This window comes from Pseudonocardia thermophila, from assembly GCF_900142365.1.
In the GTDB taxonomy this organism is placed as follows: Bacteria; Actinomycetota; Actinomycetes; order Mycobacteriales; family Pseudonocardiaceae; genus Pseudonocardia; species Pseudonocardia thermophila.
On record NZ_FRAP01000029.1, the window covers coordinates 1 to 57,249 of the forward strand.

Here is a 57,249-nt window from a genome sequence, read left to right on the forward strand (position 1 = left end):
ACCCCGGCGTGCTCCTCGCCCTCGCGGGCGTGCCGGCGCAGCACGTCGATGACCTGGCCGGGGTGCCGGTCGGGGCCGCCGCCGACCTCGCGGACCGCGCGCAGCAGCACGATCCGGCTGTGCGGGAGCCGGGCCACCTCGAACGGCAGCAGCCCGGTGAGCACGTCGAGCACCAGCCGCCTGCGGGTCGCTCCGGCCAGCGAGCGCTCCCGGCGCCAGGCCCGCTCCGGGTCCTCCTCGTCGGCGAAGTGCTCCGGCTTCGGCTCGGCCACCACCCGGTACGGGTTGAGGATGCCGGGATCGGCGCGCAGCAGGTTGATGTGCCGGGAGAACGGCGCCAGCTCCGGCAGGCGGGTGAGGGCGGCGAGCGGTCCGGACGGGTCGAGCACCGTCCAGCGCGCCCCGGCCCGCAGCGTCTTGTAGACGATCGTGCCGGTCAGGAACGACTTACCGGAGCCCAGGCCGCCGACGATCGCCGTGAGGCCGGACGCGCGGCGCACCTCCTGGGCCAGCCACGGGTCCCACGCCACGGGCCGGCGGGTGGCGGTGCAGGTCTCGCCGAGCATGATCCCGCGCCGGTCGCCCACCGACGCGGTGGCGGCGGGGACGGCGGCGGCCGCCCACATCACCGAGCCGCGCCGCCGGTAGGCGGTGGAGGCGAGCGGTTCGCCCGGGATGAACTCGCGGGCGTACTTGTACTGCGCCTCCGGGTGCTCGATGCGCACCTTCGGCGCGTAGAGGTCGTGCACCTGCTGGGCGCGCGCGACCGCCTCGGCTTCGTCCTTGCCGGCAACGGCGATGCGCCACCAGCCGTAGAGCCGCGTGTTGAGCTGGGTGAGCCCGTTGGACAGCTCGTCCTCGACCTCCAGCACGCGATCGGCCTGACGGGCCAGCGACACCGGCGGCTCGAGGTCGTGGTCGTGGGTGTAGTGGCGGATCTGGCTGCGCACCTTGCCCATCTGGCGCTGCAGCTCGCCCGCGACCTCCTCGGGGCGGCGCACGTAGATCCGCGCCGACCACTCGACGGGGAACGGCAGCCGGTCGGAGTGCTGCATCCACGGGTCGTCGACCTCGGGGATGCGCAGGTCGTCCATCAGCCCGACGGTCAGCACAGCGACGTGGCGGGACATCGTCTGCGACCGGATCCGGCCGACCACCCGCACCGTGGGCGCGTAGGGCTCCTGGGACAGCTCGACCCCGTCGGTGAACGCGGCCAGGTCCTCGGTCTCCCAGCGGCCGTGCCCGCCGGGCACGATCGACATCGTGCGCGGTGCGGGCAGCCCGAGAGCGCACGAGCGGTGCATGAGCCAGGCCATGTCCTCGGGCGAGGCCGGCACGGCGTCGAGCCCGTTGCCCGCCACCAGCGCGTCGATGTGCGCGATCTCCGACCGCAGCGCCGCCAGCTCCGCGTCGACGGTCTTCGGCGCGACCTTGCCGAGCACCGGGGAGGCCGCGTCGACCCAGCGGTCGAGCATGCTGCGCCCGGAGACCTCGACGCCGAGGAAGACCTCCTTGTCCGACATGGACAGGCCCATGAGGTGGCGCTGCTCGCCCTCCAGGAACGCGTCCCAGCCCAGCGCGCCCGCGACGTCGGGCATCCGGCCGATCGCGTTGTTGTCGAACGCCTCGGCCCACATGTGGACCGGGTAGGGGCGGGTGGTGACCCGCAGGTGCAGCCAGCGGCCCTGCAGCTCGCCCAGCTGTGCGGCGATCTGGCGGATGAGGATCTCCCGCTGGGAGTCGCTGCGGAAGCTCCACGCCTGCGCCGCCAGCCGGTACCACGCCATCACCTGCGTCGACGTGCGGGTGATGTGGCCGTCGATCGAGCGCAGCGCGATGTCCGGGGTGTAGGTCGGCAGCCCCGCCTCGCCGGCCAGTGCCCGCCCGCGCCGGCGGCCCGTCCGGCGGGCCGGCCGCTCGCGCGGCGCCTTACCTCGTCCCACGTGCACGTCCCTTCGGCCGCTTCGACCACGCGGCGCGCGTCGTCGAGCGGTCGGCGGTGGTCCACTCCACCCTGCCACCGGTGCGCCGTTCCGCGGTTCTGCCACGCGCGGCGCTGCGGGCGGGCGTGATCCGGACGTGTCCGGAGCGCACCGGTCCACCGGTCGGGCTCGTGCGCGGGCGCGGTCCGGCGACCTCGTGGCGGAACATCGTGAGCACCTGGCTGAGCGGGCGCTCGTAGTCGATCCGCTTGCCGATGAAGCGGGTGACGACGATCGTGATCAGCAGGGCCCACGCCACCGAGATGAAGTCCAGGCCGATGCCCAGCCGGCGCTGCACGAACATCACGAGGATCATCACGATCAGTCCGACGCCGTAGCTGACGTAGCGGGCGCGCCAGGGGAACGTGGCCCGCGGTGGACCGAGCCAGACGGAGTCGACGCGGTAGACCTCGTCGTCGGTGCGGACGAGCACAACCTCACCCGGTGATGAGGCGAGCGAGGAACGCGCCGACGTCCGCCGCCCGTCCTGACACGGCGATGCCCAGCGCGACCAGTCCGATGACCAGCCCCACGCTGCGCCGGGCGACACCGGCGTTGTCGCCGCGGCCGCCGATCCACAGGATGATGATCGCGATGGCGAGCAGGACGAGCGGGACGATGTTGTCCTGGATCCAGCTCTGGAGAGGTCCGGAGGTCACCCCCTGCGCGGCCAGCACGAGTGCTTGCTGCGGTCCCACCATCACGACTCCTCACTCCGCTGCAGCCACCGATCACCTCGGGTGGCCGACCACGTCGCCCGCGGTGCCACGCGCACCACGCGCGACCTCGGGCCCGGACATGTCGTGGCGGCGGAATTGTAGCCGGGCCACCGGGGTGCAGACACCGTCGGCCGGGCCCGGCCGGTAATGCGCGAACGATGCCCGATCGGGCGATTCCGGCGTCGTTCGGTCGTGTTCTCCTGTATTCCTCCCCGTGATCTTCCGGATGCATTCCCGGAAATCTGGATGAAGCGCTCCGGTGGAATTCCGTGGCGGGTGCGGGCAGGCGGCCACCCGCACTGCAGGCGCTGGAGTGCGGGATCACCGCTGGATGCCCGGGTGGTGCTCGGCTCCATGGGGCGGTGCTCCGATCGCGGTGCGCTCGACGGTCCGTTCCGGTGGGTGTCTGCTCGTGGTCGGCTCCGGCCGATCCGCCGGAGACCGATCCGGGAAGGCACGGTAGTCGGCCGGGACGCGATCCGGCAGTGGTCGGCGGAACTGTGCACCCAACCACCCGATCGGCGCACGTTGCACCGACTCGGCGGCGACACCGCGTGTCGATCCGCCGACCGCTCGCGGCCCGATCCGGTGGCCCAGCGCGAAGCGCCGGGCGGGATGCGCCCGGTCGGCGGCAGGACCGGCCGGGTGTGGCGCATCTCCGGTGAGGTGATCGTCACGCTCACCCGGGTGCCTCGACGGTCCGTTCTGTGCCGGTGTGGTCAACTTCTCTGGATCGTCCCAGCGCCGCGGCAGCGGTCGTCGCCGCTGGTCACAGCGTTGTCGTGGCAGGGGTGAGTGGGGTGTGACCCACCGCGCGGGAGGGCGCGTGGCGCCGCGCGATACCGGCAAGTAGTTTCCCGGGCGAATCCCCGACATGTCCGTCGGGCATAACGCCTGGTCTGCAGTCTAGGCTGCGAACCCGGCCGGCGGACCATCGCACGTCGGCCAGTCCTTGGAGGAAGCCCGGTGATTGTCAGACTGATCATAGGCCTGGGGTTGACGGTGCTCACGCTGGCGCTCGTCAGCAGGCGCGCCTACACGCTCTACGCACTGATCAAGTCCGGCCAGCCCGACCACGAGCGCTCCGACCAGCTCGGTGAACGCATCAAGCGACAGTTCGTCGAGGTGCTGGGGCAGCGGAAGCTGCTGAAGTGGTCGGTACCGGGGCTCGCCCACTTCTTCACGATGTGGGCGTTCATCATCCTGCTGACCGTCTACATCGAGGCCTACGGTGCCCTGTTCACTCCGGACTTCGCCATCCCGCTGATCGGGACGTGGCCGGTGCTGGGCTTCCTGCAGGACACGATCGGTGTGCTCTGCCTGATCTCGCTCGGCGTCTTCACGGTCATCCGGATCCGCAACGCCCCGGAGCGCGAGCAGCGTGCGTCGCGCTTCTACGGCAGCCACACCGGCGGTGCGTGGCTGATCCTGTTCATGATCTTCAACGTCCTCTGGACGCTGTTCTTCTTCCGCGCGGCCGCGTCGGCGCTGGGCGTGTTCCCGTACACGTCGGGCGCGTGGGCCTCGATCGGGCTCGGCAAGCTGTTCGAAGGGCTGCCGCACGGTGTGCTGGAGGTGCTCGAGTCGGTCGGGCTGCTGCTGCACATCGGCGTGATGCTGGTGTTCCTGGTCATCGTCGCCTACTCGAAGCACCTCCACATCTTCCTGGCGCCGATCAACGTCTCGGCCAAGCGGCTGCCGAAGGCGCTGGGCCCGCTGCTGCCGATGACCTCGGGCGGCAAGCCGATCGACTTCGAGGACCCGGGCGAGGACGACATCTTCGGCCGCGGCAAGGTCGAGGACTTCACCTGGAAGGGCATGCTCGACTTCGCCACCTGCACCGAGTGCGGGCGGTGCCAGAGCCAGTGCCCGGCGTGGAACACCGGTAAGCCGCTCTCGCCGAAGTTGGTGATCATGGACCTGCGTGATCACCTGATGGCGAAGGCTCCGTACATCCTCGGGCAGAAGCAGGCGCCGGAGGAGGGGTCGATCGACTTCTCCGAGCTCAAGAACGGCGACGGCCACCGCCACGGGGTGCCGGAGTCGGGCTACGAGCGGGTCCGCGGCTCGGGGCCGGAGCAGGCCGCCCGGCCGCTGGTGGGCACCCTGGAGCAGGGTGGCGTCATCGATCCGGACGTGCTGTGGTCGTGCACGACCTGCGGAGCGTGCGTCGAGCAGTGCCCGGTGGACATCGAGCACGTCGACCACATCGTCGACATGCGCCGCCACCAGGTGCTGATCGAGTCGGAGTTCCCGTCCGAGCTCGGGGTGCTGTTCAAGAACCTGGAGAACAAGGGCAACCCGTGGGGGCAGAACGCCCGCGACCGCATGGACTGGGCGAAGAAGCTGCCCTTCGAGGTGCCCGTCTTCGACGGCGAGCTCAAGCCGGAGACCGAGTACCTGTTCTGGGTCGGGTGCGCGGGTGCGTTCGACGACGGCGCCAAGAAGACCGTGCAGGCCACCGCGGAGCTGCTGCACCGCGCCGGCGTGAACTACGTGGTGCTGGGCACAGAGGAGGGCTGCACCGGTGACCCGGCCCGCCGCGCGGGCAACGAGTTCCTCTTCCAGATGCTCGCCCAGCAGAACGTCGAGATGCTCAACGAGGTCTTCGACGGCCGCGAGCCGGGCAAGCGCAAGATCGTCACGACCTGCCCGCACTGCTTCAACACCCTCGGCCGCGAGTACCCGCAGCTCGACGGGCACTACGAGGTCTTCCACCACACTCAGCTGCTGAACAAGCTGGTGCGCGAGGGCAAGCTCGTGCCGGTCGCCGCTCCGGCGGAGGACACCGGTGCCCCGGTGACCTACCACGACCCGTGCTACCTGGGCCGGCACAACGAGGTCTACGAGGAGCCGCGGGCACTGGTCGGTGCGGCCGGGGCGAAGCTGGCCGAGATGCCGCGCCACGCGGACCGCTCGATGTGCTGCGGCGCCGGCGGTGCGCGGATGTGGATGGAGGAGCGGATCGGCCAGCGGGTCAACGTCACCCGCACCACCGAGGCGATCGACACCCTCGACGCCGCCGGCGGGTCCGGTGCCGGCACCATCGCGGTCGGCTGCCCGTTCTGCCGCACGATGCTCACCGACGGCCTCACCCAGAAGCAGGGCGAGGGCCGGGCCGAGAACGTGCAGGTCCAGGACGTCGCGCAGATGCTGCTGGAGGCCGTCAAGCGCGGCGACACCGCGGGTGCGGCGGCTGGTGCCGGGCAGGACGAGACCCGGGGCTGACCGAGCACCTCAAGCCGGAAGACGCAACGAACGGCCCTTTCGTCCACTCAGAGTGGACGAAAGGGCCGTTCGTTGCGTTCGGGGCTCAGGGGCAGGGGCCGAACCCGGACACCGCGAAGCGCTGCACGTCCGGGGCGGTGCGGAAGACGGAGACCTTGCCGAGCAGGGCGCTCGCGGCCTGCGCCCACGGGGTGTCGCAGGCGTTCACCTCCCAGCCCGACGGCGTGGCGACCGGGGCGGGCAGCGCGCGGGCGTCGTACGTCGCCCCGGCCATGCGCCGGTGCAGCTCCCCGGCCGCGGCCTCGCAGCTCGGGGTCCCGGTCGCGGCCATCACCGCGGCCTCGGCCTCGTCGCGCAGGATGCGGCAGAACGTGATGCGGGAGTCCGTGCTCAGCGCCTTGAGCATCGCCGGCAGCACCAGGTCCGGGCGGCTCTCGCCGACCATGGCCCGCTGCCGGTCGTTGCTCTGGGAGAGCTCGGTGCGGATCTGCTCGTCGGTGCGGTGGAGCGACAGCCCGTACCCGGTGCCGGCGATCAGGCACGCCACCGCACCCACGGCGGCGAGTCGCCAGTCGGGCAGGCGCGCGAGCCCGGCGATGAGCACGCCGATGGCGGCGGCCAGCGCCCAGGCCCACGGGCTGGTGCTCCACATCAGACCGATGACGACGACGAGCCCGGCCAGCGGGAGGTCCCAGCCGCGCAGCAGCCCGTCGAAGCGCAGGATGCGCACGACGAGCAGCGCGGCGAAGCCGACGAGCAGCGGGATCCACGAGAACCCGGAGAACGGCCAGAGCAGCAGGAACGCCGCGGCCAGCCCGGCGCCGGCGGCGGCACGCGGGGTGCGGACGAACCGGCGCCGGTCGAAGCCGCGCTTCGGCGGGGTCGGACCCCGACCGGCCCGCGGTCGCGGTTCGTCGCCGGGCGGGGGCTCGCCACCCGGGGCGGCCGGACGGGTCGCGGGGAGCCGCGGCGGCGGTTCGGTCGGGCGCTCGTCCATCGTCGGGCAAGCGTACGCGCTGCGTGGTCGGACGGTGCCGTGGTCGGAGGTCAGGTTCCTGCGGCGGGCGCTCTTCGAGGCGAACCCGCGGAGCCCGGATGGAGCGCCCGGCGGTGGTGAGGTGATGAGGGTGATCGACGGTCGATCACCGCTTCGGTCCGGACGCCCGGTCCCGGGTCGATCAGGTCCGGTCTCCCGGGCGGGCCGGCGCACTGGCTGCGCTCGAGACGTTCCACTCTGCGCTCAACAGCAAGGACCTCGACGCCTCGGCCGCCGGATGGCCGACGATCCGCTGGTGCAGCTGAACGATCCGGTGGGCAGGGTCCTGCGCGGACGCGCTGCAGTGCGCGACCTCTACGAACGGGTGTTCGCCGGGTCCCCGGACGTGCAGGTGACGTTCGGGGACGCGGCGACTCACTGGCTCGGTGACTCGGTCGTGCCCACCGGCCGGGAGACCGGGACGGACCAGCATCCGACGTCGGGCGAGCAGCCGCTGCGGATCCGCACCACAAGGATCTTCGCCAACGACGGGACGTGGCGGCAGGTCCACCACCACGGCAGCATCGACGCTCCCCGTCTCCTCGCCGCCCACCAGGACGCCGTCCGCGCCCGGTGATGCGCCCGGCTCGGACTCGAGCGGCGGCCGGGACCCGGGTGGGGCGTGCACGTCCGGTGCGGCCGGAGGTTTGCGCGGTCAGAGCCAGCCGTGGTCGCGGGCGAGCTCGACCGCCTCGGTCCGGGTGCCGGCGCCGAGCTTCTGCATGGCCGAGGACAGGTAGTTGCGCACGGTGCCCGGCGACAGGTGCACGCGGCGGGCGATGTCGGCGGCGGTACCGCGGTCGTCGACGTGGCGCAGGACCTCCAGCTCCCGTTCGGTGAGCGGGCACTCATCGGTCATCAGGGCCGTCATCGCGAGGTCGGGATCGACGTAGCGGCCGCCGCCGTGGACCCGCCGCACGACGTCGGCGAGGACGCTGGCGGGTGCGCTCTTCGAGACGAACCCGCGAGCCCCGGCGCCGAGCGCGCGGCGCAGCACCCCCGGCCGGGCGTGTCGGGTGAGGATGATGCAGCGCGTGCCGGGCTGGTTCTCCGCCACCCACTGCGCCACTTCGGCCCCGTCCTTGCCGGGCATCTCGACGTCGAGCACAGCGATGTCCGGGGTGTGCTCACGGATGGCGGCGACGGCCGCTTCCCCGTCGCCCGCCTCGGCGACCACGACGATGTCGGGCTCCAGACCGAGCAGGGTCCCGACGGCCCCGCGGGTGAGCGACTCGTCGTCGGCGAGGACGAGTCGGATGGGCTGGGTCATGCAGGCAGCTCCGCGCAGAGGACGAACGATCCGTCGGGGGTCGGTCCGGCGTCGAGGCGGCCGGAGTGGTCGGTGAGGTAGCGGCGCAGCGCGGCGATGCCGCTGCCGGCGGGATCGGCCCCGGGCAGCACCCCGTCGTTGGCGATCCGCAGCCGGGCCGTGCCGTCGGTGGAGGAGATCTCGATGCGGCAGTGGCTGGGCTGGGCGTGGCGCAGCACGTTGGTCATCGCCTCGCGCAGCACCCGCCCGAAGACGGTGCGGGCGGTCGGGCCGACCTGGTCGGGATCGCCGCTGACGACGAGCGCGACACCCGCTGAGTCCAGCACGGCGCGGGCACCGGCCAGCTCGGTGCGCAGGTCGGTCGAGCGGGCGTCGTGGACGAGCGCGCGGACCTCCCGCAGCGACTGCCGAGCGACCCGCTGCACCTCCTCCATCTCGGCGACGGCCCGCTCCGGGTCGACCGACTGCAGCCGGGCGGCCAGCTCGCTCTTGAACGCGACCACCTCCAGGGCGTGGCCGAGGATGTCGTGCAGGTCGTCGGCGAGGCGCAGCCGTTCCCGCGTGGTGGCGAGCTCGGCGGCCTGGCGGCGGGAGTCGTCCATGTCGGTGACGGCCTTGAGCCACCACAGCCGTTCCACGTCGACGTACCAGAAGGACCCGACGTAGAACGCCGCCGCCCCGACCATCAGGACCTGCAGCTCGAAGGGTGCGGGCACCGTCTCGCCGGTGAACGGATCCGCGGCGGGCGGTGGGGCGAGGCTGACGACGAGCCAACCGGCCGCGGCGACGACGACGACCGCGCCGATCACCCACGCGGCCGTCACCTTGGCCGGCTTGCCACCGACGACGTCGCCGAGCAGCACCCCGGTCACCAGTGCCCACATGAACCCGAGCGGGGCGCTCGACAGGCCCACGAGCGTGAGCCCGAGCCCGACCACGACGGCGGCGACGACGAACCACGGTGGCGCCGGGCTGCCCAGCGAGCGGGTGACCTGGCGGACGCGCCACAGGTGCAGGCCCAGCGCCGCGGCGTAGAGGGTGAGCAGGACCGCGAGGAACCGCGTCGGGGCGAGCAGGGTGATCGCCGGGATGGCGATCATCCAGAGCAGGGTGAGGGCCAGCCCGATCCGGCCGAACCGGCGCGCAGCGCGCAGCTGCCGCTCCTCGAGGGACATCACCACGGTCGCACCGTAACCGAGCCGGGTGCGGTGGCGCAGCGCCGTGGCCTGCGGTGATGACACCTGTCATGGCCGGGCCTGAGCGGTGTCAACCGGACCGGTGACAGCGGCGACTACGGAGACGGGCCGCCGGCGACGAACCTGGTCGCCATGACACGGACGAGACAGGAACCGGTGATCGCACGACCCGGCGCGGCGTCGGACGCCTCCGCTGTCGTCGTCCGCGGGCTGCGGGTCCGCTACGGCGACTTCGAGGCCGTCCGCGGCATCGATCTCGACATCCGGCGCGGGGAGGTGTTCGCCCTGCTCGGCACGAACGGCGCCGGGAAGACGACCACCCTCGACGTCCTGGCGGGCTTCGGCGCGCCGAGCACCGGCGAGGTCTCGGTGCTGGGGATGGACCCGCGGACTCGGCCGCCGCAGCTGCGGGCGCGCATGGGCGTGCAGCAGCAGGACGGCGGGTTCGTCGAGGAGCTGACCGTCTTGGAGACGCTGCAGCTGTGGCAGCAGCTCGTCGAGCGGCCGGACCGCCCGGAGCGGCTGCTGGAGCGGTTCGAGCTCGGCCACCGTCGAGACGTGCCGGTGGGGAAGCTGTCCGGCGGCGAGCAGCGCCGGCTGGACCTCGCGCTCGCGGTGTGGGGTTCACCGGAGCTGGTGATCCTCGACGAGCCCACGACCGGGTTGGATCCGCAGGCGCGGCGGCGGACGTGGGACGCGATCCAGGAGCTGCAGGAAGCGGGGCGGACGGTCCTGCTGACCACGCACTACCTGGAGGAGGCCGAGGCGCTGGCCGACCGCGTCGCGATCATGCACCGGGGCCGGATCGCCGTCACCGGCACGCTCGCGGAGATCGTCGCCGCGCAGCCCGCGAGCTTCTCCGCGACGCTTCCACCGGACGCGCCCGCCCTGCCTGAGTTGACCGGCTGGGTGGAGCGCAGCGGTGACCGCCTCACCGTGCAGAGCGGCGACCTGCAGCGCGACCTCACCGCGTTCCTGACGTGGGCCGACGCGCACGGCGTCCGCCTGGACGGCCTGCGCGCTGCTCCGGCCTCGCTGGCCGACGTCTACCACTCGATCCGCGCCGAGGAGGAGCAGTGACGACCACCGCCGTGACCGGCACACCGACCGGGCGGGTGGCCGCCCTCGCCGCCGCCGAGACCCGGCTCGTGCTGCGCAACCGCACCCTGCTCGTGTCCAGCCTCGTGGTGCCGCTCGGGCTCGGGCTGTTCTGGGTGCTGACGTTCAGCGGGCAGAACCCGGCCACCGTCGTGGCGCTGCAGCTCGCGGTCGCCGTCGGGATGGGGCTCTACGTCACCGCCACGCAGACCGTCGTCGCGCGCCGCCAGCAGAAGGTGCTGAAGCGGATGCGCACCAGCAGCCTCACCGACACCGGGCTGCTGGTGGCCGTTGTGGCGCCGAGTGCGGTCGTGGCGGTCGGGCAGATCGTGGTGTTCGCGGTGCTGAACGCCGTCTTCGGCGTCCCCTTCGCGACGGATCCGCTCGCGTTCGTGCTCGCCGTCCTCGCGGGCCTGGCGCAGGCGATCGCGGCGGCGCTCGCCACTGCCGTCGTGACCCCGTCGGCCGAGCGGGCGCAGATCACGACGCTCCCGCTGATGTTCCTGCTGCTCGCCGGCGCTGTCGTGGTGACGTTCGTGCCACTGGAGGGGTGGTGGCAGGCGCTGCTCGCCGTGCCCGGCGCGGGGCCGGGGGTGCTGGTGCGGTTCGCGGTCGAGGGCGGACTGTGGGCCGGGGGTCTGGTGCCGGCGCTGGCGCTCGCGGCGACGGTGGCGTGGACCGTGGGGTTCGCGGCCTTCGCCCGTCGCCGCTTCCGGTGGGACCCCCGGCGCTGACGGTCAGCCCCGCCTCGTGTCCACCCGGTGGAAGTTGATGTGCGCCCGCGACGGTGTCGGGCCGCGCTGTCCCTGGTAGCGGGACCCGACACCGTCGGACCCGTACGGCCGCTCCGCCGGGCTGGACAACCGGAACAGGCACAACTGGCCGATCTTCATCCCGGGCCAGAGCGTGATCGGCAGGTTCGCGACGTTCGACAGCTCCAGCGTGATGTGGCCGGTGAATCCGGGGTCGATGAACCCGGCGGTCGAGTGGGTGAGCAGCCCGAGCCGGCCCAGGCTCGACTTGCCCTCCAGCCGTCCGGCCAGATCGTCGGGCAGCTCGACCCGCTCGAACGTCGACCCGAGCACGAACTCGCCGGGGTGCAGCACGAACGGATCGTCGTGGTCGACCTCGACCGGCGTCGTCAGCTCGTCCTGCTGCAGCGACGGGTCGATGTGGGTGTAGCGGGAGTTCTGGAACACCCGGAAGAACCGGTCCAGGCGCACGTCGATGCTCGACGGCTGGAGCATGGCCGGGTCCCACGGGTCCAGGCCGAGCCGTCCCGATTCGATCTCCTTGCGGAGGTCCCCGTCCGACAGCAGCACGGCGCCACCGTAACGGCTCAGTACTCCGTCGGTGTCGGGTGGGGCGAGCTGAGCAGCGGCGACGGGCACAGCCCGAACATCCACGCCACCGCCTGCTCCACGCGGGCGGCCTCCAGCCCGTCGGAATCCTCCAGCTGCGGGCCCTGCCCGGAGGCCAGGATCTGGCGCACCGTCGTCATGACGTTCGGGCTGCCGATGCTGCGGATCGAGTCACCCGGTTCCGGCACGTGCGGTCCGTCGACGAGCACGGCGGGGGTACCCAGCCCGGGGGCGTCGGCGACCAGCTCGGGATCGTCGCTGACGAGGACGATGCTCGCGGCGACCAGCATCATCAGATCCGGCAGCGCCACCTCGCGGGCGACCGTGGCGCGGGGGTGCTCCAGCAGCGGGCTGCCGGCGCCGTGCGCGGCCAGCTCGCCGAACAGCACCACCTCGATGTCGGGTTCGCGGTCGAGCAGGTCGGGCAGGCCGGCGAGCACACCGAGGGAGTCGCCGCGGTCGAGTCCGACGGCCACGACCCGGATGCCCGCGGCCCGCACCCGCCGGAACAGGTGAGCGAACCGCGGATCGGTCGTGGGCGGGTTGGAGTGGAGCGTGTCCCCGACGGGGATCGCGTTGGGGCCGAGCTGGCCGCCCATGGCCGTGCCGCTGGTGGTGAGGAACAGCGACGCGAGCTGTCCGATCATCCGCCGGTTCGCCTCCTGCGGGAACGGGCAGAGCAGGTCGTCGCTGGCCACCCCGGCCTGAAGGTGCACCACGGGGATCTGCCGCCAGAACGCGGTCATCGCCGTGACGACGGCCGTCATGCCGCCGCCGTGGACGAGCACGGCCGACGGATCGAGGTCCATCAGCAGGTCGTCGAGTCTGCCCATCAGGACCGATGCGATCCCGGCCGGGTGCGGCGCCATCGGTTCCCGCACGAGCACGGTCACGTCGGCCGGAACGCCCATGGCCTCGAAGGCCTCGTGCACGCCCATCGCGTCGGGCCCGGTCGCGACGGTCACGGCGCGGATCCGGTCGGCGGCCGCGAACGCGGTGGCCACCGGGGCGAGGCGCGCCACCTCGGAACGGCTCCCCGCTACGAGCAGCACGTCGTGATCGTGCTCAGGCACGGGGAGCGCACCGAGGGACGCGTCGAACTCGGTCATCGGGGGGTGTCCTCAACAGCCGGGGGAGCTGGCCGAGCACAGTGTGCGTCGGCAATCACCGGAGCGTCGAGCCCGGATGCGCCGAGCGGCGTCGGCAACCGGACAACCACCCCAACGGACGCAGGCGGACGGCCTAGTTGGTGACTCCGGGTGAGGTGCTAAGATGGTCAACATCCGATGCGGATGTAGTTCAATGGTAGAACATCAGCTTCCCAAGCTGAGAACGCGGGTTCGATTCCCGTCATCCGCTCCATAGCGCGTCGGCCCAGGTCAGAGCACCTGGGCCGACGTCGTTTCGGCCCCGCTGCCCCGGCTCGCAGGCGCGCTCCACAATGATCCGGTGCGTCGTCTCGTCCTCCTCCGCCACGCCAAGTCCGAGTGGCCCGGTGACGTCCCGGACCACGACCGTCCACTGGCCGACCGGGGGCGACGGGAGGCTCCGTTGGCCGGGCGCTGGCTCGCCGAGCACGTCGGGACGATCGACCTGGTGATGTGCTCCCCGGCGCAGCGGGCCCGGGAGACCTGCGCGCTGGTCACCGCGGAGCTGCCCACCGCGCCGGAGGTGCGCGTCGCGCCGCTGCTCTACCCCGGGTACCCGGCGGATCTGGTGGCGGTCGCGCAGGAGCTGCCCGACACCGCGAACACGGTGCTGTTCATCGGGCACAATCCCGGGCTGGAGGACCTCGTCGAGGACCTCTCCGGCTCGGACTGCGTGCTCAAGACGTCCTCGATCGCGGTGCTGCGCGGGGACGGCGAATGGTTCGACGTCGGCCCGGGCTGGGCGATCCTGGAAGCCGCGGCGACTCCGCGCCCGGCGTAGCGCCGTGCACCGCAGCCGGCTCTGCCACGTCGTGATCGACGTGAGCGACCTCGACGCCGGGGTGGCGTTCTGGTCGGCCGCGCTCGGTGCCGTCGAGGAACGGATCTCCGAGCACAGCACGCCGATCTACCGCAGGCTGCGGCTCCCGGACACCGAGGTGCGCGTCCTGCTGCAACGGACAGCGGATCCGAAGGTCGGCAAGGAGCGTGTGCACCTCGACATCGAGACCGACGACGTCGAGGCCGAGGTGCGGCGTCTGGAGGCGCTGGGCGCCACCCGCCTGGCCCTGCAGGAGGAGCGCGGCTTCCGGTTCTGGGTGCTGCAGGACCCGTGGCGGAACGAGTTCTGCGTGCTCCAGCCGGAGTTCCCCGATCTGCTGGCGCGGCGCGAGCCGTGGCCGGGCTGACACCGTACGGGCGCGCAGCCCGGCCGGCGGCTCAGCGCAGGCGGTCGAGGACGGCGAGCGCGGCGAAGCGGTCGAGCCGGAACGACTCCGGCCCCAGCGGATGCACCCGGCCCTCGGTGAACGCGGGCAGGGCCGCGAGAACTGGGTAGGAGCTGCGGAACCGTTCGACGTCCGCGGCCTCGGCGTTGACGATGTAGAGCGTCGCGTCGCCGAGCGAGCCGGCCCGCTCGTGGGCGACCGACACCACGTCCCGGCGCTTGTCCGAGCCGGAGAGCCCGCCCGTGCCGGACGCCTCGACGGTCGGGACGGTCAGCCCGAGCGAGATCAGCAGCTTGCCCTGCGCGGACTCCGGGGTGAACACGTTGAGCCCGTCGGGCACGACCGTGAGCGCGACGGCCGGGTGGGACGTGTCGAGGTCCAGCTCTTTGACCCGGGCGGTGAACTCGGCCTCGGCGGCCTCGGCCTGCTCCTCGCGGCCCAGCGCCGCCCCGAGGGTGGCGGAGAGCTCCGTCCAGCCGACCCCGCTGTGGTCGAAGACGATCGTCGGGGCGATCTGCGAGAGCCGGTTGTAGACCTCGGGGGTCACGGCGTCGGCGCCCACCGCGCTGCCCACGATGAGATCGGGGCGCTGCCCGGCGACGGCCTCGATCGGCACCTCGGGCCCGCCCAGCGGGACGACGCCGCGCTGGGCGGCCACGCCGGCCCACGCCTTGAAGAAGCCGTTCGCGTCCGCGACGGAGGTGTTCGGGGCCGTGGTCGCGGTCGCGATCACCGGGGCGTCCAGTCCGAGGAGCGGGCCGGTCATCGTGATGCTCGCCGACGCGATGCGCTGCGGCGACGCAGGGATCTCCGTCGTGCCCAGCGCGTGGGTCACGGTGCGGGTGTCCTCCTCGGGGGTCGGTGCGGGCTCTGCCGATCCGCCGCCGCACCCGGCGAGCAGCAGGGCGGCGGTGGCCAGGATCGCCGCGATCCCATATCGTTGACGCATTGCAAGGATGTTTAGGGACGCCTAACCTACTGTCAAGTGAGGTTCCTGTGATCGCGCCGACGCGGCCCCGGCCGAAGCCGGTCGGTCCAGCCGCCGTGACCGTGCCGCCGCAGCGGAGACGGGACCGGCCGCCCGAGCGGCTCGATCCGCGCGCGGCCTGCCCGCTGCTCGCCGAGGCCGGCGGTCCCGCGTTCTGGCAGCGGATCGCCCGGGTCGGGACGCCGCTGGTGGACCCGATCCCCGGCGACGACACCCACCGCGCGGTCACCTTCCTCGTGCGGTCGGCCGATGCGACCGAGGTGCTGCTGTTCGTCAACAAGCTCGCCGACGCCACCGCGTACGAGCGCAGCCGCATGGAACGACTGCCCGGCACCGATGTCTGGGCCCTCACCTATCGGCTGGGTCGGGACTGGCGCGGTTCCTACACGGTGGCGGTGCTGGTGCCCGGCGCAGCGCCCCGCGTGCAGCGAGCTGATGCCGAGCTGATCGAGATGCGCCGCGAGCGCGCCACCGCCGTCGCCGATCCGGCCGACCGGCCGTCGCTGCACCGCTGGTTCACCGCCATGCTGCACGCGGGACCGGACCCGCTGGCCCGGGAGCAGCTCGACGAGACGACGTCGGTCGCGTCCCTGCCCGATGCGCCGCCTCCGGCGTGGCCGCAGCCGCTGCCCGCCGGCCCGGCCGGGGTCGTGCACCGCGGCGTGCTCGCCGGCCGCGAGGTCTGGCTGCACGATCCCGCCGGGATCGACCCGGCCGTGCCGTTGCCCGTGCTGGTCCTGCTCGACGGGCAGCACTGGGCGGGGCTCCCGGCGATCCTCGACGCTCTGTTCGCCACCGGGCGGGTGCCACCGCTGCGCACGATCGGGGTGTCCTCCGGCGACTTCGTCACCCGCACCCGGGAGCTGAGCTGCGACGACGCGTTCGTGGCCTGGCTGGCCGGTGACCTACTGGGCTGGGCGTGCGAGCATGCGCGGCTGACCGTGGACCCGGCGCGGACGATCGTCGCCGGGCAGAGCCTCGGCGGGCTCACCGCGCTGTACGCGGCGCACACGGCGCCGCACCGGTTCGGTTGTGCGCTGAGCCAGTCCGGATCGTTCTGGTGGCCGAACCCCGCCGGCGGGGCGGACGCCGAGTGGCTGACCGACGTCGTGCCGTTCGGGCCCCGCACCCACGGTGTGCACCTCGAGGTGGGCACCGATGAGTGGGTGCTGCTGGGACCGACCCGCCGGATGCGCGACGCGCTGCGGGCGCGCGGCGACGCGCTCACCTACCGCGAGTACAACGGCGGGCACGACCAGGCGTGCTGGCGCGTCGGCCTCGCCGACGGGCTGATCGCCCTGACCGCGGCGTGGTGACCCCGGCGCCCCGCGACGTGGGGGAGGCCGTCCTCAACGCCGCGGCGAAGCTCAACCGCCTGCTGGAGACCGCCTGCGCCGAGGAGGGGATCAGCCCGCTGGAGGCCCGGCTGATGCGGACGCTGCGGGACGAGGTCGTGTCGCAGGGGGAGCTCGCCGAGCGCCTGGCGCTCGATCCCGCCCGGATCTCCACCCTCACCGGTGGGCTGGAGAAGCGCGGGCTCCTCGAACGGGTGCCGTCGCGCAGCGACCGCCGCCAGCGGCACGCCCGCCTCACCCCAGAGGGGGTGGAGGTAGTGAAGCGGATCGGTGCGCGGCTGGTCGGCGGGTCGCCGCTCGACCGGCTGACCGAGGACGAGCGCGCCGCACTCGTGCGGCTGCTCGATCGCGCGGTCGAGGGTCTCTAGCGGCTTACCCCGCAGGTCATCGCCTCGGTGACGGGCGCGCAGCAGGCTCGGTCACGTCAGCCGCAGAGCGACGACACGGAGGGCAACGATGACCGACTACACGGACCTCGCCAAGCGCTACCTCGCTGCGTTCAACGAGCCCGACGAGGCGGCGCGCGCCGCGGCGGTGGCGGACCTGTTCACCGCCGACGCGACCTACGTCGATCCGTTGGCCGAGGTCAGCGGACACGACGGCATCGCAGGGTTCCTCGCGGCCGCCCGCGAGCAGCTGCCCGGATTCGAGTTCCGCCTCGACGGCGCCGTCGACGGGCACCACCGGCAGGCGCGGTTCCGCTGGGTCGCCGGGCCGGCCGAGGTCCTCGACGGTGCCGGTGCGCCCCCGGTCGTCGGGTTCGACGTGGTGGTCACCGACGACAGCGGCCGGATCCGCAGCGTCTACGGGTTCCTGGACGCCGTACCCGCCTGACCGGGCTGCCTGGATCGTGTGGCGAACGTGGGTTCCGGGCACGGTCATGGGCTACGTTTCGCTCGTGCCCGAGACCCACGTTCGCAGCGGTAGGCGGCAGCGGGGGCGCGCCACGAACGACCTGGTGCTGTCGTCGCACGTGGGGGTCAACGCAGACGTCTTCCCGCAGATCCTGGACCTGTACGTCGAGACGGGCGCGGTCGTCGCGGACGTGACGTACGGGTCGGGTGCGTTCTGGCGCCGGGTCGACCGCCCCGACATCACGCTGCTGGCCACCGACATCACCGACGGCGTGGACTGCCGGGCGCTGCCGTACGCCGACGGATCGATCGACGCGATCGTGATCGATCCGCCGTACATGCACACGCCGGGCCAGGGCGCGCACGTGGGTCACCAGAACTTCGAGTCGTACTACCGCAACAACGCCACGCGTCCCGGCTCCGCGAAGTACCACGAGGCGGTCCTGGAGCTGTACTTCGCCGCCGGCAGGGAGGCGGTGCGGGTGCTGCGGGACGGCGGCATCGCGATCGTCAAGTGCCAGGACGAGGTGTGCGCCAACCGCCAGCGGCTCACCCACGTCGAGATCATCAACGAGTACACGAGCTACGGCCTGCAGACCGAGGACCTGTTCGTCGTCACCCGGCCGACGCGGCCGGGGGTGAGCCGGGTGCTGCGGCAGCGGCACGCCCGCAAGAACCACTCGTACTTCCTGGTCTTCTGGAAGGCGCCGCCGACCCGGCGCTGGCCCGGCCGGCTCGATCAACCGGTTCGGCCGAGCGGACCTGCCCGGCGGCAGTCGAACTGATCGATTCCTCCTGCTCGTCCGATCCGTGCCCTACGCTGCGCCGCCCACGGCCGAGGCAGCAGGCGGACGACGCCGTTCGATGCACCTGATCGGGAGCTATCCGGCGGAGTCCGCCGACGAGGCGGTGCGCGCGATGATCGTCGGTTCCCGCGGCCGGCTGGCCCACCTCCCCGACGGGGAGACCGGCGACCGGCGCAACTGGGTCGTCGGGACGATCGTGTCCCTGCGCGACCATCCCGAGCCTCGACGTGCGCCGTGAGGGGAACTGGACCGACTACGACGACCAGCTCAACCTCCGGGTCCGCCGCGGTCGCCGGCTGCGCGGGATCGACCTGGACCTCGGCCACCCCCGGCACGCGCAGGAGCTGGACCGGATCGCGCGCGCCGCCGGATGGACCGGGTCCGTCCAGGTGGGCATCCCGAGCGATCTGGACATGGCGTTGTTCACCCTCGGTCCCACCGGGCCGCTGCGGCACCGCGGCGCCTTCACCGACGCGACGACCCGCCACATCACCGAGATCCGACAGCAGCTCGGCGACCGTGCGGTGTTCCAGCTGGAGGCACCGGCCGAGCAGGTCGTCGTGATCAAGACACCCGCGGTGCTGCGCGGGTTCACGGCCGCGTGGTGCGGTCGCGGGCTCGCCCGCCTCGCGCGGCCCTCGCCGGTCGGCACCCGGTTCGGGCTGCACCTGTGCCTGGGCGATCTCGGCCACCGCGCGCTCGCGGGCACGCCGAGCACGGCCCCGCTCGTGACGCTGACCAACGCCGTCGCCCGCGCCTGGCCCGCCGGCCGCAGGCTCGAGTTCGTGCACCTGCCGCTGGCGGCCGGCCACCTGCCGCCCACCCTCGACCCGGCGTTCCACGCCCCGCTCGCCGGGCTGCGGCTGCCCGTCGGCACGCGGGTGGTGGCGGGTTTTCTGCACGAGGAGCTGACCGACGAGCAGTGCGACCAGCTGCTCGCGACCGTGGAGGACGCGGTCGGCGCCACCGTCGACGTCGCCGCCTCGTGCGGGCTCGGCCGCCGATCGGTCGCGGCCGCAGAGACCACCCTCGCGCAGGGCGCCCGCCTGTGCTCGCTCCCGGTGTCACCCGAGGCAGAGGCGTTCTGAACCCGGTCGGCGCGGCGAGTTGCTCGCGGGCGACCCGGGTTCAGCGGACGCGGCCGTGCTGCGCGCGGGGGTGCGGCTGGGGGCGGCGGGCGACGGTGACCACGCCGGTGATCGCGACGGCGAGGCCGACGACGAACGCCCAGCCGAAGCCGGGCCGCACCGCGTCGCCGAGCAGCACGATGCCGATGAACCCCGGCACCACGACGTTGGTGACGATGAAGACGGCGGTGATCGTGCCGATGTCGCCGCGGTTGACGGCTGTCGAGTAGGCGATGATGCCGACCAGCCAGAAGCCGGCGACGAGGTAGAGCGCGGGCTGCGCGAGCAGGGCCGACGGCGAGAAGAACTCCGGGCTGATCTCGATGTGCGCGGCCCGGATGGCCAGGGAGGAGCCGCCGAACCCGACCCCGGCCATGATCGCCAGCGGCCAGGCGTGCCGGAACTGGCGCAGCACGAGCACGAGCACGCCGAGCAGCAGCACCAGCCCGATCAGGACCATGTCGACGAACTGGGACGACGCCCCCGCGTGCTTCTCGCCCGCGCTGCCCGCCACGAGGACGAGCCCGATGAGGCACGCGGCCACGCCGAGCCGGGTCGCCGTGTCCAGCCGCGCCCCGACGCGGCGGGCGTTGAGCACGGCGGTGATGGCGATCGAGCCGCCGACCACTGCCTGCACCGCGAAGACGGGCAGCACGCGCAGCGCCGTGGCCGCACACAGCCAGGAGGACAGGTCGATGAGCAGCCCGCCGAGGTAGAACGGCTGCACGACGAGCGGCCTGGACTTCGTGACCCGCCGGGCGGCCTCTCCGGCCGCCAGCGCGCCAGCACTGTTCAGGACCATCGCCAGCACGGCGAACAGGATCCCGATCAGCACCCCGTCAGCATGCCTGCCGCGCGCTCGCGATGGTGGACCGACCCGCCTTTCGCGCCGATAACGATGCGTGCGCGGGTCAGTGGTGGACGCGGTCCGGGGCCGGTTCCGCCGTCGCCTGCGTCGGGATCTGCGAGGCGGCGGGCTCCTGCGGCCGCGCCGGCAGGGCTGCGGACGGCAGCTCGAAGAAGCCGCTCATGAGCCCGGGGGTGAGGTACACCGTGCCCTCCGGGTCGAGGGCGCGGGCCCGCGCCGCCGCTTCCTCCCGCTCCTGCTCCTCGCGGGCCTGCTGCGCTGCCCGCCGCCGTTCCCACCACGCCGCCACCACCACGATCAGCAGCGTGGCGACGATCAACGGCAGCCCGATCAGCAGCGCCAGCCACCCGAAACCGAGCAGCGCGAACGCGACCGCGGCCACCTCCATGCCCAGGACGAGCGCTCCCATGCGCAACATCGCGTGCCAGCCTCCCCCGACGAACAGCTCCCCGCGTTCTGTCACCGACTCATCGGTGCAGGATCCATGATCGTCACATCTCGGTGGCCCATCGTGGCCGATCCGATGCGGAACGTATGCCTCCTGTTCAGGCTCCGCGCACGACCGGCGCCTCGGCCCCACCGGCGGGCCGGGTCACCGGGCCGGACGCCGACCCGACGCTCCACTACCCCGACGCTGCCTCACTCGACGCACCACCACCCGACGAACCCGACTCAGCCTCCGAGCTCCCGCCCGCGCTGCTGCCCTGGGGCGGTTCGGAGTTGTTCGCCCCGGAGTTCGGTGGGCTCTCCGTCTGCGGCGCGGTGGTCGGTGGCGGCTGGTTCGTCGTCGGCGAGCTCGGCCGGCTCGTCACCGGGGGCGGCGGCGCCTGGGTCTGCGGCGCGGTCGTCCGGCCCGGGGTGCGCGTCGGCTGCTCGGTGGGCTGCTGCTCCGCGGTGGTCGTCGCCGCACCCGAATCCCCTGCCGTGGTCTCCGGGCTCGCGTTCGAGGTGCGGTTCATCCCCCAGATCAGCACCCCGGCGATGATCGCGGCCGCGGCCAGCACCCCGCCGACGCCGAGCAGCAGCCCGGTCGGCCGGTCGCTGCGGCGGCCGTCGTAGTCGTCGTAGTCGAGGCCGCCGTAGCGCTGGCCGTAGTCGTAGTCCGCGTCGTCCCAGTCGGGTTCCGGTTCGGGCCGCCGCTGCGGCCGCACGGGCTCGGCGCCGCCGGAGTACAGCGCGTTGGCCGGCTCGTGCACGGGTCGCTGCGGCGGTGCGGGGGGCACGTCCCGGCGCGGCGGGGTGGGCGGCGGCTGCCAGGCCTGCGGCGGCGGGCCGAGCGGCGCTGCCGTCGGCGGCTGGTTCTGCGGCACACCCGGGCCGGCCGGTCGCGGCGGCGGCGCCGGCGCAGCGGCTCCGGCAGGCCGGACACCACCGGGAGCAGCGGCCGCGGCGGCCCCGGCGGCCCCGGCGATCGCACCCGCGGCGGCCCCGGCCCCGAGCCCCGCCGCGCCACCCGGGCGCTGCCCGCCGGTCCCCGGCGCGGGCGACGCGGCCGGTCGCGGGGTGATCGCGAGCGCCGCGCCCTTCGGGATGGCGTTCTTGGGGTCCGCGTCGACGGCGACGGGCCGGCCGAGCTGCTCCGACACCAGCTGCCCGACCAGCGGGATCCGCGACGAACCACCGACCAGCAGGACCGCGGTGAGCTGCTCCGGGGACAGACCCGCAGACTGGATCGCGCGGCGCAGCGCCGCCACCGTGTCCTCGATCTGCGGGCGGATCATGGCCTCGAACTCGCTGCGGTGCAGCCGCACCGAGCCTCGTGAACCGGGCAGCAGCACCGGGATCGAGACCTCGGTGTCGCTGGAGAGCGCCTCCTTCGCCTCCGTGCATTCCCGGCGGATCTGCGCGACCGCCGACAGCACAGCCGGATCGTCCTCGTCCAGCTCGGCGAACGCCTCCGGCAACCCCTCCCGGACGTGGTCGAACACGACCTGGTCGAAGTCGATGCCGCCGAGCCGCTCCAGCCCCTCCGGCCGGCCGAGCAGCCCGAACCCGGACGGGCCGGCGTCGTCGGCCTTGCGCACGACGGCCGCGTCGAACGTGCCGCCGCCGAGGTCGTACACGGCGATGGTCGACCCGGTGGCCACCCGCTCCGACGCGGCGTACGACAGCGCGGCAGCCTGCGGCTCCGCCAGGAACGTCACGGTGAGGCCCTGCGCCCCCAGCGCCTTGGCGAACAGCTCCTTCTTGTGCGGGCCCCAGGAGGCGGGATGGGTGATCGCGATGGCGTCGGCGGGGCCGCCCTCCCGCTCGGCCACCCGGTCGACGACCCAGCGGACCAGCCGGGCCGAGAGTTCCTCGGGCGCCCAGGCCCGGCCGCCGGCGAAGATCGGCGTCGGGTCCCCGATGCGGCGCTTGAACTGGCGGACCACCCGGTCCGGGTCGGTCACGGCGCGCCGCTCGGCGGCCTCCCCGACCACGACGGTGCCGTCGGCCGCGATGAACAGGACCGACGGAACGGTGGCGCCGCGCGTGCCGAGGGTGACGGTCTCGGGCTCGGACCAGCCCTGACCCGTGGACCGGCACACCGCGGCCGCGGTGTACGTGGTGCCCACGTCGATCCCGAGCCGGTAACTCATCCGCCATCCCTTCGCGTGCGTGCTCCCCCACGGCGCCCAGCGCACGGACCACCCTCACAGGCAGTATGGCGCCCGGCCGCGACGCTCCGCGCCCGTGGTCCGGGCCCGACCCACCCCCGATCCCCTATCGCCACCCGCGGATCCCCCAACGGCTCCCTACGGGTTGGTGGGTGTTCCCCGATGGTTCGTGGCTGTGTGGGCTCTACGTTTTTGGTCGAGGCCGGAGTTGATGGTCCGGCAGCTGTCTTGAACCCGAGCAGGGAGTGACCCGAGATGACCACGTCGACGACGCTGATCGAACTGATTCTGAGCTTGCTGCGGGACCCGGCTCAGCGGGCTGCGTTCCGGGAGGATCCGGAGGGTTTCCTGGCGTCGTGCGGGAACTTCACGGTGGAGGATGTGAAGGACGCGATCGATCTGGCGGATGTGCGGGACTCGCACGGCAACCACATCCATGTTCCGCCGGCGCCGCACCCGAAGCCGCATCCGGGCGAGTCGGACCACGAGGCTGCGGTTCGGTACCTGAACACCTACATCACGAACAACTACATCGACGATCGGGACATCACGAACATCGTCAACCAGGAGATCGACAACCGGGGTGGCCGGTTCGAGCAGGACATCGACTTCGTGTCGAACTCCGGTGACGGTGCGGTGGTGGCCGGTGAGGACATCGAGGACTCGACGGTCGTCACGGGCGACAACAACCAGATCGGTGACGGCAATGTTCAGGGCAGTGGGAACGTCGTCGGTGACGGCAACCAGGCTGTGACCGGGGATGACAACGCCACGAGCTTCGGTTCGGGGGATGTGAGCACGGTGGGTGGCTCGGTGTCGGTGGGCCCGGGTGGGGCTTACTCCGGCACGGGCAACGCGACCGCCGACAACGACGATGAGTCGATCAACGACTCGTTCAACACGACCACCAACACCACGGTCGAGGACTCGTTCAACTCCTCCACCTCCGTGTCGACCGACGACGACGTCAACTACTCGTCGACCTCGTACACCGACAGCAGCACCAACACGCACACCGAGACCACCATCGAGGACTCGTACAACTTCGACGCCTGACCTCGATCTCTCCTGCGACGACGTCGATCCTCACCGGGTGCTCTCGACCGCCCCGCCGCAGGCGCGGCGGGGCGTCGGCGCCCCATGATCCCCGGAGACCGCCATGGCCGAGCCACTCTCGCTGCTGGAGTTCGTGCAGCGCCTCGCGGGTGACGACGACCTGCGTGCGGACTTCGCCGCCGATCCGCACGGCGTCCTCGCCGACCACGGCCTGGACGGTCTCGCCCCCGAGGACGTGCGGGACGCGCTGATGCTCGTCGAGGACACCCGCACGGTCGAGTACCGACCCGACCACGTCACCGAACCCGGGCCGGACCTCGATCCGGCCGCAGGCCCGGACGCGGTCGTGCGCTGGTTCGCCGACTACGCGGGACTACCCACCGAGCCGGCGCCGCTCACCGTCGACGTCGCGGACGACATCGACGACCTCGACCTGCCCCCGGCCGGGCGCGGCGAGTTCGATCCCCTGGCGGACGAGGTCGACGACTTCTCCGGCTACTCCGCCGGGTCCCCGTACGACGACGGGTTCGGTCACGGCGTCGGCCCGGGCCTGCCGGGCGCCGACGAGTTCGACCCGGTGCTCGCCGACCCGGACGCGCCGGTCGCCGATCCGGTGTTCGACGAGCCGTTCGACGAGTTCGACGCCGAGCCCCACACCGAGCTCGACACCGCGCCCGACACCGAAGCCGAGCCGAACGGGTTCACCCCGGCCGACGATCTCGGCCCGCACGCCTGATCCGCATTCCGCGAATACGTCGTCAGCCCCGCCTCCCGCGCGGGGCTGACCTGTGTCTGCGCCGTTCGTGTCTGCGCAGTTTCTGCGTCGCTCCGCGCCGCCACCTCTTCGACGGTGTCCCTCGACCGGGCGAAACCTGCACCGTCCGGCCTGGACGGCCCGCCGTTGCCCGATCGGGGGGTGGGCCTCACCCCCGGCCTCCCCCTACATTTCCCTCGGCGATCCCCGTACGCGGCGGACCAGGACTGTGGGTGTTCCCCGATGGTTCGTGGCTGTGTGGGCTCTACGTTTTTGGTCGAGGCCGGAGTTGATGGTCCGGCAGCTGTCTTGAACCCGAGCAGGGAGTGACCCGAGATGACCACGTCGACGACGCTGATCGAACTGATTCTGAGCTTGCTGCGGGACCCGGCTCAGCGGGCTGCGTTCCGGGAGGATCCGGAGGGTTTCCTGGCGTCGTGCGGGAACTTCACGGTGGAGGATGTGAAGGACGCGATCGATCTGGCGGATGTGCGGGACTCGCACGGCAACCACATCCATGTTCCGCCGGCGCCGCACCCGAAGCCGCATCCGGGCGAGTCGGACCACGAGGCTGCGGTTCGGTACCTGAACACCTACATCACGAACAACTACATCGACGATCGGGACATCACGAACATCGTCAACCAGGAGATCGACAACCGGGGTGGCCGGTTCGAGCAGGACATCGACTTCGTGTCGAACTCCGGTGACGGTGCGGTGGTGGCCGGTGAGGACATCGAGGACTCGACGGTCGTCACGGGCGACAACAACCAGATCGGTGACGGCAATGTTCAGGGCAGTGGGAACGTCGTCGGTGACGGCAACCAGGCTGTGACCGGGGATGACAACGCCACGAGCTTCGGTTCGGGGGATGTGAGCACGGTGGGTGGCTCGGTGTCGGTGGGCCCGGGTGGGGCTTACTCCGGCACGGGCAACGCGACCGCCGACAACGACGATGAGTCGATCAACGACTCGTTCAACACGACCACCAACACCACGGTCGAGGACTCGAACAACACGAGCAGCGCCTACACCTCGGACAACGACGTCGACTACAGCTCGACCGTCATCACCGACGACAGCACCAACACGCACAACGAGACCACCATCGAGGACTCGTTCAACATCGACTGATCCGCACCGCCGACCCCGGAGTAGCCTCCGGGTGATGCGACCGCCGGCCCTGCCACCCACCGGGTCCCGCCCGGGGGTGTGGCGGGGCCGGTGTCGTTGTGTGCGGGACGGCGTGCGTCGTTGACTGAGGGAGGGAAGTCCGTCGTGGCGGTACCGGCAGCGGTCGAGCTGGTCGATCTCGCGCTGAAGGCGACGAAGGCCTACGAACGTCCCGACCTCTCCGTCCGGCTGGAGCAGACCCGGCGGCGGCTGGCCGATCCCTCGGTGCGAGTGCTGGTGGTCGGCGAGTTCAAGCAGGGCAAGAGCCAGCTGATCAACGCGCTGGTCAACGCGCCCGTCTGCCCGGTCGACGACGACGTGGCCACGGCCGTGCCGACGGCGGTGCGCTACGCCGAGACCACGTCCGTCGCGCTGGTGCGGGAGGGCGACGATCCCGACGCCCCGCCGCAGCGCACCGAGATCCCGCTGGGCAAGCTCGCCCAGTACGTCTCGGAGGCGGGCAACCCCGGCAACCGGGCCGGGCTGTCCTACGCCGACATCGCGATCCCGCGCAAGCTGCTCGCCGGCGGCCTGGTGCTCGTCGACACCCCCGGAGTCGGCGGCCTCGGTTCGGCGCACGGCGCGGCCACCATGTCCGCGCTGCCCAGCGCCGACGCGGTGCTGCTCGTCTCCGACGCCGCTCAGGAGTACACGCGGCCCGAGCTCGAGTTCCTCGACGCCGCGATGAAGCTGTGCCCGAACGTGGCCTGCGTGCTCACCAAGACCGATCTCTACCCGCACTGGCGGCGCATCCTCGATCTCGACCGCGGCCACCTCGAGCGGGCCGGGGTCCGGGCGCCGATCTTCCCCGTCTCGTCGAGTCTGCGCCTGCACGCCGCGCAGACCAAGGACGACGAGCTGATGGCCGAGTCCGGGTTCCGGGACCTCATCGACTACCTGGTGCGCCAGGTCGTGGGCGCGGCTGACGTGCTCGCCCGCCGCTCGGCCAGCCAGGACGTGCTGATGGTGACCGACCAGCTCGCCGCGCAGATGCAGTCCGAGCTGTCGGTGCAGGAGAACCCGGAGCGGGTCGAGGCGCTGATGGCCGAGTTGAACAAGGCCAAGGCGCGCGCCGAGGAGCTCAAGCGCAACACCTCCCGCTGGCAGATCACCCTCAACGACGGCGTGGCCGACCTGCAGTCCGACATCGAGTACGACCTGCGCGACCGGCTGCGCGCGATCGGGCGGGAGGCCGAGCAGCTCATCGACGACGCCGATCCCGCCGACGTGTGGGACCAGTTCGCCCAGTGGTTCCACCAGCAGGTGGCGACCGCGGCCTCGGCCAACTTCGTCTGGGCCCACGAGCGGGCCCGGTGGCTGGCCGCCCGCGTCGCCGAGCACTTCGCCGAGAGCGCCGACGTGGTGCTGCCCGACCTGCAGTTCCAGGACGAGGGCATGGCCCGCAAGGTCGATCCGCTCACCCAGCCGGAGGTGGAGAAGCTGAAGCTGGGCGGGGCGATCCTGACCGGTATGCGCGGCGGTTACGGTGGTCTCCTGATGATCGGTTTGGCCACGACGATCGCCGGGCTCGGCCTGCTGAACCCGTTCTCCGCGGCAGCGGGCCTGCTGTTCGGCGCCAAGACGGTGAAGGACGAGAAGAAGCGCCTGCTCGAACGCCGTCGCGCGGAGGCCAAGACCGCCGTGCGCAAGCACATCGACGAGGTCGTCTTCCAGGTCGGCAAGGACTCCCGCGACATGCTGCGGCGCACCCAGCGGCAGCTGCGCGACCACTTCAACGCGCTCGCCGAGGAGCTGGCGACCTCGATCAGCGCGTCGGTGCTCGCGGCGCAGAACGCGCTCAAGACCACCACCGGTGAGCGGGACAAGCGCATCCGCGACCTGAAGGCCGAGCTGGAACGGGTCGAAGCGCTCGCCCGCCGGGCCAGAGCGCTCGTCGCGGACCTGCCGGCCCAGCAGCCGACCCCGGTCGTCGCCCGATGACCCGTCCCGTCCAGCCCGGCGGCGCACCGTCCCTCGGCGCCGAGGTACGGATCCTCCTCCGGCGCGCCATCGACGTCTACCGCGACAGCCCCGCGGCCGTCGGTTGGCTGCAGCACCATCTGGCCCGCTTCGACGAGCCGCTGCGCGTCGCGATCGCCGGTAAGGTGAAGGCCGGCAAGTCGACCCTGCTGAACGCGCTCGTCGGCGAATCGATCGCCCCGACCGACGCGGGCGAGTGCACCCGTGTCGTCACGTGGTACGTCGACGCGCCGGTTCCCAAGGTCACGATGTTCCCCCGCAGCGGCGTTCCGAAGCAGCTCACGATCAGCCGGGCCGGGGGCGGGCTGTCGTTCGACCTGCTCGGCACCCCGGTCGAGCAGATCGAGCGGCTCGAGGTGCAGTGGCCGTCGCAGAGCCTGCGCGCGCACACGCTCATCGACACGCCCGGAATCGCGTCGCTGTCGAAGGACACCTCGGCGCGGGCCGGGGCCTTCCTCGCGCCGGAGGACTCGCCGACGCAGGCCGACGCCGTCATCTACCTGATGCGCCACCTGCACGCGACGGACGTCGACTTCCTCGAGTCCTTCTACGACCAGGGCGTCGCCCGCGCCACCCCGATCAACACGATCGCGGTGCTGTCCCGGGCCGACGAGATCGGCGTCGGCCGGCTGGACGCGCTCAACTCGGCGCGGCGCATCGCCCAGCGCTACCGGGCCGACCCGAAGATCCGGGCGCTGTGCCAGACCGTCGTCGCGGTGGCCGGGCTGCTCGCCGAGACCGGCCGCACGATGCGCCAGCACGAGTTCGCGGCGCTGACCGCGCTCGCCGGCCTGCCCCGCAAGGAGGTCGACTCGATGCTGCTGTCGGTCGACCGGTTCTCCACGATGGAGCTCGATGCGGGTCTGCCCGACGCGGAGACCCGTGGCCGGCTGATCGAGCGGTTCGGGCTGTTCGGGGTGCGGCTGGCCACGACACTCATCCGGCAGGGCATCACGGACCCTACGGCGGTGTCCGCAGAGCTGGTCAAGCGCAGCGGCCTCGACGATCTGCGCTCCGTCCTGGCCACCCAGTTCACCGAGCGCCGCGACCTGCTCAAGGCCCGCTCGGCGCTGCTCGCGATCGATCTGGTGCTGACCAGGGAACCGCGACCGTCCGCCGCACCGCTGGCCGCCGAGGTGGAGCGCATCCTGTCCGGTGCCCACGAGTTCGCCGAGCTGCGCCTGCTGTCCACGCTGCGGTCCGGCGCCATCGCGCTGCCGCCGGAGGTCATCGCGGAGGCGGAGCGGCTGCTGGGCGGTGAGGGCGGCTCCCCGGCGGCCCGGCTCGGGCTGGACCCCTCCGCCGATCCGCAGGAACTGCGGGCCGCGGCCCTGGATGCGGCCACCCGGTGGGCGCGACGCGCGGAGAGCCCGATGTCCAGCCGGGCGATCTCGGACGTCGCACGGCTGGTGGTGCGCAGCTGTGAAGGGGTGCTCGCGCAGCTGCCCCACTGAGCTCCGCAGCGCTCGGCCGAGCTCTGCAGCAGCTGCACAGCGTTCTACTGCTGCTGCACGATCTGGCGCAGCTGGGCGAACAGCTCCCCGCGGCTCGTGGCCCCCAGCCGCTGCCGCATGCGGGCGACGTGGTGCTCGACGGTCTTGGCGGAGATGAACAGCTGCTCGCCGATCTCCTTGTAGGTCTTCCCCTCGACCAACAGGGCAGCGACCTCGCGCTCCCGCTCGCTGAGCGGGCCGGACTCCTCGGCGGGTGCGGGCTGCGGGGCCTGCGCGGGCACCGCCGGCATCCCCGACGGCGGGGTCTGTGCGTCCGCCGCGATGTCCGGGCCGCTGCCGGTCGCCTGCAGGGCACGCGCCGTCTGCAGCAGCGCCGTCATCGCCTTGCGGTCGCGAGTGCGGATCGCGGCCTGACCGGCCAGCTTCCCGCCCTCCCACGACATCCCCACGGCGTGCAGTCCGCGCGCTGCGGCCTCGACCGCGGCCGGGTCCACGTCGGCATCGAGCATCCGCACCCAGTGCGGCGCAGCGGTGGCCATGGCGGCGGCGTAGCGGCTCCCGCCCGCCGCGCGCTCCAGCGCGGCGGCGTGTCGAGCGGCTTCCTCGCGGTCCTCGGCGAGGATGGCGGCCTGCAGCCGGCCCCAGTGCAGGGGCGCCGCCCACAGCGGTGGATCACCGAGCCGGGCCAGCAGCGCGTCGGCCTCGGCGAGGTGCGGCGCCACCCAGCTGGGCTCCCGCAGCCGGGTCGCCGCGATCGCCAGCTCGCCCAGCTCGTGGAGCATGTAGAGATCGACGGGATGGCGCACGACCGCCTCCCGGGCGCGGCCCCACGCCGGCATCAGCGCGGCCAGGTCCCCGGTCCGGCGCGCGATCGCCACCTCGAGCGCGGCGGCGAGGAACTCGTCGCGCGGCTCCAGGTCGCGGCCGACGCCGGTCAGCGCTGCCCGTGCCGCCGCGACCGTTCCCCGGGCGAGCGCGATCCAGCCCAGCAGCAACCGGTGCCGGGGGGCTGCGCCGCGTCCGCCCGTCCGCGAGCGCAGCGCGCGTTCCAGCACGGACCGGGCCACCTCCAGCTCGCCGCAGTGCACCGCGACGATCGCCGCGAGTGCGGCCGGGTGATCGGGCAGCAGCACGGCCCGCACGTCGGACTCGATCATCGCCGCTGCTCGGGTGAGCAGCGACAGCGCCGCCGTCGGGGAGCCGGCGACCGACTCCCGGATGCCGTCGGCCACGAGGTCCTCCGCGCCGGCGAGCAGCGTCGGCACACCGGTCGCGTGCGGCTGCGGCTCCACCGGGCTGCCGGTGCCGATCAGGACCGGAACGGCGAGCGCGGACGGCCGTCCGGTCACCGAGTCGACGTAGCGGTAGAGCTCGGCGCTGCGGCCGAGCAGTCCGCGCCGGGCCAGCGCGGCTGCGGCGACGGTGCCCGCGAGCGCCGTGTCCGCCCGCGGCACCTCCTCGCCCGCGGACAGGACGCGATCGGCCTCGGCGAGCGCCGTGTCGACGTCTCCGCGGACGAGCGCCGCGTGCGCCCGGCGGGCGGCCACGGACAGCGGCGGGGCACCGGCCGCGACGGCCGCGGCGAACATCGCTTCGGCGTCGGGTGCCCCGGAGCGCAGCAGCTCGTCCCCGGCGGTGGTGAACAGCTCGGCCATGCGGGGCCCGGTGGCGCCGGTGCCGGCCAAACCACGGGCGACCGCGACGACGTTGCCGCCGCGGTCCAGCTCGCGCTCGGCCAGCGCCCGGCGGGCGGCGGTCCGCGACGCGGGCGGGGTGCGGGCCAGCACCGCGGCGCAGACGAGCGGAATCGGCCGCCCGTCCGCGCGGAGCAGCCCGGCCGCGATCGCGGCCTCCACGTGTTCGTCGAGCTCGGCGGTGCGGGTCAGGCCGAGGAGCGGGCCGAGCAGCTCGGCGTCCAAGGGCGCGCCCGCGGCGAGGTGCAGCAGCAGGTCGACGACGCCGGCCGGTTGCGCGGCGAGCAGGTAGCCGAGCTGGGCGATCAGCCCGGCCTCGCCGTCGCTCGCGGTCAGCAGCCGGTCCACCAGCAGCGGCACACCGCCGGTCCGGTCCAGGACGGCGGCGACGTGGCGGTCGTCGAGCCGACGGCCCAGCAGCCGCTCGGCCCGGACGGCGACGCCGGTGGCGTCGAGCGGTCCGAGCACCACGGGGGTGCGCCGGGCGGCCAGTACGGCGCCCAGCGCGGTGAGCTCCGGCGACCGCGGCCACGGCCGGTGCGCGACCACCAGCCAGCCGCCGGTGAGCTGCGCCAGGTGGCGCAGCTCACCGGGCCCGAGCAGGTGGGCGTCGTCGACGAGCAGTGCCTCGCCTGCCCCGAGCGGGCCGGCCGGCAGATCGGTGCGCACCGTGATCCCCGCGGTGCGGAACGCGGTGGCCAGCGCGTCGAGCAGCACGGTCTTGCCGTGTCCGCCCGGTCCGACCACGTCGAGCCTGCGCACCGTCTCCGGAGCGGCGACGACGTCGCGCAGGACGCGCATGGCCGGCGGCGAACCCGCCACCCCGGCGGCACCGGCGGTGGCCGCGGGCCCGTCTGCCGCCGACGTGCGTGCACTCACGGAACGTGTTCCCCCAGGCCGCGGATGTTGGGTGGTGCCAGGCTACCGATGTCGTCGCGGAGTGCTGATCCGGCTACCGTCAGGTGAACAGCCGGAGGTCCGGCGGCAGTCCCCCGCCCGCGTACACGTCCTCGGCCAGGTCGTGCAGCGCGGCGAGCGCGACGCTCTGCGTGAACGGCCCGTAGGAGACGCGCGCGACACCCAGCTCCTGCGCGGTCGAGAGGGAGATCGATCCGGGCACCCCCATGATGCTGATCTTCCGTTCGCCGAGCGCCTCGACGAGCCGCGCCACCGTCCGCTCATCGAGCCGCCCCGGGACGAAGAAGCACGCGGCGCCCGCGCCGAGGTAGGCCCGGCCCCGCTCGATCACGTCGGCGAGCAGCTCCTCCGGGTCGCGGTCCCGGCCCCTCAGGTAGGCGTCGGTGCGCGCGTTCAGCACGAAGGGGATCCCGGCCCGCTCCCCGGCGGCGACGGCGGCCTCGACCGCTCGGGCCGCCTCGGTGACCGGCGCCATCCGGTCCTCGAGGTTCGCGCCCACGACACCGAGGTCGATCGCGCGGGCCACCGTGTCGCCGGGGTCGCCGTAGCCGGCTTCGAGATCGGCGGAGACGGGTAGGTCGACGGCGCGGGCGATGCGCCCGATCGTCTCGAGCATCAGGTCGCGGGGGATCGCCTCCCCGTCGGGGTAGCCGTGGCTCGCGGCGATGCTGTGGCTGGCCGTGGCCAGCGCCTTCGTGCCGGGAACAGCCGCCACGACCTTGGCGGTGATCACGTCCCACACGTTCACCACCGTCAGCAGTTCGGGATCGGTGTGCAGGCGCAGCAGCTCGGCTGCCTCGGCGGCGAGGTTCGTCATGGTCGTGAGCGTGCCGCGGGGCGAGGTCGCAGCCCATCGATGTGCCGGTGCCCTGCGTCACTGCCCGGCGACCGGCTGCGGGTCCGTCGCTGATGGGGGTGGCGGGGTGATGCCGGCCTTGGCGAGCACTGCCGAACCGTTCTCGGCCTGCCCGACGAGCAGGGGCCAGGTCTCGCCGCCGAGGATGCCGTTGACCTCCTCGGTGCCGTGCGCGATCTGGAACAGGCGCACGGCCTCGGCGGTGCGCACGTCGTACCCACCGGTCACGGGCACGTGCAGCAGCTCCTGCGCGGCGCGGACAGCCGGCCCGACGTCGCCGATGCGCAGCAGTGGCCAGCGGGGCGGTGCGGCCTCCGCGGCGTCGATCCGCCTGCCGAGCAGCTGTGCGACCTCCGTGCGCAGGCGGGGGAGCGCGCCGTAGAGGTTGTCGCCGGGGCAGGCGGTGTCCTTGAAGTCGCGGTGCCCGTACAGCTCGCTCGGCGGGATGCCGTACTGCGTGCAGATGTAGGCGCAGGTCTCGCGCAGCTTCTCCCACAGTGCCTTGGGCGGGTCGACGTCGATGTAGGTGCCCTCGTTCTCGATGCCGATCGAGACCACGTTCTGCCCGGTGCAGTGCGCGCCCTCGACCTGCTGGCGGCCGGCGCGCAGGATCTCCAGGCTGCGGTGGCGGCCCTCGAGGAGCACCCCGCCGCGGCTGATCGTGAAGTGCTGCCCGGTGTCGATCCAGCCGCGGTGGTCCATGTGGAACTTCTGGATGGCCACGGCGAGGGCGATCGCCGCCTCGCGGCTGAAGTCGGCGACGTTCGGGGTCGCCGTGTGGTGGACGAGGATCTTGACCGGGCGCTGGTCCCAGATCGTCACGGGCCTGCTCGGCGGCCGCGCGCCCCACTCGTCGCAGGGGAGGATGGACGGTTCCTCGGCGGCCTGTGCGGTGCCCGCGCCGAGCAGCACCGCACCGCCGGCGAGCACGAGACCGCCGGTGAGGACGCTCCGCCGCGGGACCCCGCCATCGGTCATCCCGCAGCTCCCATCGGTCCCAAGAACCCCATCGTGCTCACGTGCACCATGCGTCACGGGGAGGGGATAGCACAACAGTGCGGCACGAAGGAGTGATTCCGAGTGCGCTTGTCGTGGGTTACCAGCCAGTAATACGATTGCGGTTACTGGCGAGTAGCAACGCTGTGCTGAGGGAGCTGAGGGCCATGGGCCACTTCAAGAGCAACCTGCGCGACATCGAGTTCAACCTCTTCGAGGTCTTCCGCGTGCAGGACCGGCTGGGGTCGGCCCCGTTCGAGGGCGTGGACCTCGACGGTGCCCGTGACACGCTGCGGGAGCTCAACGCCCTCGCGGTCGGCCCGCTGGCGGAGTCGTTCGCCGACGCCGACCGCAACCCGCCCGTCTACGACCCCGCCACGTTCTCGGTGACCCTGCCCGAGTCGCTGAAGAAGTCGTACCGGGCGCTCGTCGACGGCGAGTGGTGGCGACTGAGCCTGCCCGAGGAGCTGGGCGGCTACGGGATCCCGCCGTCCGTGCAGTGGGCCGCCGCCGAGCTGATCCTCGGCTCCAACCCCGCCGTCTTCATGTACATGGCCGGGCCGAACTTCGCCTCCGTCATCCACCGCAACGGCACCGAGCAGCAGAAGCGCTGGGCGGAGATCATGATCGAGCGCGGCTGGGGCGCCACGATGGTGCTCACCGAGCCCGACGCCGGCTCCGACGTGGGTGCGGGGCGAACGAAGGCCGTCGAACAGGAGGACGGCAGCTGGCACATCGAGGGCGTGAAGCGGTTCATCACCTCGGCCGAGCAGGACCTGACCGAGAACATCATGCACCTGGTGCTGGCCCGCCCCGAGGGCGCAGGCCCGGGCACCAAGGGCCTGTCGCTGTTCCTCGTGCCGAAGTTCCACTTCGACCCGCAGACCGGCGAACTGGGCGAGCGCAACGGCGTCTTCGTCACCAACGTCGAGCACAAGATGGGGCTCAAGGCCTCCACCACGTGCGAGCTGACGTTCGGTCAGCACGGCAAGCCGGCCGTCGGCTGGCTGCTCGGCGAGGTGCACGACGGCATCGCGCAGATGTTCCAGGTCATCGAGTACGCCCGGATGATGGTCGGCACCAAGGCCATCGGCACGCTGTCGACCGGCTACCTGAACGCGCTGGAGTACGCCAAGGAGCGCGTGCAGGGCCCCGACATGACGCAGATGACCGACAAGAGCGCGCCGCGCGTCACGATCACCCACCACCCCGACGTGCGCCGCTCGCTGATGCTGCAGAAGGCGTACGCGGAGGGCCTGCGCGCGGTCTACCTCTACACCGCCACCTTCCAGGACGAGGTCCAGGTGGCGCAGCAGAGCGGCGGCGACGCGTCGCTCGCCGAGCGCGTCAACGACCTGCTGCTGCCGATCGTGAAGGGCGTGGGCTCGGAGCGGGCCACCGAGCAGCTCGTGCAGTCGCTGCAGACCCTCGGCGGATCCGGCTTCCTGCAGGACTACCCCATCGAGCAGTACATCCGCGACGCCAAGATCGACTCGCTGTACGAGGGCACCACGGCGATCCAGTCGCTCGACTTCTTCTTCCGCAAGATCGTGCGGGACAAGGGCCAGGCGCTGATGTACGTGGCCGGGCAGATCCAGGAGTTCATCAAGGCCGAGTCGGGCAACGGCCGGCTCAAGGAGGAGCGGGAGCTGCTCGCCACCGCGCTGGCGGACGTGCAGGGCATGGTCGGCGCGCTCACCGGCTACCTCATGGCTGCGGCCGAGGACCCGAAGAGCATCTACAAGGTCGGCCAGCACACCGTCCGGTTGCTGATGGCCGTCGGCGACCTGCTCGTGGGCTGGCTGCTGCTGCGCCAGGCCGAGGTCGCGCTCGCCGCGCTCGGCGGTGACGCCTCGGAGAAGGACAAGGCCTTCTACGAGGGGAAGATCGCGGTGGCGCGGTTCTTCGCCAAGACCCAGCTGCCGCTGCTCACCCCGCAGCGCACGATCGTCGAGAACGCGGACAACAGCCTCATGGAGATCCCCGAAGCTGCGTTCTGAGCGGATCCCCGGTTGGGACCAGCGGGCCCGGCACCCCGGCGGGTGCCGGGCCCGTGTTGTCCGGTCAGCCGGCGATGTAGCTCGCCAGCTGCTGGGCCTCGTTCTCCAGCAGGTCGATGCGGGCCTTCACCAGGTCGCCGATGCTGACGATCCCGACGAGTTCGCCGTCGACCACGACCGGCATGTGCCGGAACCGCTTCTCGGTCATGATGCGCGCCAGATCGGCCACCGAGTCGCCGGGTGCGCACGTGGTGACCGAGGTACTCATGATCGCCGAGGTGGCGGTGTCCAGCAGCCCCGGTCCGTCGCTGTGGAGACGGCGCACGATGTCGCGCTCGGACACGATCCCGACGACCGTCTCCCCGTCGACGACCGGAACCGCACCGATGTTGTGCTCGGCGAGGACGGCCAACAGGTCGCTGACCGTCGTGCTCGGCGACACCGTCGCGACGTCGGTGCCCTTTCGCTTCAACACGTCTGCGATCCGCATGCGCGATCCCCGATCTCGTCGACGCTGGTGAACTATCGAGGGTACGAACTGTGACGCAGATCGCGAAAGTGGTGAATCAGCCTCCGCACTCCACGATCGGGGAGGGGTTGTAGCGCACGGTGCGCGTCGGCTCCGTGCGCACCTCCCCGGTCCTGATGTTCTTCAGGACGCGGGTGTCGGTCACCGTGAAGCCGGGCGCCCCCTTGCTCGGCGAGCACGGCTGGCCGGCGGGGATCGTCACGGTCTTCGGTGCGGTCGGCGCGGTGCGCGGCCCGGTGATGGACGTGACCTCGTAGTACTTCGTGCCGAACATCCGCACCGTGATCGACGTGGGCGTCCACGCCGTCTGGATCATGATCGCGGTCGGCGTGTCGTTGCGGAACTTGAGGTCGATGACGTTGCCGAACACCGTCGCCTCGCGCCCGGCCGGGTAGCGGCTGATGTAGTAGCTGTGCTCCTTGTGCTCCAGCAGCGTGAGCCCGGCGAAGTAGGCCGCGTTGTAGAGCGTCGTGGCGACCTGGGAGACCCCGCCGCCGACACCGCGGGACGGGTGACCGTCCTCGATGATGCCGGCCTCGACGTAGCCGTTGGAGGCGTCGCGCGGGTTCGTCTTGGCGTTCAGGCTGAACGTCTCGCCCGGCCGCACGACCGTGCCGTTGATCTGCTCGGCGGCCCGCTTGATGTTGCGGCCGGAGTCGGTCGCGAACCCACCGGTGGTGAACTCGCTGACCAGGCTCGTGATGCCGAGCTCCTTGATCTCCTCCGTGGTCAGGTCCGCGGGCTTGTCCGCGTACACCGCCTCGATCCTGCGCTGGTCGGCGCTGATCAGGGGCGGGCCCATCGCGACCGCGGTGGCCTCCCAGTCGACGCCGCGCCCGTCCTGGGAGGGCACGATCACCGGGGTGCCCGAGGAGACGTCGATCGAGGCGTCGCGGCCGGGCCGCTCCGACGGCGCGAAGGCCTCGCCCGCGACCTGCTCGAGCATGGTCGGGTTGACCTCGCCGATCAGGTCGCCGTTCTCGCCCGGCTTGAAGGTCAGCACGGACGCGATCTGCTGCGGGGTCAGCGTGATGGCCGTGCCCGCCTCACCGGTCAGGGTGAACGGCGACGCGATCGCCGGCTCCGCGACCGTCTCGATCGCCTTCGCGACGCCCTCGGCGGTGGTCAGCGGCGGGAGCGTAGTCAGCGGGAGGACGACGGTCGCGCCGTTGACCCACTCGCGGCGGAGCGTCTGCGCGGCCGCGGCCACGTCGAGCTCCTGACCGGGCTCCGGATCGACCGCGATCGGCCGCGTGCCCTCGAACCGCACGGTGCCCTCGGCGGCCGGGCGGTTGACGATCGGTGACAGTTCGGTCAGCGCCGCGTCCAGGGCCGCCTCGTCGACGTCGGAGACCACGTCCACGGGGCGGCTGGTGAACAGCGACGTGATCCGGGTGATCGGGTTCAGCGGCTGTTCACCCGCCGCCGCGATCGTCGCCGGCCAGTTGATCCGCAGACCCGCAGCCACCGGGTCGATCGTGCTGGCGGCCTCGCCGGCCTGGACCGGTACAGGCGCGGTGGCGCGCGGTTCGAGCTCGGCGCGCAGGCGCTGCTCCGCGGCAGTGGGTTCCATCCCGCCGATCGGCACGCCCGCGACGGTCACACCGCGCGGGATCGTGCCCTGGCTGAGCAGCAGGTCACCGCCGTAGACGAGGCCGGCGAGCACCACGAGCGCGCCGATCCCGAGCAGCAGCTTCCGGCCGCGGCGGCGCGGCGGCCGATCGGTGGCGCCACCGTCGGCGGTGCTCACGGTGGGCGGCTCGTCGGCAGGGGGCTCCTCGCCGCGCGGCGGCAGCGGTAGCCGTTCGGTGACCGGGTCGAGGTTCGCCTCGGCGTTCGAGATCGGCGGCTGGGCGAGCGGGGGCAGCTTGCTCGGCCGGGTGGGGTCCTCGTCGACCGCGCCGGTGGTCTTCGCCGCGGGATTCACCGGGAGCGCCTGCGTCGGCTCGTCGGCCCACGGTTCGAACCACGCGCTGGTGGGCCGGGCGAGCACGACGGTCTGCTCGTCGCCCGCGGGCGGGGCCGGGCGCTTTCCGTTCGGCGGCGTGGCGGGCCTGTCGGTCGGCTGGGTGGTCGGCTGGGTAGCTGCCGGCTGCGCGGTCGTCGTCGCTGCGGGCTGGTCAACGGACTTGGCCGGGGGCTCCCCGGCAGGCTTCGCCGGGGCCGGTGCCGTCGGGGCCGGTGCCGTCGGGGCCGTCGGGATCGGTGCGACGACCTCCGCGGTCGCCTCGTCCGCCGGAGACTCGGCCTGCTTCGCCGTGTCCGTCGCCGAGGTCGCCGCTGCGGCCTCGGTCGTGGCCTTGTCCGTGCCCTTGTCCGTGCCTTCGTCGGTGGCCTCGTCCGTGCCCTCGTCGATGGCTCTGTCGATGGTCGCGGGGATGGGCTGTGCGACGGTCGCCTCGTCGATCGCGGCGGGCTCCTCGCCGGTCTTCGCGCCGGCCTCGTCGTCGGCAGCGGGCTCGGCGGCGCTCTGCTCCGCGGGGGCCCCGGGCTTGGCCGTGGGCACGGTGTCCTGCTCGGGGGCGGGGGCGCCTGCGGCCGCGGCGGGTTGCGCGGCGGTAGCGGGCGTCGGGGCGGTCGGCTGCGGATCGGCGGCGGTCGCGGTGCCGGAGCCGTCGGTGGCGGCCGGTCGGGGTGCAGGCCCGTCAGGCGCGGCGGGGCTCTTTGCCGAGGGATCGGCCGGCGCCGACGGTTCGCCTTGAGGGGTCGCGACGGTCGGCGCGTCGGAACCCGGCGTGTTCCGTTCCCCCGTGGCCGGGTCAGCGGTCGATGCCTGCCGCTCGGGCATGACGTCTGGTTCCCCTCAGCTTCGCGACCGTGCCCCACAACGGTCGCCGACGTTCACAGGTACAGGCCGGTGCCGTGCTCGGCGCGCTCGGACGCGACGGCGTGCAGCTCCCGCTCGCGGAGCACCAGGTACGTGGTCCCCTGGACGTCGACCTCGTACTGGTCGTCACGGGCGAACAGGACGCGGTCACCGACCTTGACCGTGCGCACGTGGCTGCCGACGCCGAACACCTCACCCCATACCAGCTTCTTGCTCACCTCGGCCGTCGCCGGGATGACGATGCCCGCGCTGCTGCGCCGCTCCCCGGTCCCGTCGGCTTTCACCATGACCCGGTCGTGAAGCATCTGGATCTGGAGTTTCGGGTCCTGCACCTGAAAGATGCTACGGCCATTGCCCGACGTGTACGGACCCGCCCGCCCCCACGACGTGACGGGGCCGACACTCCCCGACCGCGCGACGCGACCGGCTCCGCCTGTGAGCGACGACGTAGGCCGACGACTGCTGCGTACGGGGCCTGCAGCTGCGCACCCTGAGCGGCACGGGTGGACCCCAGCTGCCCGCCGTCAGGTGCGACTTCCCGCGGCGCCGCGGACCCGCCGAGCAGAGCGACGGCGATCGAACAGAGAACCCCGCGGGGCTGCCAGGTCGGGGGTCCGACAGCACCGCGGGGCTGTCCTTGCATTCGCCGGACCACCCGTCGGCGTTACACCCCGTCACGATCCAGCCAGGAATCACCCGTTCGGGTTAACCAGGTTGGTTGAGGAGGTAACGCCCGAAGTGCGGCACGGTGAACGCGATCTGACCGCGCTGGGCCGAGAAGACGAGTCCCTTCTTCAGGAGGCTGTCGCGGGCCGGGGAGAGCGAGGACGCGCGCCGGGAGAGGTGCTCGGCGATGCTCGCGGTGGTGACCGGCTCGTCGCGGCCCTCGGCCAGCTCGGCCATGGCGCGCAGGTACTCGCGTTCGGCGGGGGTCGCGCGCTCGTAGCGGGAGCCGAAGAAGCCGACGGCGAGCTCGGCCTCGGCCTCGGGGGCGGCGACCTTGACGTCGAGGACGTCGATGGGGCTGCGCGGGGCGGCGTCCCACGCGGCTTTGCCGTACGCCTGCACGAAGTAGGGGTAGCCGCTGGAGGCCTCGAAGAGCGCATCCAGGGCCTCCGGGGAGAAGGTGGCGCCTTCGCGTTCGGCGGGGGCGAGGAGGGCGAAGTCGGCGTCGGCGCGGTCGAGCTGGCCGATGCGCGCGTACGTGAACAGCCGCTCCGAGTAGGACTTGGAGGCGGAGAGCACGGCCGGCAGGTGCGGCAGGCCGGCGCCGACGACCACGAGCGGTGCGCGCGACTGGGACAGTTCGTGGCAGGCGGCGCACAGGGCGGAGACGTCGTCGGGGCGCAGGTCCTGCATCTCGTCGATGAAGACGGCGACACCCGCTTCGAGGTCCGCAGCGAGGGATGCGACCTCGGTGAACAGCTCGACGAGGTCGATCTCGATGTCGCCGGAGTCGGCGCGGCCGGTGCGGACGGGCACGTCGATGCCGGGCTGCCAGCGGTCGCGCAGCTTCGCGTCGGAGGGGGCGGAGCGCAGGGCGAACGCCTTGAGCACGCCGAGGACCTCGGCGACGCGGTCGGGGTTGGGGTGGCGGACGGCGAGATCGCGGATGGCGCGGTGCAGCGCGGCGGACATGGGCCGGCGCAGGTCCGCGTCGGGGCGGGCCTCGATCTTGCCGGTGCCCCACCCGACCTGCTGCGCCATCGACCGCATCTCGCCGAGCAGCACCGTCTTGCCGACCCCGCGCAGCCCGGTGAGGACGAGGCTGCGTTCGGGGCGGCCCCGTGCGACGCGTTCGAGCACGATGTCGAACGCGTCGAGCTCCTTGTCCCGCCCGGCGAGCTCGGGCGGCCGCTGACCTGCACCGGGGGCGAACGGGTTGCGCACGGGATCCACGCATCCGACCGTATCCGCGGTTCTTGATCAAACCGTAGAAGCGGCTATCGAACGCCATGGCGTGTCGCGGATCGGGCTGCATCGGGCGGTCTCGGGCTGGGGCTAGAGACCGCTATGGAGTGTGATCGCAGCTCGATCGGCGCGTATCCGGCTGTCTCGGTGCGGCGCTAGACGGACCGAGACAGCCGGATGGGATCGCGGTTGCGCGGCCCGTATCCGCCTCTCTGTGGTGCGCGCTAGAGACCGGAACAGCAACGAACGGCGTGTGTTCGTGGGGATCGATCGGGGCGTATGCCGCTCTCTCGCCGTCGGGCTAGACGGGGTTAGGAAGCCCGAGCGTCGGGCGGCGCCAGCCCGTCGTCGGTCGCACGACCGGGTCCCTCGACGGCACGGCCCGTGCCAGGGCCGGAGCCACGGCCGTCGTCCACCACCTCGCCCTCGACGATCTCGCCGCCGTGGATGTGCACCGTCCGCAGCCCCGTCCGCTGCTCCGCGGCGCGCAGGACGCGGCGGCGGATGAAGGACCGGGTGGGCGGCAGCACCAGCAGCAGCCCGGCGAGGTCGGTGACCAGGCCGGGGATGAGGAACAGCAACCCGCCCACGGCCACGAGCAGGCCGTCGGTGAGTTCGGCCGCGGGCATGCGGCGGTTGGCGACGGCCTCCCCGATCGCCTGGAGGGCGCGCACCCCCTCCCGGCGGGCCAGCCACACCCCGAGCACGGCAGCGGCGAGCAGCAGCACCAGCGTCCAGCCGACGCCGATCACCGAGCCCACCGCGACGAGCGCGAGGATCTCGACGACGAGGTAGAGCAGGACGAACGGCATGTCAGTACAACGAGCGGGAAACCGGGATCGTCCCCGTCCGTGCGTCACGGTTCCATCTCGGGCTGCCCCGTCGGCTCACCACGTCAACGCCAGCCCCGGGTCGCTCAGCAGCGCCCCGACGTCGGCCAGGAAGCGCGAGCCCTGTTCCCCGTCGACGAGCCGGTGGTCGAACGACAGCGCGAGCTGGCAGACGGTCCGCACGGCCAGCTCCCCGTCCACCACCCACGGCATCGGCTTGATCGCGCCCACGGCGAGGATCCCGGCCTCGCCGGGGTTGAGGATCGGAGTGCCGGTGTCGACGCCGAACACGCCGACGTTGGTGATCGTGAACGTGCCGCCGACCAGGTCCGACGGCGGGGTCTTCCCGGCGCGGGCGGTCTCGGTCAGCTCAGCCAGCACGATCGCGAGCTCGCGCAGCGAGAGCGTGTCCGCGTCGCGGATCTTCGGCACGATCAGGCCGCGCGGGGTGGCCGCGGCGATCCCGAGCTGCACGTGGTCGTGGTAGACGATCTCGCCGGCGTCCTCGTCCCAGCGCGCGTTCAGCTCCGGGGTGCGTTCGACAGCCAGGCACACCGCCTTCGCGACGAAGGCCAGCGGCGTCAGCTTCACGTCGCGGTAGGCGCGGTCGGCGCGCAGCCGGTCGCGCAGCTGCATCGTCGCGGTGACGTCCACGCTGAGGAACTCGGTGACGTGCGGCGCGGTGAACGCGCTCTGGGTGACCGCGGCCGCGGTGGCCCTGCGGACCCCGCGGATCGGCACCCGCCGCTCCCCGCCGCTGCTGACGGCCGGCGCGGCGCTCCCCGCGCCAGCGGCAGCCTCCACGTCGGCCCGAGTGATCACCCCGTCCGGGCCGGACGGGGTGACGGTGCGCAGGTCGACCCCGAGGTCCTTGGCCAGCTTGCGCACCGGCGGCTTGGCGAGCGGCACGGTCGCCCGGCCGTCGGTGGCCGGCGCCGCGGCGGGCGCGGGTCGGGGTTCGGGGGCCGGGGGCGGCGGTGCGGCGGGGCGCTTGCGCGGCCGTCGGGTCACCGACCCCGGGCGCGGCCCGTAGCCGACGAGCGTCGCGATGCGCCCGTCCTGCCCGGCCTCGCCGATCTTCGGCCCGCGCTCCTCCGCCGCTGCCGGTGCTGGTGGTGGTGCTGGTGCGGCGGCCGGCTCCGCCTCGGCCGTCTCGATCACGATGATCGGCGAGCCGACCGCGACGGTCTGCCCGGGCTGGACGAGCAGCTCGCCGACCGTGCCCGCCCACGGGCTGGGCAGCTCGACGGCGGCCTTCGCGGTCTCGATCTCGCACAGGATCTGGTTGACCTGGACCTGGTCGCCGGGGGCGACGTTCCAGGTGACGATCTCGGCCTCGGTGAGGCCCTCGCCGACGTCGGGCAGCGCGAACTCGCGGCGCATCAGCGAACCTCCCTCACCAGGCCAGCGAGCGGTCGACGGCGTCGAGCACCCGGTCGAGATCGGGCAGGTAGTCCTCCTCGATCCGCGACGGCGGGTAGGGCGTGTCGAACCCGGTCACCCGCAGCACCGGTGCCTCCAGGGAGTGGAAGCACGCCTCCTGCACCCGCGCGGCGATCTCGGAGCTCACCGACGCCTCGGACGGCGCCTCGGCGACGACGACCAGCCGTCCGGTGCGCCGCACCGACTCGAACACCGGGTCGAGGTCCAGCGGGGAGATCGTGCGCAGGTCGATCACCTCGAGGTCGCGGCCCTCGGCCTCCGCGGCCACGGCGGCGTCCAGGCAGGTCTTGACGACGGCCCCGTACCCGACGAGCGTGGCGGTGCTGCCCGGCCGGACCACTCGGGAGGCGTGCAGCGGCATCGGGGTGGCGTCGAGATCGACCTCGGCCTTCTCCCAGTAACGCCGCTTCGGCTCGAAGAAGATCACCGGGTCGTCGCTGGCGATCGCCTGCTGGATCATCCAGTACGCGTCGACCGGGTTGCCGCACGCGACGACCTTCAGCCCGGCGACGTGGGCGAACAGCGACTCCGGCGACTCGCTGTGGTGCTCGACCGCGCCGATCCCGCCGCCGAACGGGATGCGCACGACGACCGGCATCGGCACCTTGCCCTGCGACCGGAACCGCAGCTTCGCCAGCTGCGAGACGATCTGGTCGAACCCGGGGAAGACGAACCCGTCGAACTGGATCTCGCACACCGGCCGGAACCCCCGGATCGCCAGGCCGACCGCGGTGCCGATGATCCCGGACTCGGCCAGCGGCGTGTCGAGCACCCGCTGCTCGCCGAAGTCCTTCTGCAGGCCGTCGGTCACGCGGAAGACGCCACCGAGCTTGCCGACGTCCTCGCCCATGACGAGCACCTTGGGGTCGCGCTCCATCGCGGCGCGCAGGCCTTCGTTGACGGCTTTCGCCAGGGTGAGCGTGGCAGTGGCCATGTCCCGACTCCTCTCCTCGCGCTGTGGCCCGGCCACCCCGCTCGTGACGGGTGGCGGGCCAGGACGTGCCCACGTGGGGCCGGACGACGGCGGACCGGGGATCGCCGGGCCGCCGAGGCGGGGTCACTCCGCCGCGAAGCCCGCCAGGTAGGCCAGGTAGGCCTCCTCCTGCGCCTCCAGCGGCGGCGACGCCTCTGCGTAGACCTCGGAGAACATCCGCTCCGGGCCCGGTGTGGGCATGTCGATGCAGAACTGCCGGAACCGGGCGGCCAGCTCGTCGGCCTCGGCGGCCACCCCGTCGAAGAACTCCTGTCCGACGCCGTGCTCGCGCACGAGGTTGACCCGCACCCGCTCGATCGGGTCCTTCAGCTTCCACAGCTCCAGCTCGTCGGCCAGCCGGTAGCGGGTGGGGTCGTCGGAGGTGGTGTGGGCGTCCATCCGGTAGGTGAACGCCTCGATCAGCACCGGACCGTTGCCGGTGCGGCACTCCTCGAGCGCCCACCGGGTGACGGCGAGGCAGGCCAGCACGTCGTTGCCGTCGACGCGGATGCCGGGGAAGCCGTAGCCCTGCGCGCGCCGGTACAGCGGCACTCGGGTCTGCCGCTCCAGGGGCTCGGAGATCGCCCACTGGTTGTTCTGGCAGTAGAAGACGACCGGGGCGTCGTAGACCGCGGCCCACACGAACCCCTCGTGGACGTCGCCCTGGCTGGTCGCGCCGTCGCCGAAGAAGCAGATCGTGGCCTCGGCGTCGGGGCCGTCCCCGACCTTCGACTCGAACTTCTGCCCCATCGCGTACCCGGTCGCGTTGAGGCACTGGTTGCCGATGACGATCGTGTAGAGGTGGAAGCGGCGGGCGATCGGGTCCCACGATCCGTGGTCGGTGCCGCGGAAGATGCCGAGCAGCTCGGTGGGGTCGATGCCGCGGCACCAGGCGACGCCGTGCTCGCGGTACGACGGGAACGCCATGTCCTGCGGTTTCATCGCCCGGCCTGCGCCGATCTGCGCGGCCTCCTGGCCGAGCAGCGGTACCCAGATGCCGAGCTGGCCCTGCCGCTGCAGCGCGTTGGCCTCGCGGTCGAACCGGCGAACCAGCACCATGTCGCGGTAGAGGCCCTGCAGCGCGTCGACGTCGACGTCGGCGGCCCAGGCGTCGAACCGGGGATCCGCGACGCGCTCACCTTCCGGGGTGAGCAGCTGCACCAGATCGGGGCCGCCTTCGACGGTGGCCTTCAGCCCAGCGACCACCTGCTCGCGGCTGGGCCTGCGGAGTCCCGGATCTGCGGTGGCCGGGGTCCAGTCCTGCGGATCGGACACGACTCTTCCTCCTCGTGCGCGGGGCCCACGGCCGTTCGTGGCGGCCGGGGACGGCGTGCCGCCGGCGCTCCCCGATCGGGTGTGACCGGGGGAACACCGGCACTCGTCGTCATAGTGGCACGAGCAGGCGGCCGGCGGCGGAAGCGCGCAACCAGCGAGCCGGTCGGTGCGCTCGGTCAGGACTGCGGGGGAGGCGTCGAGCCGGTGGGCTGTCCGGTCGGGCTCGGCGAGGTCCGGCCGTTGGCGGCGGGGCCTGCCGGCGGGGTCGTCGGGATGCCGGCGACGCCCTTCACCTTGCTCGTGATGTCGCTGATCTTCGCCGAGTACTTGCCCTTGGTCTGCTTGTCGATGAACGCGGCAGCCTGGTCCAGGTACTTGCCGGCCTGCTCGGGGTTGCTGCGTGCGTAACGCCGTGCTGCCTCGGCCGCCGTCACCAGCACGGCCAGGTTCCTCAGTTTCGGCATGTCGAGCCCTCCGGTCGATTCAGGAGTCGTCCTACCCCACCTTGCCGCAGAGCGAAACCTCGCGGCGGGTGTTCACCCTCCGTGATGTCATCCAACGGTGACCGAGACCCGGTGTCGGCGAGCCGCAAGTTTTGGCAGAGTGCCTGGATCGCAGATCTGGAGGTCGTCACGTGTCCGTCACCCTTCGTTCTCTCCCGGCTGCGCTCACGGCGGCAGCGCTGGCCCTCGTCCTCACCGCGTGCGGCGACGGCAGCGGAGGCGGTGGTGGGACGGCGCCGGCCGGTGACGGCGCAGCTCCCACGACGGCGGCCGTTCCGGCCGTGCAGAAGGACGACGCGCTCGCCGCGCTGGTGCCGCAGGACATCGCCGCGGACGGCAAGCTGACCTTCGGCACCGACGCCTCGTACGCGCCGAACGAGTTCACCGACACCGACGGCACGACGATCATCGGGATGGACATCGACCTCGGCCGGGCCATCGCGCAGAAGCTCGGCCTGGAGGCCACGTTCGAGAACGCTTCCTTCGACGGCCTCATCCCGGGCGTCACGTCGAAGAGGTACGAGATCTCGATGTCGTCGTTCACGATCAACGACGAGCGCACGCAGGCCGTCACCATGATCAGCTACTACTCCGCGGGCACGAGCGTCGCGGTCAAGAAGGGCAACCCGGAGAACATCTCCCCCGACGACTTGTGCGGCAAGAACGTGGGCGTGCAGAAGGGCACCGTCCAGATCGACGACATCGCCGCCCGCAACCAGGCGTGCGCCGCCGCCGGCAAGCCGGCGATCAACTCCACGGAGCTGCAGGCCCAGACCGACGTCACCCTGGCGCTCGCGGCCGGTCGCGTCTCCGCGATGCTCGCCGACTCCCCGGTCGCCGCGTACGCGGTGAAGACCACCAACGGCCAGCTCGAGGTCCTCGGCCAGCCCTACGACACGGCGCCGTACGGGATCGTCATCGCCAAGAACCAGCCCGACTACGCCAAGGCCATCCAGGGCGCGGTGACGGCGCTGATGGCCGACGGCACGTACCAGGCGATCCTCGACAAGTGGGGCGTCGCCGACGGTGCGGTGACCTCCTCCGAGATCTCGGGCTGAGCCGTGTCCGACGCACCGGTCCTCACCAAGCGGGAGCGACCGGAGCCGATCAAGGCGGTTCCGGTCCGCCACCCCGGTCGCTGGCTCGCCGTGGCGATCCTCGCCGTGCTGGCGGCGATGTTCGTCAACTCGCTGTTCACGAACCCGAACTACGGCTGGCCGGTCGTCGCGCAGTACTTCTTCTCGGCACCGATCCTCAACGGGCTGAAGAACACGCTGATCCTGACCGTGCTGTCGATGATCATCGGGATCATCGGCGGCATAGCGCTCGCGGTGATGCGGCTATCGCCCAACCCGGTGCTGTCCAGCGTGTCGTGGACGTTCACCTGGTTCTTCCGCGGCACACCGCTGATCGCTCAGCTGATCTTCTGGTTCTACCTCGCGGCGCTGTACCCCACGCTGGGGCTGGGCATCCCGTTCGGTCCGACGTTCGTATCGATCGACGTCAACTCGGCGATGACGCCGTTCGTGGCCTGCCTGCTCGGACTGGGGCTGAACGAGGCGGCGTACATGTCCGAGATCGTGCGCGCCGGCCTGCAGTCGGTCGACCACGGCCAGCACGAGGCGGCGAGCGCGCTCGGCCTGTCCCGCTTCCAGACGCTGCGGCGCATCATCCTGCCCCAGGCGATGCGAGTGATCATCCCGCCGACGGGCAACGAGACGATCTCGATGCTGAAGAACACCTCGCTCGTCGTGGCGATCGGCTACTTCGAGCTGCTGACGTCGGCGCAGCGGATCTACTCGAACAACTTCCAGACGATCCCGCTGCTGATCGTCGCCGCGTTGTGGTACCTGATCCTGACGTCGGTCCTGTCGATCGGGCAGTACTACGTCGAGCGGCACTACGGCCGCAGCACCCGGCGCAACACGGGCAACCGGCTCTTCGGATTCCAGCGGGCAGGTGGAGCGACTCGATGACCACACCGATGGTGGAGGCCATCCAGATCCACAAGAGCTTCGGGCACGTCGAGGTGCTGCGCGGCGTGGATCTGGTCGTGCAGCCGGGCGAGGTGGCCTGCGTGATCGGACCGTCGGGCTCGGGCAAGTCGACGTTCCTGCGCTGCATCAACCACCTCGAGACCATCGACGCCGGCACGATGCGCGTCAACGGCAAGCTCATCGGTTACCGCGAGGCGGGCGGGAAGCTGCACGAGCTGCGGGAGAGCGAGGTGGCCGCCCAGCGCCGAGACATCGGCATGGTGTTCCAGCGGTTCAACCTCTTCCCGCACATGACGGCGCTGGAGAACGTCATGGAGGCCCCGCGGACGGTCCGGCGCCTCCCGAAGAAGCAAGCCCGCGAGCAGGCGATGGCGCTGCTGTCCCGGGTCGGGCTGGCCGATCGCTGTGACAACTACCCGTCGCAGCTGTCGGGTGGCCAGCAGCAGCGGGTCGCCATCGCGCGGGCGCTCGCCATGGAGCCGCGGCTCATGCTCTTCGACGAGCCCACCTCGGCGCTGGACCCGGAGCTGGTCGGTGAGGTACTCGACGTGATGCGGGAGCTGGCCGCCAGCGGCATGACGATGGTGGTCGTGACGCACGAGATGGGCTTCGCCCGCGAGGTCGGCGACAAGCTCGTGTTCATGGACGAGGGTGTGGTCGTCGAGGCCGGCAACCCGCGGGAGGTCCTGTCGAGCCCGCGGCACGAGCGGACCCAGGCGTTCCTGTCGAAGGTTCTCTGAGGTTCTGCCACGAACGGCGCTTTCGTGCGCGATGGTGCGCACGGAAGCGCCGTTCGTGGCGTTTCGCCGGCGCTCAGCGCGGCTGCCGCCCCAGCAGGAAGAACTCCGGGTTCGGCCGCAGCGCCGTCAGGTGCGCGAGGCGGTTGGACATCGCGAAGAACGCGGTGATGGCACCGATGTCCCAGATCTCCTCGTCCGTGAGCCCCGCGGCGCGAGCGGCGTCGAGGTCGGCGTCGGTGAGGCGGGCGGAGTCGGTCGCGATCCGCAGCGCGAGATCGACGATGGCGCGCTCGCGCGGGCTGAGCGGGGCGCCCCACGGGTTGGTGGCGACGTAGTCGGCGATCTCCGGGTCCTTCGCGCGGATCCGCAGGATCGCCCCGTGCGCGACGACGCAGTACGTGCAGTGGTTCGCCCCCGACGTGGCGACGACGATCAGCTCCCGCTCGGCCTTCGACAGGCCCTCGGACTTCTCCATGAGGGCGTCGTGGTAGTCGAGGAAGGCACGCAGCTCGTCGGGTCGACGGGCGAGCGCCCGGAAGACGTTGGGGACGAAACCGGACTTCTCCGCGATCGCGCCGATGCGCTCGCGGAGGTCCTCGGGCATGTCCTCCAGCTCGACATGACCGAAACGGCTCACTGCATGCTCACTCATGGCGGTCGACGTTAGCCGTTCCGGTAGTCACCATCGATGTCCATGGTCCTGGCAGAAGAGGTGCGCCGGCGGGTGGCGCAGTGGTGTGCTGCCCAGGTGTCCGGTGTCGAGCGACGGCACCGGCAGGTGGGCTACACCGTGCGCGGCGAAGTCGTCACGATCGCCGATCGGCGCGCGCCGCGCTATCCCGAACTGAGCACGTCGTGGACGTCGGAGCCGCTCGTCCAGCTGCGGCTCGAGGACCCGGCGGCGGGCCGCTGGGTCGCCTACCGCCCGGGTGCCGAGGAGGGCACCTGGGAGCCGGCGGGACGGTCCGGCGAGGACCCCGTCGCGCTCCTCGACGACGTCCTCGCCGCTACCCGTTAGGTCAGCTATCCAACGGCAGCGGTGCCGGAGTAGCCACCGCGCCGCTCTCCCGGGTCGAGCCGCACGATCCGGCCGCCGCGGGCCGGGGTCGGCACCGCCTCGGCGCGGCCGCGGATCACCAGCGCCGACGCCCGGTGCAGGATGCTGATCAGGCTGGGCGACGCCTCCGGCTCCTCGCCCGGCTGCAGCACGGCGATCAGCCGCGGCGCCACCGCGGCCAGCAGTAACCGCTCCACGCCCATGCCGGCGGCCCCCACCACGACGACGACGTCCGCGCTGTCCGGCGGCGGCATCTCGCCGAGCAGCTCATCGACCGTCGCGAAGGCGGCGAAGCCGAGGGATCCGGAGCGGTCCTGGGTCCGCCAGGTCTCCGCCAGCCGCGGCGCGGACCGCGCCAACTCGGAGAGCAGCTCGTTCTCCCGCGCGGCGTCCTGGGCGTCGCGCCGAGCACCCGCCAGCGCGTCGACGGCTTCGGCGTAGGCGATCTCGTCGCGGCGGCGCAGCGCGAGGATGGCGCGCTCGTGCTCGGCGGCGCGCAGCGAGTAGGGCACCAGCTCGCCGAGCTTGTCGGCCATCTCGTCCAGCTTGGCCGCCGCCTCGGCACCCGCCCCGTGCTCCGCGTACTCCAGGATCGCGTCGGCCGTGCGCGCGGCGGCGGCCACGTCGGGCACCGCGAGCGGCGAGTTCTCGCCGAGGAAAAGCACGTCGTGGCGCAGGTGCCCGACCGCGCGGGCCGCGGCGGCCACCTTCGCCAGCCCGTCGGCGAGCTCGTGCAGGTCGTCCTCGCCCATCGGCGGCGACAGCTGCAGCGCCGCGCAGCCGGCGTCGACGCGGGCGAGGCGCTGGCCCAGCTCGACGTGCTCGATCGCGCGGTTGATCTCCTCCACCGAGTTCGGGGTGCGCCCGTCGACGAGCAGCAGCCGCAGCACCGGCTGCACGTCCCGCTTGACGGAGGGCCGCAGGAAGCCGCGGGTGCGCCCGCCCGAGTTCAGGAAGTCGCGGTAGCGGTAGAGCAGCTCGAGCGCATCGGGCGGCAGCGGCCCGACGATCTCCGCCTTGGGCGCGCCCGTGGACTTCTCCAGCGCGGTGACGGCCTGCGCGGTGTCCTCGACGATCTGCTCGAACACCGGCTGCTGCTTGCCGTAGATGAGGTCGGCGAGCAGTGACCACGCCCAGGCCCAGCGCTCGCGCGGCATCAGGGCGTCGAGGCTCTCACGCACGCTGCGGGCGACGGAGACGACCGCCTCCCGCCGCTCCGGCTCCAGGTCGGACAGCAGCGCGGCGATGACGCCGTCGCGGCCGCGTCCGTTGCTGCGCCGGGCCGCGGCGCTGAGCGCGCTCACCTCGGCGATCGCCGGGAAGGCCGCGGCGGGCGGGAGCTTCTGCGCGCCCCGGGCCCGGCGGTGGGTCGTGGTCGTGGCGAGCAGCCGGCGCAGCTCGCGCATCCGGGGCGGCGCCATCGCCGGCATCCGGTCGAGTGACCGGGCAGCGGCCTCGGCGGGCAGGCCGGAGCGCACAGCGGCGAGCTCCTCGGCGCTCGGCGCGGTCACCACCACCCGGCGACCGTCGGCGACGAGGGCGCCGAGCGCGGCGGACAGCTCGGCGCCGGCGTACCCGTCGAGCACGACGAGCGCGTCGTTGCGGACCGCGTTGACGATCGAGCCGGTGTCCTCGCCGGGGTGGCGGGGCAGCGGCGTCTGCGAGCCCGCGGCCGCGGCGGCCAGGCCTTCGGCGAGCTTGCGCAGCCCGGGCGGCGGGAAGCCGGCCGCGATGGCGGTACGGATCGCTGTCCGTGCCTTGCCTGTGGCCGCGTCCGATCCGGCAGCGGCGATCCGGTCGACGAAGACGGCGAGATCGGCGTCCTCGCCGTCGCGCGTTGCCGACGGTCCGACATCCAGCACCACGTCACCTCCGCGAGCTGCCGCATGGGCCGCGACAGTCACTCTTCGTATCGCCGCTGCCTACGAGATGTTGCACGCCGTGCGATCGGCCCGGCAATCAGCGCGCGCCGAGATGGTCACACTGTGCGGTGCCTGGTCGCCCGCCCGAGTGGTGATCATCGCCGGTGAGTGAACCGACGGATGTGGCTGCACGTGCAGCGACGCTCGGTCATCGCCGCGACGAGCGGTAGTGGTGATCCGACGAACGGTAGTCGTCGTGACGACGAGGTGCGGACTCCTGGTAGCGAGTCGTCGGATCGACCGTGACGCCGGTCGTATCCACGACGATCGCTCGACCGAGTGCATCATCACTCGTCCGGGTGGCTTTGGCGCGCCTGCCGTCCGGTGCACCGAGGCGGCCCTGATCAGCACTTTCGGTGCACGCCCGGTGACGCACCGCACCGTTCGCGCAGTGCGCGGGACCGACGCGCGACGCGCGCGGCCGGACGCACGACTCGCCGGTCTCCAGACACGGCACATCCCGCCGTGCTCGGCGCACGACGGGATGTGCTGGCGCGTCGTGGGTCAGAGGCCGAGGCGCTGCTTGAGGGCCTCCAGCTCGTCCCGCATCGACGTCGGCAGGCTGTCGCCCACCTTCGCGAACCACTCCTCGATCAGCGGGATCTCCGCCTTCCACTCCTCCACGTCGACGGTGAGCGCCGCGGCCACGTCGGCCGGGTCGACGTCGAGGCCCTCGAGGTCGAGCTGGTCCGGGGTGGGCACGAAGCCGATCGGGGTTTCCTGCGCTGCGGCCTTGCCCTCGATCCGCTCGATGGCCCACTTGAGCACGCGGCTGTTCTCGCCGTAGCCCGGCCACAGGAACCGGCCGTCCTCACCGCGGCGGAACCAGTTCACGTAGAAGATCTTCGGCAGCTTGCTGGCGTCGGCGCTCTTGCCGAGGTTGACCCAGTGGGCGAAGTAGTCGCCCACGTTGTAGCCGAGGAACGGCAGCATCGCCATCGGGTCGCGGCGCACCTGGCCCACGGCGCCCTTGGCGGCGGCGGTCGTCTCGCTGGACATCGTGGCGCCCATGAACGTGCCGTGCTGCCAGTCGCGCGCCTCGGTGACCAGCGGGACCGTGGTCTTGCGGCGGCCGCCGAAGAAGATCGCCGAGATCGGCACGCCCTGCGGGTCCTCCCACTCCGGCGCCACGACCGGGCACTGCCCGATCGGCACGGTGTAGCGGGAGTTCGGGTGCGCGGCCTGCTTGCCGCTGTCCGGGGTCCAGTCCTCGCCGAGCCAGGACGTCAGGTGCTGCGGGTCGCCCTCGAGGCCCTCCCACCAGACGTCGCCGTCGTCGGTCAGCGCGACGTTCGTGAAGAGCGCGTTGCCCTTCTCGATCGTGCGCATCGCGTTCGGGTTGGTCTTCCAGTTGGTGCCCGGCGCGACGCCGAAGAAGCCGTACTCGGGGTTGACGGCGTAGAGCCGGCCGTCCGGGCCGAAACGCATCCATGCGATGTCGTCGCCGATGGTCTCGGCGCGCCAACCCGGAATGGTCGGCTGAAGCATCGCGAGGTTCGTCTTGCCGCACGCGGACGGGAATGCGGCGGCGATGTAGTACGCCTTGTTCTCGGGGCTGATCAGCTTGAGGATCAGCATGTGCTCGGCGAGCCAGCCCTCGTCGTGCGCGATCGCCGACGCGATGCGCAGCGCGTAGCACTTCTTGCCGAGCAGCGCGTTGCCGCCGTAGCCCGAGCCGTAGCTCCAGATCTCGCGGGTCTCGGGGAAGTGGGAGATGTACTTGGTCTCGTTGCAGGGCCACGGCACGTCGGCCTGGCCCTCCTCCAGCGGGGCACCCACGGAGTGCAGCGCCTTGACGAACCGCTCGCCGACCTTGTCGAGCAGCGGGAGCACCTTGGCGCCCATGCGGGTCATGATCCGCATCGAGCACACCACGTACTCGGAGTCGGTGATCTCGACGCCGAGCATCGGCGGCTCCGCGTCGAGCGGGCCCATGCAGAAGGGGACGACGTACATCGTGCGGCCGCGCATGCAGCCGCGGTAGAGCTCCGTCATCGTCGCCTTCATCTCGGCCGGGTCGACCCAGTTGTTGGTCGGGCCGGCGCCGCGCTGCTCCTTGGTGCAGATGAAGGTGCGCTCCTCCACGCGGGCCACGTCGTCGGGGTCGGAGGCGGCCCAGAAGGAGTTGGGTTTCTTCTCAGGGTTGAGGCGCTTGAACGTGCCGGCCTCGACGAGGGCCGACGTCAGGCGATCCCACTCCTCGTCGGAGCCGTCGGCCCACACCACGCGGTCGGGCCGGGTCAGCTCTGCGATCTCGCGCACCCATGACAGGAGGCTCGTGTTCTCGGTCGGCGCTTGGTCGATCCCTGGCACGGCCACAGACGTCATGTCACCCTCGCTCGTTGTTCGGCCCAAGTCTCCCTCTCCTCCACAAATACCCGCTGGACCCGAAGCGCGAACGGCCCCGGGCCTGGAATCACGGAGGGATGGCATGGACGGTACCGGCGGCCTCGGAATCCCCCCAACCGCCAGCGGTGTCGGCTGACTCACAAGACCGATCAGGTAATCGATTCAGAAGCGGCCGTCCGGCATTAACGAGTGGCCTTTCCCGCGACGGTGTCGATCACAGTGAGTCCCAGGTCACCACGGTCGTGCAATGCTGGAGTGGCCGGAATCACCGCACCACCGACGGTGAGTGTGCCCCGAAGATCACATCTGCCCTCGTAGACGTCGCTGCGAAGATCACACATCGAAGATCACGAAGAGACGATCACGCCGCCGAGGGCACCCGCCATCGCGAGCGCCGCGATCGGGATGCCGACCAGCGCCGCGGCCCGCCGGCCGCGCCGCGTGCCGGAGGCGGCGAAGGCGAACAGCGGCGCCAGCGCGAGCACCGCGATCCCGAGCAGCGGTACCGCGAGCGCGGTCCACACCCCCACCGGGCCCGCGCGGACCGTGCGCCCGTCGGCCGGGTCCAGCTGCGCGGGCCATCGCTCACCCGCCGTCGACTCCGGCGGGGCCACGACCGGCACCGCAGAGCCCCCGGCGTCCGCGGTGAACGTGCCCCGGCAGTCGTAGCGGCCGCGGCCCAGAGCCGTGCACTCCTCGACCACGACGGTGCCGGGCACACCACTGGCCCCGGTCGCCAGCCGCAGCCCGGGGATCCCGCTGACCAGCGCCACCACGCCCAGCACGATCCACAGCAGCACCAGCAGCGCGCGGCCCGGTCTTCCGGGCGGGCGGGTCGACGCGACGGGCACTGCGTCAGCATGCCGGTACCGGTGTCAGAGCGTGACGCCGGTGACCTCGAACGCCGTCGTGGCCAGCCCGGCGCCCTTCGACCACGGCTCGAACCCGGCCTGCACGCACGCCAACGACCAGTCCGGCTCCAGCGCGTCCCGCGCTATCGCGTCGGCCATGAAGTCGTGCAGCGGCAGGTCGACGACCCGGCGGAGGCCATCCACGGCGACGTACGAGATGACCTGGACCCCGCCGTTGCTGCCGGTCCACACCGCCCAGTCGATCCCGCCGATGGTGGCCGTCGCGGTCGGCTCCCCGATCGGCGCGACGTCCTCGTGGTCCAGCCAGATCATCAGCTCGGTGCCGTCCTCGCCGGTGGTGCTGGCGGTCGGGCTGAACCACAGGTCGTAGGCGGCGTTCCAGCGCACCTGGTCGTCGGGGATCCGCACCGCCCAGGACGAGGTGACTTCGCCCAGCTCGGCCACCGGCTTCGGCAGCGCCGTCCGGTCCGTGCAGGTGCCGTGCCAGCAGCCCGACCAGATCGACGGGTACGCCGCCACCCCGCCGTTGTCGTCGTGGTCGGCGTCGAGCACCTCGAAGCCGGTGTCGAAGATCCGCACGCACTGGGGCTCGTCGGAGCCCCACACGTTGTTCTGCACCTCGTAGTCCCCGCTGGGAGTCGGTGCGGACTCGGTCTTGCCGCAGACGACGGTGCCGCCCTCGGGCAGTGCGGCGTCCGGGCGGGGCCGGGGGCCGCAGTCGGCCGGGACCGGCGTGTCGGGAGCGACGCCGAGCGCCCGCAGCTGCTCGCGGATGCCGGCGGCCTGCGGATCGGCCGTGGACTCGACGGAGCGGGCGAGCCTGATCGCGGCCGGAAGCCAGCCGCAGCGATCGGGCGCGGCGAACGCCGGGGTCGGCAGGAACACCGCCATCTCGACCAGGACCGCGACCAGGACCGCAGCCGTCGCCAGCATCCGCATCACGCTGCCGCCCCCGGTCGCACGACGACCGGCAGCAGGCCTCGCTCGCCCGGCCGCAGCGCCCTGATCCGCACCGGCTGCCCGGATTGCGGCGCCTCCAGGATCTGCCCGTCGCCCAGGTAGAGCGCGACGTGGTGGATCGTGGCCGGGTTCGTCGGGTCACCGGCCCAGAACACCAGGTCGCCGGGTCGGGCTCCGTCCCGCGGGAGCGTCTGTCCGACCGTGAACTGCTGCCGCGAGGTGCGCGGCAGGGTGATCCCGGCGGCGGCGAACGCGCGCTGCATCAGCCCGGAGCAGTCGAACGCCGCGGGTCCGGTGGCGCCCCACCGGTACGGCTTGCCCAGCTGCTGGCGCGCCCACGCGATCGCCCGCTCGCCCGCGCCCGGCTCCGGGGCGGCGCATCCGGCGACGTCGGCCACCTGGCCCAGCGCGCTCACCAGCGCCGCTGCGTTCCCCTCCCACTTCGCGTACGCCGAGGGGAACGCCGAGCGCTGCACGCGCTGCGCGGCCACCGTGACCGGCAGTGCCTCCCAGCCGTCGACGCGCAGCAGAGCCTCGTAGAACTTCCGCGCCGCGTACTCGGGATCGCGCACCTGCGCCGGCGTACCCCAGCCCATCGACGGGCGTTGCTGGAACAAGCCGAGCGAGTCGCGGTCGCCGTGATCGAGGTTGCGCAGCGTCGACTCCTGCAGCGCGGTCGCCAGCGCCACCGTCCGACCGCGGGCCGGCACCCCCATCGCGCGGCCCACGTCGACGATCGTGCGGGCGTTGACCAGCTGCTCGGCGGAGAGGCGGCCGATCGCCGTGGTCGCGGCGGCCGCCAGCGCCGGGTCGCAGGTCACCGCGGTCCGCTGCGGCGCGGCCCCGGTGAGCATCAGCGCGGCGATCCCGAACACCGACGCCACCGCGAGCGCGGCCACCGCGAGGCCGGCCCGCAGCAACCCGCGGGGCGGCGGTGGGGGCGACGGCGCGACCAGCAGATGTGCGGTGGTCACGAGGCACCTGCGGGGTCCGCCCCGGCAACCAGCCAGGTTCCGCCCACGTCCGCCAGCTGGACGCGGACGGCGCCGCGATCGGTGGGCGCGTCGACGTCCGCGCTGCCGTTCGCCCCGGACACCGGGACGGCGGGGCCGGTGACCCCGCGGGGCGCCGCCCGCTCGTCGGCCTCGGTCGCCAGCAGGCTCAGGAACTCGGCGGTCGTGAGCGGCCGCAGACCGGCGAGCCACCAGTCGCGGTCCCGCGGTCCGACGACCGCCCGCGCCCACCCCTCGGCGGTGGTCAGCGCGGCGGACGGCACGGGCACCACCGGCGGATCCGGCCGCGCCGGCGCAGGCACGACGGG

At 72.4% G+C, this 57,249-nt stretch carries 52 protein-coding genes, 1 tRNA gene and 1 pseudogene; 23 read left to right on the plus strand and 31 right to left on the minus strand.

Annotation, left to right across the window (positions count from 1 at the left end):
- The 3 genes and pseudogenes from BUE41_RS27750 to BUE41_RS27760 all read right to left on the minus strand — a co-directional run.
- Positions 1 to 1,943 (minus strand): annotated as a pseudogene (locus BUE41_RS27750) (ATP-binding protein); the annotation flags it as partial.
- Entirely contained in the window at positions 1,930 to 2,415 is a 486-nt protein-coding gene (locus BUE41_RS30540) for a hypothetical protein (protein WP_073460309.1), read from the minus strand. The pseudogene BUE41_RS27750 and the gene BUE41_RS30540, both read right to left, overlap by 14 nt.
- Before the next feature lie 4 nt (positions 2,416 to 2,419).
- Positions 2,420 to 2,683, minus strand: coding sequence for a hypothetical protein (locus tag BUE41_RS27760; protein WP_073460310.1), 264 nt, complete (start codon positions 2,681 to 2,683; stop codon positions 2,420 to 2,422).
- Positions 2,684 to 3,667: 984 nt separating this feature from the next.
- Between BUE41_RS27760 and BUE41_RS27765 the strand changes: the two genes are divergently transcribed.
- Positions 3,668 to 5,929 carry a (Fe-S)-binding protein gene (locus BUE41_RS27765; RefSeq protein ID WP_073460311.1) on the plus strand — a complete coding sequence of 754 codons (2,262 nt, stop codon included), beginning with the start codon at positions 3,668 to 3,670 and terminating at the stop codon, positions 5,927 to 5,929.
- A gap of 85 nt (positions 5,930 to 6,014) precedes the next feature.
- Here BUE41_RS27765 and BUE41_RS27770 read toward each other — a convergent pair whose 3' ends face one another.
- Complete coding sequence (locus BUE41_RS27770) at positions 6,015 to 6,926, minus strand: hypothetical protein (protein WP_073460312.1); 912 nt, start codon at positions 6,924 to 6,926, stop codon at positions 6,015 to 6,017.
- 295 nt (positions 6,927 to 7,221) lie between these two features.
- Here BUE41_RS27770 and BUE41_RS27775 point away from each other — a divergent pair, with 295 nt between their 5' ends.
- Positions 7,222 to 7,542: a YybH family protein gene (locus BUE41_RS27775; RefSeq protein ID WP_234997629.1), complete on the plus strand. Its 321-nt coding sequence runs from the start codon at positions 7,222 to 7,224 to the stop codon at positions 7,540 to 7,542.
- Between the two features lie 78 nt (positions 7,543 to 7,620).
- Here BUE41_RS27775 and BUE41_RS27780 read toward each other — a convergent pair whose 3' ends face one another.
- Positions 7,621 to 8,235 carry a response regulator transcription factor gene (locus BUE41_RS27780; protein ID WP_073460313.1) on the minus strand — a complete coding sequence of 205 codons (615 nt, stop codon included), beginning with the start codon at positions 8,233 to 8,235 and terminating at the stop codon, positions 7,621 to 7,623.
- Positions 8,232 to 9,410, minus strand: a complete 1,179-nt coding sequence (locus tag BUE41_RS27785; protein WP_234997632.1) for a sensor histidine kinase — start codon at positions 9,408 to 9,410, stop codon at positions 8,232 to 8,234. The genes BUE41_RS27780 and BUE41_RS27785 overlap by 4 nt, the downstream gene beginning before the upstream one ends.
- A 177-nt stretch (positions 9,411 to 9,587) precedes the next feature.
- Between BUE41_RS27785 and BUE41_RS27790 the strand changes: the two genes are divergently transcribed.
- Both BUE41_RS27790 and BUE41_RS27795 read left to right on the plus strand, forming a co-directional pair.
- Complete coding sequence (locus BUE41_RS27790) at positions 9,588 to 10,511, plus strand: ABC transporter ATP-binding protein (protein WP_327194790.1); 924 nt, start codon at positions 9,588 to 9,590, stop codon at positions 10,509 to 10,511.
- On the plus strand, positions 10,508 to 11,263 hold the full coding sequence (locus BUE41_RS27795; protein WP_073460316.1) for an ABC transporter permease: 756 nt from the start codon (positions 10,508 to 10,510) through the stop codon (positions 11,261 to 11,263). The genes BUE41_RS27790 and BUE41_RS27795 overlap by 4 nt, the downstream gene beginning before the upstream one ends.
- A gap of 3 nt (positions 11,264 to 11,266) precedes the next feature.
- Here the strand turns inward: BUE41_RS27795 and dcd are convergent, their stop codons facing one another.
- The gene (gene dcd / locus BUE41_RS27800) at positions 11,267 to 11,851 is read right to left on the minus strand and encodes a dCTP deaminase (RefSeq protein ID WP_073460355.1); all 585 of its coding nucleotides are present in this window, start codon (positions 11,849 to 11,851) and stop codon (positions 11,267 to 11,269) included.
- 17 nt (positions 11,852 to 11,868) lie between these two features.
- A complete protein-coding gene (locus tag BUE41_RS27805) occupies positions 11,869 to 12,999 on the minus strand; it encodes a UDP-N-acetylglucosamine 2-epimerase (RefSeq protein ID WP_073460317.1) in 1,131 nt (376 codons plus the stop codon).
- Between the two features lie 179 nt (positions 13,000 to 13,178).
- On the opposite strand from BUE41_RS27805, the gene BUE41_RS27810 reads away from it, so the two are divergent.
- The 3 genes from BUE41_RS27810 (at position 13,179) to BUE41_RS27820 (ending at position 14,225) form a co-directional block, all read left to right on the plus strand.
- A tRNA-Gly gene (locus BUE41_RS27810) sits at positions 13,179 to 13,252 on the plus strand.
- Positions 13,253 to 13,339: 87 nt separating this feature from the next.
- Positions 13,340 to 13,819, plus strand: a complete 480-nt coding sequence (locus BUE41_RS27815; RefSeq protein ID WP_073460318.1) for a SixA phosphatase family protein — start codon at positions 13,340 to 13,342, stop codon at positions 13,817 to 13,819.
- 4 nt (positions 13,820 to 13,823) lie between these two features.
- Positions 13,824 to 14,225, plus strand: coding sequence for a VOC family protein (locus BUE41_RS27820; protein WP_073460319.1), 402 nt, complete (start codon positions 13,824 to 13,826; stop codon positions 14,223 to 14,225).
- Positions 14,226 to 14,256: 31 nt separating this feature from the next.
- Here BUE41_RS27820 and fepB read toward each other — a convergent pair whose 3' ends face one another.
- Positions 14,257 to 15,213 (minus strand): Fe2+-enterobactin ABC transporter substrate-binding protein, encoded by a 957-nt coding sequence (gene fepB / locus BUE41_RS27825; RefSeq protein WP_073460320.1) that lies wholly within the window; start codon positions 15,211 to 15,213, stop codon positions 14,257 to 14,259.
- Positions 15,214 to 15,260: 47 nt separating this feature from the next.
- On the opposite strand from fepB, the gene fes reads away from it, so the two are divergent.
- The 6 genes from fes (at position 15,261) to BUE41_RS27855 (ending at position 19,355) form a co-directional block, all read left to right on the plus strand.
- Positions 15,261 to 16,568, plus strand: a complete 1,308-nt coding sequence (gene fes, locus BUE41_RS27830; RefSeq protein WP_200804141.1) for an enterochelin esterase — start codon at positions 15,261 to 15,263, stop codon at positions 16,566 to 16,568.
- The gene (locus BUE41_RS27835; RefSeq protein ID WP_200804142.1) at positions 16,565 to 16,975 is read left to right on the plus strand and encodes a MarR family winged helix-turn-helix transcriptional regulator; all 411 of its coding nucleotides are present in this window, start codon (positions 16,565 to 16,567) and stop codon (positions 16,973 to 16,975) included. The genes fes and BUE41_RS27835 overlap by 4 nt, the downstream gene beginning before the upstream one ends.
- Positions 16,976 to 17,063: 88 nt before the next feature.
- Positions 17,064 to 17,441 (plus strand): nuclear transport factor 2 family protein, encoded by a 378-nt coding sequence (locus BUE41_RS27840; RefSeq protein WP_073460321.1) that lies wholly within the window; start codon positions 17,064 to 17,066, stop codon positions 17,439 to 17,441.
- Positions 17,442 to 17,505: 64 nt separating this feature from the next.
- A complete protein-coding gene (locus BUE41_RS27845) occupies positions 17,506 to 18,246 on the plus strand; it encodes a DNA methyltransferase (RefSeq protein ID WP_200804143.1) in 741 nt (246 codons plus the stop codon).
- 79 nt (positions 18,247 to 18,325) lie between these two features.
- The gene (locus BUE41_RS27850) at positions 18,326 to 18,505 is read left to right on the plus strand and encodes a hypothetical protein (RefSeq protein ID WP_073460323.1); all 180 of its coding nucleotides are present in this window, start codon (positions 18,326 to 18,328) and stop codon (positions 18,503 to 18,505) included.
- A complete protein-coding gene (locus BUE41_RS27855) occupies positions 18,495 to 19,355 on the plus strand; it encodes a hypothetical protein (RefSeq protein ID WP_073460324.1) in 861 nt (286 codons plus the stop codon). Before BUE41_RS27850 ends, BUE41_RS27855 begins: the two co-directional genes overlap by 11 nt.
- Before the next feature lie 40 nt (positions 19,356 to 19,395).
- On the opposite strand, the gene BUE41_RS27860 is transcribed toward BUE41_RS27855, so the two are convergent.
- The 3 genes from BUE41_RS27860 to BUE41_RS32565 form a co-directional block, all read right to left on the minus strand.
- Entirely contained in the window at positions 19,396 to 20,229 is an 834-nt protein-coding gene (locus BUE41_RS27860) for a hypothetical protein (RefSeq protein ID WP_073460325.1), read from the minus strand.
- A gap of 76 nt (positions 20,230 to 20,305) precedes the next feature.
- On the minus strand, positions 20,306 to 20,725 hold the full coding sequence (locus BUE41_RS27865) for a sensor domain-containing protein (protein WP_073460326.1): 420 nt from the start codon (positions 20,723 to 20,725) through the stop codon (positions 20,306 to 20,308).
- A gap of 160 nt (positions 20,726 to 20,885) precedes the next feature.
- Positions 20,886 to 22,841, minus strand: coding sequence for an Hsp70 family protein (locus tag BUE41_RS32565; RefSeq protein ID WP_073460327.1), 1,956 nt, complete (start codon positions 22,839 to 22,841; stop codon positions 20,886 to 20,888).
- A 273-nt stretch (positions 22,842 to 23,114) separates the two neighbouring features.
- Here BUE41_RS32565 and BUE41_RS27875 point away from each other — a divergent pair, with 273 nt between their 5' ends.
- From BUE41_RS27875 to BUE41_RS27895, 5 genes are all read left to right on the plus strand, one after another.
- Complete coding sequence (locus tag BUE41_RS27875; protein ID WP_073460328.1) at positions 23,115 to 23,915, plus strand: IniB N-terminal domain-containing protein; 801 nt, start codon at positions 23,115 to 23,117, stop codon at positions 23,913 to 23,915.
- Between the two features lie 103 nt (positions 23,916 to 24,018).
- The gene (locus BUE41_RS27880) at positions 24,019 to 24,651 is read left to right on the plus strand and encodes an IniB N-terminal domain-containing protein (RefSeq protein WP_073460329.1); all 633 of its coding nucleotides are present in this window, start codon (positions 24,019 to 24,021) and stop codon (positions 24,649 to 24,651) included.
- 354 nt (positions 24,652 to 25,005) lie between these two features.
- Complete coding sequence (locus BUE41_RS27885; protein ID WP_073460330.1) at positions 25,006 to 25,803, plus strand: IniB N-terminal domain-containing protein; 798 nt, start codon at positions 25,006 to 25,008, stop codon at positions 25,801 to 25,803.
- A 144-nt stretch (positions 25,804 to 25,947) separates the two neighbouring features.
- Positions 25,948 to 27,783 (plus strand): dynamin family protein, encoded by a 1,836-nt coding sequence (locus BUE41_RS27890; RefSeq protein WP_073460331.1) that lies wholly within the window; start codon positions 25,948 to 25,950, stop codon positions 27,781 to 27,783.
- Entirely contained in the window at positions 27,780 to 29,276 is a 1,497-nt protein-coding gene (locus BUE41_RS27895; protein ID WP_073460332.1) for a dynamin family protein, read from the plus strand. The genes BUE41_RS27890 and BUE41_RS27895 overlap by 4 nt, the downstream gene beginning before the upstream one ends.
- Positions 29,277 to 29,320: 44 nt before the next feature.
- Here BUE41_RS27895 and BUE41_RS27900 read toward each other — a convergent pair whose 3' ends face one another.
- The 3 genes from BUE41_RS27900 to BUE41_RS27910 all read right to left on the minus strand — a co-directional run bounded on the left by BUE41_RS27900 (position 29,321) and on the right by BUE41_RS27910 (position 33,722).
- Positions 29,321 to 31,849, minus strand: coding sequence for a helix-turn-helix transcriptional regulator (locus tag BUE41_RS27900; RefSeq protein WP_234997630.1), 2,529 nt, complete (start codon positions 31,847 to 31,849; stop codon positions 29,321 to 29,323).
- Between the two features lie 79 nt (positions 31,850 to 31,928).
- Complete coding sequence (locus tag BUE41_RS27905; protein ID WP_073460333.1) at positions 31,929 to 32,705, minus strand: isocitrate lyase/PEP mutase family protein; 777 nt, start codon at positions 32,703 to 32,705, stop codon at positions 31,929 to 31,931.
- 57 nt (positions 32,706 to 32,762) lie between these two features.
- Positions 32,763 to 33,722, minus strand: coding sequence for a peptidoglycan recognition protein family protein (locus BUE41_RS27910; RefSeq protein ID WP_073460334.1), 960 nt, complete (start codon positions 33,720 to 33,722; stop codon positions 32,763 to 32,765).
- A 185-nt stretch (positions 33,723 to 33,907) separates the two neighbouring features.
- On the opposite strand from BUE41_RS27910, the gene BUE41_RS27915 reads away from it, so the two are divergent.
- Positions 33,908 to 35,740, plus strand: coding sequence for an acyl-CoA dehydrogenase (locus BUE41_RS27915; protein WP_073460335.1), 1,833 nt, complete (start codon positions 33,908 to 33,910; stop codon positions 35,738 to 35,740).
- Between the two features lie 64 nt (positions 35,741 to 35,804).
- Here the strand turns inward: BUE41_RS27915 and BUE41_RS27920 are convergent, their stop codons facing one another.
- From BUE41_RS27920 to BUE41_RS27960, 9 genes are all read right to left on the minus strand, one after another.
- Positions 35,805 to 36,230 carry a CBS domain-containing protein gene (locus BUE41_RS27920; protein ID WP_073460336.1) on the minus strand — a complete coding sequence of 142 codons (426 nt, stop codon included), beginning with the start codon at positions 36,228 to 36,230 and terminating at the stop codon, positions 35,805 to 35,807.
- 76 nt (positions 36,231 to 36,306) lie between these two features.
- Complete coding sequence (locus tag BUE41_RS31550) at positions 36,307 to 39,057, minus strand: VanW family protein (protein ID WP_200804144.1); 2,751 nt, start codon at positions 39,055 to 39,057, stop codon at positions 36,307 to 36,309.
- 53 nt (positions 39,058 to 39,110) lie between these two features.
- Entirely contained in the window at positions 39,111 to 39,428 is a 318-nt protein-coding gene (locus BUE41_RS27930) for a GroES family chaperonin (protein WP_073460337.1), read from the minus strand.
- A gap of 373 nt (positions 39,429 to 39,801) precedes the next feature.
- Positions 39,802 to 40,995, minus strand: a complete 1,194-nt coding sequence (locus tag BUE41_RS27935) for an ATP-binding protein (RefSeq protein ID WP_073460338.1) — start codon at positions 40,993 to 40,995, stop codon at positions 39,802 to 39,804.
- A gap of 323 nt (positions 40,996 to 41,318) precedes the next feature.
- The gene (locus BUE41_RS27940) at positions 41,319 to 41,819 is read right to left on the minus strand and encodes an FxsA family protein (protein ID WP_073460339.1); all 501 of its coding nucleotides are present in this window, start codon (positions 41,817 to 41,819) and stop codon (positions 41,319 to 41,321) included.
- A gap of 75 nt (positions 41,820 to 41,894) precedes the next feature.
- A complete protein-coding gene (locus BUE41_RS27945; RefSeq protein WP_073460340.1) occupies positions 41,895 to 43,220 on the minus strand; it encodes a dihydrolipoamide acetyltransferase family protein in 1,326 nt (441 codons plus the stop codon).
- A gap of 13 nt (positions 43,221 to 43,233) precedes the next feature.
- The gene (locus tag BUE41_RS27950; protein ID WP_084755997.1) at positions 43,234 to 44,214 is read right to left on the minus strand and encodes an alpha-ketoacid dehydrogenase subunit beta; all 981 of its coding nucleotides are present in this window, start codon (positions 44,212 to 44,214) and stop codon (positions 43,234 to 43,236) included.
- 123 nt (positions 44,215 to 44,337) lie between these two features.
- Positions 44,338 to 45,528 carry a pyruvate dehydrogenase (acetyl-transferring) E1 component subunit alpha gene (pdhA, locus tag BUE41_RS27955; RefSeq protein ID WP_073460342.1) on the minus strand — a complete coding sequence of 397 codons (1,191 nt, stop codon included), beginning with the start codon at positions 45,526 to 45,528 and terminating at the stop codon, positions 44,338 to 44,340.
- Between the two features lie 176 nt (positions 45,529 to 45,704).
- Complete coding sequence (locus BUE41_RS27960; RefSeq protein ID WP_073460343.1) at positions 45,705 to 45,992, minus strand: antitoxin; 288 nt, start codon at positions 45,990 to 45,992, stop codon at positions 45,705 to 45,707.
- Between the two features lie 170 nt (positions 45,993 to 46,162).
- Here BUE41_RS27960 and BUE41_RS27965 point away from each other — a divergent pair, with 170 nt between their 5' ends.
- From BUE41_RS27965 to BUE41_RS27975, 3 genes are read left to right on the plus strand one after another with little or no spacing between them, the layout of a single operon-like run.
- Positions 46,163 to 47,089, plus strand: a complete 927-nt coding sequence (locus tag BUE41_RS27965) for an ABC transporter substrate-binding protein (protein ID WP_073460344.1) — start codon at positions 46,163 to 46,165, stop codon at positions 47,087 to 47,089.
- 3 nt (positions 47,090 to 47,092) lie between these two features.
- Complete coding sequence (locus tag BUE41_RS27970) at positions 47,093 to 48,007, plus strand: amino acid ABC transporter permease (protein ID WP_073460345.1); 915 nt, start codon at positions 47,093 to 47,095, stop codon at positions 48,005 to 48,007.
- Entirely contained in the window at positions 48,004 to 48,768 is a 765-nt protein-coding gene (locus BUE41_RS27975; protein ID WP_281689949.1) for an amino acid ABC transporter ATP-binding protein, read from the plus strand. The genes BUE41_RS27970 and BUE41_RS27975 overlap by 4 nt, the downstream gene beginning before the upstream one ends.
- A gap of 73 nt (positions 48,769 to 48,841) precedes the next feature.
- On the opposite strand, the gene BUE41_RS27980 is transcribed toward BUE41_RS27975, so the two are convergent.
- Entirely contained in the window at positions 48,842 to 49,420 is a 579-nt protein-coding gene (locus BUE41_RS27980; protein WP_073460346.1) for a peroxidase-related enzyme, read from the minus strand.
- Positions 49,421 to 49,462: 42 nt separating this feature from the next.
- On the opposite strand from BUE41_RS27980, the gene BUE41_RS27985 reads away from it, so the two are divergent.
- A complete protein-coding gene (locus tag BUE41_RS27985) occupies positions 49,463 to 49,786 on the plus strand; it encodes a DUF3024 domain-containing protein (RefSeq protein ID WP_073460347.1) in 324 nt (107 codons plus the stop codon).
- A 5-nt stretch (positions 49,787 to 49,791) separates the two neighbouring features.
- Here BUE41_RS27985 and BUE41_RS27990 read toward each other — a convergent pair whose 3' ends face one another.
- From BUE41_RS27990 to BUE41_RS30955, 6 genes are all read right to left on the minus strand, one after another.
- Positions 49,792 to 51,690: a hypothetical protein gene (locus BUE41_RS27990; protein WP_073460348.1), complete on the minus strand. Its 1,899-nt coding sequence runs from the start codon at positions 51,688 to 51,690 to the stop codon at positions 49,792 to 49,794.
- 561 nt (positions 51,691 to 52,251) lie between these two features.
- On the minus strand, positions 52,252 to 54,075 hold the full coding sequence (locus BUE41_RS27995; protein ID WP_073460349.1) for a phosphoenolpyruvate carboxykinase (GTP): 1,824 nt from the start codon (positions 54,073 to 54,075) through the stop codon (positions 52,252 to 52,254).
- Positions 54,076 to 54,443: 368 nt separating this feature from the next.
- Positions 54,444 to 54,947, minus strand: a complete 504-nt coding sequence (locus BUE41_RS28000) for a hypothetical protein (RefSeq protein WP_073460350.1) — start codon at positions 54,945 to 54,947, stop codon at positions 54,444 to 54,446.
- Between the two features lie 24 nt (positions 54,948 to 54,971).
- Positions 54,972 to 55,901 (minus strand): GH12 family glycosyl hydrolase domain-containing protein, encoded by a 930-nt coding sequence (locus BUE41_RS28005; protein ID WP_143172415.1) that lies wholly within the window; start codon positions 55,899 to 55,901, stop codon positions 54,972 to 54,974.
- 5 nt (positions 55,902 to 55,906) lie between these two features.
- Positions 55,907 to 56,845 (minus strand): C40 family peptidase, encoded by a 939-nt coding sequence (locus BUE41_RS28010; protein WP_073460361.1) that lies wholly within the window; start codon positions 56,843 to 56,845, stop codon positions 55,907 to 55,909.
- Positions 56,846 to 56,898: 53 nt separating this feature from the next.
- On the minus strand, positions 56,899 to 57,243 hold the full coding sequence (locus BUE41_RS30955) for a hypothetical protein (protein ID WP_159444979.1): 345 nt from the start codon (positions 57,241 to 57,243) through the stop codon (positions 56,899 to 56,901).
- Between the last annotated feature and the right edge of the window lie 6 nt (positions 57,244 to 57,249).

Bases quoted from the DNA above. Each gene is read 5' to 3' on its own strand.
- BUE41_RS32565 (WP_073460327.1), bottom strand. From the start codon at position 22,841: ATGAGTTACCGGCTCGGGATCGACGTGGGCACCACGTACACCGCGGCC.
- BUE41_RS27980 (WP_073460346.1), bottom strand. From the start codon at position 49,420: ATGAGTGAGCATGCAGTGAGCCGTTTCGGTCATGTCGAGCTGGAGGAC.
- BUE41_RS27895 (WP_073460332.1), top strand. From the start codon at position 27,780: ATGACCCGTCCCGTCCAGCCCGGCGGCGCACCGTCCCTCGGCGCCGAG.
- BUE41_RS27940 (WP_073460339.1), bottom strand. From the start codon at position 41,819: ATGCCGTTCGTCCTGCTCTACCTCGTCGTCGAGATCCTCGCGCTCGTC.
- BUE41_RS27985 (WP_073460347.1), top strand. From the start codon at position 49,463: ATGGTCCTGGCAGAAGAGGTGCGCCGGCGGGTGGCGCAGTGGTGTGCT.
- BUE41_RS27805 (WP_073460317.1), bottom strand. From the start codon at position 12,999: ATGACCGAGTTCGACGCGTCCCTCGGTGCGCTCCCCGTGCCTGAGCAC.
- BUE41_RS28005 (WP_143172415.1), bottom strand. From the start codon at position 55,901: ATGCTGGCGACGGCTGCGGTCCTGGTCGCGGTCCTGGTCGAGATGGCG.
- BUE41_RS27850 (WP_073460323.1), top strand. From the start codon at position 18,326: ATGCACCTGATCGGGAGCTATCCGGCGGAGTCCGCCGACGAGGCGGTG.
- BUE41_RS27780 (WP_073460313.1), bottom strand. From the start codon at position 8,235: ATGACCCAGCCCATCCGACTCGTCCTCGCCGACGACGAGTCGCTCACC.
- BUE41_RS27875 (WP_073460328.1), top strand. From the start codon at position 23,115: ATGACCACGTCGACGACGCTGATCGAACTGATTCTGAGCTTGCTGCGG.
- BUE41_RS27920 (WP_073460336.1), bottom strand. From the start codon at position 36,230: ATGCGGATCGCAGACGTGTTGAAGCGAAAGGGCACCGACGTCGCGACG.
- BUE41_RS27885 (WP_073460330.1), top strand. From the start codon at position 25,006: ATGACCACGTCGACGACGCTGATCGAACTGATTCTGAGCTTGCTGCGG.
- BUE41_RS27905 (WP_073460333.1), bottom strand. From the start codon at position 32,705: ATGACGAACCTCGCCGCCGAGGCAGCCGAGCTGCTGCGCCTGCACACC.
- BUE41_RS27770 (WP_073460312.1), bottom strand. From the start codon at position 6,926: ATGGACGAGCGCCCGACCGAACCGCCGCCGCGGCTCCCCGCGACCCGT.
- BUE41_RS27910 (WP_073460334.1), bottom strand. From the start codon at position 33,722: ATGACCGATGGCGGGGTCCCGCGGCGGAGCGTCCTCACCGGCGGTCTC.
- BUE41_RS27880 (WP_073460329.1), top strand. From the start codon at position 24,019: ATGGCCGAGCCACTCTCGCTGCTGGAGTTCGTGCAGCGCCTCGCGGGT.
- BUE41_RS31550 (WP_200804144.1), bottom strand. From the start codon at position 39,057: ATGCCCGAGCGGCAGGCATCGACCGCTGACCCGGCCACGGGGGAACGG.
- BUE41_RS27785 (WP_234997632.1), bottom strand. From the start codon at position 9,410: ATGTCCCTCGAGGAGCGGCAGCTGCGCGCTGCGCGCCGGTTCGGCCGG.
- BUE41_RS27960 (WP_073460343.1), bottom strand. From the start codon at position 45,992: ATGCCGAAACTGAGGAACCTGGCCGTGCTGGTGACGGCGGCCGAGGCA.
- fepB (WP_073460320.1), bottom strand. From the start codon at position 15,213: ATGCGTCAACGATATGGGATCGCGGCGATCCTGGCCACCGCCGCCCTG.
- BUE41_RS27945 (WP_073460340.1), bottom strand. From the start codon at position 43,220: ATGCGCCGCGAGTTCGCGCTGCCCGACGTCGGCGAGGGCCTCACCGAG.
- BUE41_RS27840 (WP_073460321.1), top strand. From the start codon at position 17,064: ATGACCGACTACACGGACCTCGCCAAGCGCTACCTCGCTGCGTTCAAC.
- BUE41_RS27975 (WP_281689949.1), top strand. From the start codon at position 48,004: ATGACCACACCGATGGTGGAGGCCATCCAGATCCACAAGAGCTTCGGG.
- BUE41_RS27950 (WP_084755997.1), bottom strand. From the start codon at position 44,214: ATGGCCACTGCCACGCTCACCCTGGCGAAAGCCGTCAACGAAGGCCTG.
- BUE41_RS27760 (WP_073460310.1), bottom strand. From the start codon at position 2,683: ATGGTGGGACCGCAGCAAGCACTCGTGCTGGCCGCGCAGGGGGTGACC.
- BUE41_RS27995 (WP_073460349.1), bottom strand. From the start codon at position 54,075: ATGACGTCTGTGGCCGTGCCAGGGATCGACCAAGCGCCGACCGAGAAC.
- BUE41_RS27915 (WP_073460335.1), top strand. From the start codon at position 33,908: ATGGGCCACTTCAAGAGCAACCTGCGCGACATCGAGTTCAACCTCTTC.